This is a genomic window from Dyadobacter jiangsuensis (genome assembly GCF_003014695.1).
GTDB classification, from domain to species: domain Bacteria; phylum Bacteroidota; class Bacteroidia; order Cytophagales; family Spirosomataceae; genus Dyadobacter; species Dyadobacter jiangsuensis.
Genome location: NZ_PYAS01000014.1, coordinates 173,014 through 229,891, shown reverse-complemented (window position 1 = coordinate 229,891; position 56,878 = coordinate 173,014). Strand labels below are relative to the sequence as shown.

54 protein-coding genes (2 of these 54 running past the window's edge) are annotated in these 56,878 nt (G+C 49.9%); 17 read left to right on the top strand and 37 right to left on the bottom strand.

Annotation, left to right across the window (positions count from 1 at the left end; genetic code table 11):
* Both CLV60_RS26145 and pgi read left to right on the top strand, forming a co-directional pair.
* Positions 1–351 carry the 3' end of a sugar phosphate isomerase/epimerase family protein gene (locus tag CLV60_RS26145; RefSeq protein WP_106598346.1) on the top strand. It extends 483 nt beyond the left edge of the window, so the window shows 351 of its 834 coding nt (coding positions 484–834); its start codon lies off the left edge, out of view; its stop codon occupies positions 349–351.
* Between the two features lie 81 nt (positions 352–432).
* Positions 433–2,082 carry a glucose-6-phosphate isomerase gene (gene pgi / locus CLV60_RS26140; RefSeq protein WP_106598345.1) on the top strand — a complete coding sequence of 550 codons (1,650 nt, stop codon included), beginning with the start codon at positions 433–435 and terminating at the stop codon, positions 2,080–2,082.
* On the opposite strand, the gene CLV60_RS26135 is transcribed toward pgi, so the two are convergent.
* Entirely contained in the window at positions 2,079–2,447 is a 369-nt protein-coding gene (locus CLV60_RS26135) for a VanZ family protein (RefSeq protein WP_106598344.1), read from the bottom strand. The genes pgi and CLV60_RS26135 overlap by 4 nt on opposite strands.
* A gap of 188 nt (positions 2,448–2,635) precedes the next feature.
* Between CLV60_RS26135 and CLV60_RS26130 the strand changes: the two genes are divergently transcribed.
* Entirely contained in the window at positions 2,636–5,086 is a 2,451-nt protein-coding gene (locus tag CLV60_RS26130; RefSeq protein WP_106598343.1) for a carboxylesterase family protein, read from the top strand.
* 240 nt (positions 5,087–5,326) lie between these two features.
* Here CLV60_RS26130 and CLV60_RS26125 read toward each other — a convergent pair whose 3' ends face one another.
* The 14 genes from CLV60_RS26125 to menB all read right to left on the bottom strand — a co-directional run bounded on the left by CLV60_RS26125 (position 5,327) and on the right by menB (position 20,497).
* Positions 5,327–6,145, bottom strand: a complete 819-nt coding sequence (locus CLV60_RS26125) for an SDR family oxidoreductase (RefSeq protein WP_106598342.1) — start codon at positions 6,143–6,145, stop codon at positions 5,327–5,329.
* Entirely contained in the window at positions 6,142–6,357 is a 216-nt protein-coding gene (locus tag CLV60_RS26120) for a hypothetical protein (protein WP_106598341.1), read from the bottom strand. The genes CLV60_RS26125 and CLV60_RS26120 overlap by 4 nt, the downstream gene beginning before the upstream one ends.
* Before the next feature lie 187 nt (positions 6,358–6,544).
* Positions 6,545–8,455 (bottom strand): molecular chaperone DnaK, encoded by a 1,911-nt coding sequence (dnaK, locus tag CLV60_RS26115; protein WP_106598340.1) that lies wholly within the window; start codon positions 8,453–8,455, stop codon positions 6,545–6,547.
* A gap of 179 nt (positions 8,456–8,634) precedes the next feature.
* The gene (locus CLV60_RS26110) at positions 8,635–11,181 is read right to left on the bottom strand and encodes a phosphocholine-specific phospholipase C (RefSeq protein WP_106598339.1); all 2,547 of its coding nucleotides are present in this window, start codon (positions 11,179–11,181) and stop codon (positions 8,635–8,637) included.
* 111 nt (positions 11,182–11,292) lie between these two features.
* Positions 11,293–11,820, bottom strand: coding sequence for a hypothetical protein (locus CLV60_RS26105; protein WP_106598338.1), 528 nt, complete (start codon positions 11,818–11,820; stop codon positions 11,293–11,295).
* Positions 11,821–11,913: 93 nt separating this feature from the next.
* Entirely contained in the window at positions 11,914–12,258 is a 345-nt protein-coding gene (gene rplT / locus CLV60_RS26100; RefSeq protein WP_015810727.1) for a 50S ribosomal protein L20, read from the bottom strand.
* A 103-nt stretch (positions 12,259–12,361) separates the two neighbouring features.
* A complete protein-coding gene (gene rpmI, locus CLV60_RS26095; protein WP_015810726.1) occupies positions 12,362–12,556 on the bottom strand; it encodes a 50S ribosomal protein L35 in 195 nt (64 codons plus the stop codon).
* A gap of 135 nt (positions 12,557–12,691) precedes the next feature.
* Positions 12,692–13,249 (bottom strand): translation initiation factor IF-3, encoded by a 558-nt coding sequence (infC, locus tag CLV60_RS26090; protein WP_106598337.1) that lies wholly within the window; start codon positions 13,247–13,249, stop codon positions 12,692–12,694.
* Positions 13,250–13,359: 110 nt separating this feature from the next.
* Entirely contained in the window at positions 13,360–15,303 is a 1,944-nt protein-coding gene (thrS, locus tag CLV60_RS26085; protein WP_106598336.1) for a threonine--tRNA ligase, read from the bottom strand.
* A gap of 60 nt (positions 15,304–15,363) precedes the next feature.
* Positions 15,364–16,563 carry a tetratricopeptide repeat protein gene (locus tag CLV60_RS26080; protein ID WP_106598335.1) on the bottom strand — a complete coding sequence of 400 codons (1,200 nt, stop codon included), beginning with the start codon at positions 16,561–16,563 and terminating at the stop codon, positions 15,364–15,366.
* A gap of 6 nt (positions 16,564–16,569) precedes the next feature.
* Positions 16,570–17,457 (bottom strand): class I SAM-dependent methyltransferase, encoded by an 888-nt coding sequence (locus CLV60_RS26075; protein WP_106598334.1) that lies wholly within the window; start codon positions 17,455–17,457, stop codon positions 16,570–16,572.
* 181 nt (positions 17,458–17,638) lie between these two features.
* Positions 17,639–19,219, bottom strand: coding sequence for a hypothetical protein (locus CLV60_RS26070; protein WP_106598333.1), 1,581 nt, complete (start codon positions 19,217–19,219; stop codon positions 17,639–17,641).
* The gene (locus CLV60_RS26065) at positions 19,206–19,619 is read right to left on the bottom strand and encodes an EVE domain-containing protein (RefSeq protein WP_106598332.1); all 414 of its coding nucleotides are present in this window, start codon (positions 19,617–19,619) and stop codon (positions 19,206–19,208) included. Before CLV60_RS26065 ends, CLV60_RS26070 begins: the two co-directional genes overlap by 14 nt.
* A 53-nt stretch (positions 19,620–19,672) precedes the next feature.
* Positions 19,673–20,497: a 1,4-dihydroxy-2-naphthoyl-CoA synthase gene (gene menB, locus CLV60_RS26060; protein WP_106598331.1), complete on the bottom strand. Its 825-nt coding sequence runs from the start codon at positions 20,495–20,497 to the stop codon at positions 19,673–19,675.
* A 164-nt stretch (positions 20,498–20,661) separates the two neighbouring features.
* Between menB and CLV60_RS26055 the strand changes: the two genes are divergently transcribed.
* Both CLV60_RS26055 and CLV60_RS26050 read left to right on the top strand, forming a co-directional pair.
* Positions 20,662–21,729: an AMP-binding protein gene (locus tag CLV60_RS26055; protein ID WP_106598330.1), complete on the top strand. Its 1,068-nt coding sequence runs from the start codon at positions 20,662–20,664 to the stop codon at positions 21,727–21,729.
* On the top strand, positions 21,722–22,495 hold the full coding sequence (locus CLV60_RS26050; protein ID WP_106598329.1) for a hypothetical protein: 774 nt from the start codon (positions 21,722–21,724) through the stop codon (positions 22,493–22,495). Before CLV60_RS26055 ends, CLV60_RS26050 begins: the two co-directional genes overlap by 8 nt.
* Here CLV60_RS26050 and CLV60_RS26045 read toward each other — a convergent pair whose 3' ends face one another.
* The 4 genes from CLV60_RS26045 to topA all read right to left on the bottom strand — a co-directional run bounded on the left by CLV60_RS26045 (position 22,496) and on the right by topA (position 27,804).
* Positions 22,496–23,617, bottom strand: coding sequence for a helix-turn-helix domain-containing protein (locus CLV60_RS26045; RefSeq protein ID WP_106598328.1), 1,122 nt, complete (start codon positions 23,615–23,617; stop codon positions 22,496–22,498).
* 215 nt (positions 23,618–23,832) lie between these two features.
* Positions 23,833–24,714 carry a bifunctional 5,10-methylenetetrahydrofolate dehydrogenase/5,10-methenyltetrahydrofolate cyclohydrolase gene (locus CLV60_RS26040; RefSeq protein WP_106598327.1) on the bottom strand — a complete coding sequence of 294 codons (882 nt, stop codon included), beginning with the start codon at positions 24,712–24,714 and terminating at the stop codon, positions 23,833–23,835.
* 2 nt (positions 24,715–24,716) lie between these two features.
* The gene (locus CLV60_RS26035; RefSeq protein WP_106598326.1) at positions 24,717–25,406 is read right to left on the bottom strand and encodes an SIR2 family NAD-dependent protein deacylase; all 690 of its coding nucleotides are present in this window, start codon (positions 25,404–25,406) and stop codon (positions 24,717–24,719) included.
* Positions 25,407–25,428: 22 nt separating this feature from the next.
* Positions 25,429–27,804, bottom strand: a complete 2,376-nt coding sequence (gene topA / locus CLV60_RS26030; protein ID WP_106598325.1) for a type I DNA topoisomerase — start codon at positions 27,802–27,804, stop codon at positions 25,429–25,431.
* A gap of 328 nt (positions 27,805–28,132) precedes the next feature.
* On the opposite strand from topA, the gene CLV60_RS26025 reads away from it, so the two are divergent.
* Both CLV60_RS26025 and CLV60_RS26020 read left to right on the top strand, forming a co-directional pair.
* Positions 28,133–30,904: a bifunctional aconitate hydratase 2/2-methylisocitrate dehydratase gene (locus CLV60_RS26025; protein WP_106598324.1), complete on the top strand. Its 2,772-nt coding sequence runs from the start codon at positions 28,133–28,135 to the stop codon at positions 30,902–30,904.
* A 56-nt stretch (positions 30,905–30,960) separates the two neighbouring features.
* Positions 30,961–33,231, top strand: a complete 2,271-nt coding sequence (locus CLV60_RS26020; RefSeq protein WP_106598323.1) for an aconitate hydratase — start codon at positions 30,961–30,963, stop codon at positions 33,229–33,231.
* Between the two features lie 477 nt (positions 33,232–33,708).
* On the opposite strand, the gene lspA is transcribed toward CLV60_RS26020, so the two are convergent.
* The gene (lspA, locus tag CLV60_RS26015) at positions 33,709–34,221 is read right to left on the bottom strand and encodes a signal peptidase II (protein ID WP_106598322.1); all 513 of its coding nucleotides are present in this window, start codon (positions 34,219–34,221) and stop codon (positions 33,709–33,711) included.
* Positions 34,221–34,910, bottom strand: a complete 690-nt coding sequence (locus tag CLV60_RS26010) for a 3-keto-disaccharide hydrolase (protein ID WP_106598321.1) — start codon at positions 34,908–34,910, stop codon at positions 34,221–34,223. Before CLV60_RS26010 ends, lspA begins: the two co-directional genes overlap by 1 nt.
* Before the next feature lie 146 nt (positions 34,911–35,056).
* Here CLV60_RS26010 and CLV60_RS26005 point away from each other — a divergent pair, with 146 nt between their 5' ends.
* Positions 35,057–36,874, top strand: a complete 1,818-nt coding sequence (locus CLV60_RS26005) for a M61 family metallopeptidase (RefSeq protein WP_106598320.1) — start codon at positions 35,057–35,059, stop codon at positions 36,872–36,874.
* 42 nt (positions 36,875–36,916) lie between these two features.
* Here CLV60_RS26005 and CLV60_RS26000 read toward each other — a convergent pair whose 3' ends face one another.
* The 3 genes from CLV60_RS26000 to CLV60_RS25990 all read right to left on the bottom strand — a co-directional run bounded on the left by CLV60_RS26000 (position 36,917) and on the right by CLV60_RS25990 (position 41,537).
* Positions 36,917–39,364, bottom strand: a complete 2,448-nt coding sequence (locus CLV60_RS26000; protein ID WP_106598319.1) for a T9SS type A sorting domain-containing protein — start codon at positions 39,362–39,364, stop codon at positions 36,917–36,919.
* Between the two features lie 149 nt (positions 39,365–39,513).
* On the bottom strand, positions 39,514–40,281 hold the full coding sequence (locus CLV60_RS25995) for a TIGR03915 family putative DNA repair protein (protein WP_106598318.1): 768 nt from the start codon (positions 40,279–40,281) through the stop codon (positions 39,514–39,516).
* The gene (locus CLV60_RS25990) at positions 40,281–41,537 is read right to left on the bottom strand and encodes a putative DNA modification/repair radical SAM protein (protein WP_106598317.1); all 1,257 of its coding nucleotides are present in this window, start codon (positions 41,535–41,537) and stop codon (positions 40,281–40,283) included. Before CLV60_RS25990 ends, CLV60_RS25995 begins: the two co-directional genes overlap by 1 nt.
* Positions 41,538–41,671: 134 nt before the next feature.
* Here CLV60_RS25990 and CLV60_RS25985 point away from each other — a divergent pair, with 134 nt between their 5' ends.
* Positions 41,672–42,430, top strand: a complete 759-nt coding sequence (locus tag CLV60_RS25985) for a thioredoxin family protein (protein ID WP_106598316.1) — start codon at positions 41,672–41,674, stop codon at positions 42,428–42,430.
* Here the strand turns inward: CLV60_RS25985 and CLV60_RS25980 are convergent, their stop codons facing one another.
* From CLV60_RS25980 to CLV60_RS35045, 5 genes are all read right to left on the bottom strand, one after another.
* Positions 42,431–43,234 (bottom strand): GNAT family N-acetyltransferase, encoded by an 804-nt coding sequence (locus tag CLV60_RS25980; protein WP_106598315.1) that lies wholly within the window; start codon positions 43,232–43,234, stop codon positions 42,431–42,433. It lies immediately after the preceding gene.
* 28 nt (positions 43,235–43,262) lie between these two features.
* Positions 43,263–43,802 carry a hypothetical protein gene (locus CLV60_RS25975; protein ID WP_106598314.1) on the bottom strand — a complete coding sequence of 180 codons (540 nt, stop codon included), beginning with the start codon at positions 43,800–43,802 and terminating at the stop codon, positions 43,263–43,265.
* Positions 43,799–44,275 carry an RNA polymerase sigma factor gene (locus CLV60_RS25970; protein WP_106598313.1) on the bottom strand — a complete coding sequence of 159 codons (477 nt, stop codon included), beginning with the start codon at positions 44,273–44,275 and terminating at the stop codon, positions 43,799–43,801. Before CLV60_RS25970 ends, CLV60_RS25975 begins: the two co-directional genes overlap by 4 nt.
* A gap of 72 nt (positions 44,276–44,347) precedes the next feature.
* Positions 44,348–44,587 (bottom strand): DUF4926 domain-containing protein, encoded by a 240-nt coding sequence (locus CLV60_RS25965; RefSeq protein ID WP_106598312.1) that lies wholly within the window; start codon positions 44,585–44,587, stop codon positions 44,348–44,350.
* Entirely contained in the window at positions 44,584–44,937 is a 354-nt protein-coding gene (locus tag CLV60_RS35045; protein WP_374755656.1) for a DUF6883 domain-containing protein, read from the bottom strand. The genes CLV60_RS25965 and CLV60_RS35045 overlap by 4 nt, the downstream gene beginning before the upstream one ends.
* A gap of 96 nt (positions 44,938–45,033) precedes the next feature.
* Between CLV60_RS35045 and CLV60_RS25960 the strand changes: the two genes are divergently transcribed.
* Positions 45,034–45,873, top strand: a complete 840-nt coding sequence (locus CLV60_RS25960; protein WP_106598311.1) for a sulfurtransferase — start codon at positions 45,034–45,036, stop codon at positions 45,871–45,873.
* Between the two features lie 42 nt (positions 45,874–45,915).
* On the opposite strand, the gene CLV60_RS25955 is transcribed toward CLV60_RS25960, so the two are convergent.
* The gene (locus CLV60_RS25955; protein WP_106598310.1) at positions 45,916–46,794 is read right to left on the bottom strand and encodes a c-type cytochrome; all 879 of its coding nucleotides are present in this window, start codon (positions 46,792–46,794) and stop codon (positions 45,916–45,918) included.
* A gap of 175 nt (positions 46,795–46,969) precedes the next feature.
* Between CLV60_RS25955 and CLV60_RS25950 the strand changes: the two genes are divergently transcribed.
* Together CLV60_RS25950 and CLV60_RS25945 are read left to right on the top strand one after the other, a co-directional pair.
* Positions 46,970–47,968, top strand: a complete 999-nt coding sequence (locus CLV60_RS25950; RefSeq protein ID WP_106598309.1) for a helix-turn-helix transcriptional regulator — start codon at positions 46,970–46,972, stop codon at positions 47,966–47,968.
* 16 nt (positions 47,969–47,984) lie between these two features.
* Positions 47,985–48,515 carry a YceI family protein gene (locus CLV60_RS25945; RefSeq protein ID WP_229211136.1) on the top strand — a complete coding sequence of 177 codons (531 nt, stop codon included), beginning with the start codon at positions 47,985–47,987 and terminating at the stop codon, positions 48,513–48,515.
* A 64-nt stretch (positions 48,516–48,579) separates the two neighbouring features.
* Here CLV60_RS25945 and CLV60_RS25940 read toward each other — a convergent pair whose 3' ends face one another.
* Positions 48,580–48,780 (bottom strand): hypothetical protein, encoded by a 201-nt coding sequence (locus tag CLV60_RS25940; protein ID WP_106598375.1) that lies wholly within the window; start codon positions 48,778–48,780, stop codon positions 48,580–48,582.
* Between the two features lie 144 nt (positions 48,781–48,924).
* Between CLV60_RS25940 and CLV60_RS25935 the strand changes: the two genes are divergently transcribed.
* A complete protein-coding gene (locus CLV60_RS25935) occupies positions 48,925–49,623 on the top strand; it encodes a class I SAM-dependent methyltransferase (RefSeq protein WP_106598307.1) in 699 nt (232 codons plus the stop codon).
* 193 nt (positions 49,624–49,816) lie between these two features.
* Positions 49,817–50,074 carry a T9SS type A sorting domain-containing protein gene (locus tag CLV60_RS25930; protein ID WP_146151592.1) on the top strand — a complete coding sequence of 86 codons (258 nt, stop codon included), beginning with the start codon at positions 49,817–49,819 and terminating at the stop codon, positions 50,072–50,074.
* A 31-nt stretch (positions 50,075–50,105) separates the two neighbouring features.
* On the opposite strand, the gene CLV60_RS34775 is transcribed toward CLV60_RS25930, so the two are convergent.
* From CLV60_RS34775 to CLV60_RS25915, 3 genes are all read right to left on the bottom strand, one after another.
* Positions 50,106–50,975 carry a tetratricopeptide repeat protein gene (locus CLV60_RS34775; RefSeq protein ID WP_146151591.1) on the bottom strand — a complete coding sequence of 290 codons (870 nt, stop codon included), beginning with the start codon at positions 50,973–50,975 and terminating at the stop codon, positions 50,106–50,108.
* Between the two features lie 112 nt (positions 50,976–51,087).
* On the bottom strand, positions 51,088–51,321 hold the full coding sequence (locus CLV60_RS25920) for a hypothetical protein (protein WP_229211135.1): 234 nt from the start codon (positions 51,319–51,321) through the stop codon (positions 51,088–51,090).
* A gap of 78 nt (positions 51,322–51,399) precedes the next feature.
* On the bottom strand, positions 51,400–52,029 hold the full coding sequence (locus CLV60_RS25915; RefSeq protein WP_106598303.1) for a pyridoxamine 5'-phosphate oxidase family protein: 630 nt from the start codon (positions 52,027–52,029) through the stop codon (positions 51,400–51,402).
* A 79-nt stretch (positions 52,030–52,108) separates the two neighbouring features.
* On the opposite strand from CLV60_RS25915, the gene pdxR reads away from it, so the two are divergent.
* Positions 52,109–53,578, top strand: a complete 1,470-nt coding sequence (gene pdxR, locus CLV60_RS25910) for a MocR-like pyridoxine biosynthesis transcription factor PdxR (protein WP_106598302.1) — start codon at positions 52,109–52,111, stop codon at positions 53,576–53,578.
* Positions 53,575–54,786: an MFS transporter gene (locus CLV60_RS25905; protein ID WP_106598301.1), complete on the top strand. Its 1,212-nt coding sequence runs from the start codon at positions 53,575–53,577 to the stop codon at positions 54,784–54,786. The genes pdxR and CLV60_RS25905 overlap by 4 nt, the downstream gene beginning before the upstream one ends.
* On the opposite strand, the gene CLV60_RS25900 is transcribed toward CLV60_RS25905, so the two are convergent.
* A complete protein-coding gene (locus tag CLV60_RS25900; RefSeq protein WP_106598300.1) occupies positions 54,781–55,149 on the bottom strand; it encodes a helix-turn-helix domain-containing protein in 369 nt (122 codons plus the stop codon). The two genes, CLV60_RS25905 and CLV60_RS25900, sit on opposite strands and share 6 nt — an antisense overlap.
* A 126-nt stretch (positions 55,150–55,275) precedes the next feature.
* On the opposite strand from CLV60_RS25900, the gene CLV60_RS25895 reads away from it, so the two are divergent.
* Positions 55,276–55,554: a hypothetical protein gene (locus tag CLV60_RS25895; protein ID WP_106598299.1), complete on the top strand. Its 279-nt coding sequence runs from the start codon at positions 55,276–55,278 to the stop codon at positions 55,552–55,554.
* A gap of 171 nt (positions 55,555–55,725) precedes the next feature.
* Here CLV60_RS25895 and CLV60_RS25890 read toward each other — a convergent pair whose 3' ends face one another.
* Positions 55,726–56,292, bottom strand: a complete 567-nt coding sequence (locus CLV60_RS25890; RefSeq protein WP_106598298.1) for a pyridoxamine 5'-phosphate oxidase family protein — start codon at positions 56,290–56,292, stop codon at positions 55,726–55,728.
* 22 nt (positions 56,293–56,314) lie between these two features.
* Positions 56,315–56,878: the end of a heavy metal translocating P-type ATPase gene (locus tag CLV60_RS25885; protein WP_106598297.1), read on the bottom strand. The gene runs 1,452 nt beyond the window's last position; 564 of the gene's 2,016 nt are visible here — the last part of the coding sequence; the start codon falls outside the window, past its right edge; it ends in the stop codon at positions 56,315–56,317.

Genomic DNA, 56,878 nt, shown 5'->3' with positions numbered 1-56,878 from the left:
CCCAACGCAACTTCGGTATACAATTTCGTGAAAGATCTCGACCCTCGTGTGGGGCTTTGTTTTGACATGGGCCATAACCGCCGCGACAACCAGGACTCCGTGGCCGACCTGGGCAAGTATAGCAAACGCATTTTCGACATTCACCTCAAAAATGTTACGGCGGCCACCAAGGATGGTAAAACCTGCGAACTGGGACGAGGAATTATTGATATTCCTGCATTTGTGAAAATGCTGCGTAAAGTGAAATATGCGGGGTCGTGCAGCCTTGAATATGAGAAAGATATGAAGGAACCACTAGCTGGTATCGCCGAATCGGTAGGGTATTTCCGGGGAGTTTGCCAGGCGAGTTAATCCGAAAAACACGCATTTAGTGCTGTAAAACCCTATTTTTGCATGAACAAGGTTTGATTTTTTACCATAACGCCAAAACTAATGCTATCAAACGTCCCCTTTGATCAGTTGGCGGCTTATAAAAAGCTGAAAACGCATCACAAAACCATTTCGCAAAAGCATTTAAAAACGCTCTTCGAGGAAGACACCGATCGTCATAAAAAGTTCTCCATCCGTTTCGGGGACATATTGCTGGATTATTCCAAAAACCGCATTACCTCGCGTACGCGCTCATATCTGGTTCAACTGGCAGAAGAGGCTGGTTTGGCCGAGGCTATCGAGGCGATGTTCACCGGCGCGAAAATCAATGCCACCGAGGGACGTGCCGTTTTGCATACTGCATTGCGCAATCGCTCCAACGAGCCTGTGCTCGTGGATGGCAAGGATGTGATGCCGGATGTGAATGAGGTACTTGCGAAAATGAAGGACTTCTCAACCCGCGTAAGATCGGGAGCATGGAAAGGCTATACCGGAAAGGAAATCACCGACATCGTGAACATCGGTATCGGCGGTAGCGACCTGGGCCCGGTAATGGTGACCGAGGCGCTGAAAGCCTATGCGAAGAATGGCTTGAATGTGCATTTCGTATCTAACGTGGATGGTACGCACATCGCGGAAACTGTGAAATCGCTGAACCCGGAGACGACGCTGTTCATGATCGCGTCGAAAACTTTCACGACACAGGAAACGATGGCCAATGCGCACAGCGCACGCAGCTGGTTCCTGGAAAAGGCCTCGGATGAAGAGCATGTGAAAAAGCATTTCGTTGCGATTTCAACGAATCGCTCGGAGGTTGAGAAATTCGGTATCGATCCTGAGAATATGTTCGGGTTCTGGGATTGGGTAGGAGGTCGCTACTCGCTGTGGTCTGCAATCGGTTTGTCGATCGCTTGTTATGTGGGCTTCCAGAATTTCGAGCAGCTGCTCGCCGGCGCGCACGATATGGACAAGCACTTCCGTACTACCAAGCTGGAACGCAACATTCCGGTGATCCTCGCATTGATCGGCATCTGGTACAACGATTTCTTCGACGCGCAAACGCAGGCGATCCTTCCTTACGATCAGTATATGCACCGTTTTGCTGCTTACTTCCAGCAAGGGGATATGGAAAGTAATGGAAAGAGCACCGGCCGTGACGGCAAGCCGGTAGGTTACCAAACCGGTCCGGTGATCTGGGGTGAGCCGGGTACCAATGGGCAGCACGCATTTTACCAGCTGATCCACCAGGGCACGAAACTGATTCCTTGCGATTTCATTGCGCCGGCTGTCAGCCACAACCCGCTGGGCGAACACCACAAAATGTTACTATCCAACTTCTTCGCGCAAACCGAGGCATTGATGAACGGCAAGACCGACGAGGAGGTGCGCGCTGAACTGAAAGCTGCCGGAAAGAGCGACGCGGAGATCGAGCAGATCGCACCGTTCAAAGTTTTCTCTGGTAACCGTCCTACCAACTCGATCCTCGTGAAGAAGATTACCCCGAAAGTATTGGGAAGTCTGATCGCGATGTACGAGCACAAGATTTTTGTACAAGGTATCATCTGGAATATTTACAGTTTCGATCAATGGGGTGTTGAGCTGGGTAAACAGTTGGCCAACAAAATTTACCCCGAGCTACAAAACGACTGGCCGGTTACCAACCACGACAGTTCGACGAACGGTTTGATCAATCAGTACAAACGCTGGCGCTAGTTTTTCAGCACCAGTTTTGTGAAAAGATAACCGATTAATACACCAGCAGCGTCTGCCACGGCATCCCACCAGTCAAAAGTGCGGTCGAAGGGCAGAAGCTGCTGGTAAAATTCCAGCCCAAGCCCGTAAGCCATTCCCAATCCCACCACCAAGAGGCTTTTTTCAGGGTAAATAATCAGCGCGAGAATCGCCCATACCGTAAAGAGTCCCGAGTGGACAATTTTATCAAAACCTAAGACGGGTGCGGCAGGCAGATCTTTGCCCGGCCAAGTGCACGCAACCAAGATCAGGAAACTCCAAAACCAGATAAGCCATTGACGTTGAGCAATAAATTGAATCGTCGATTGTGAAAATTTTGAGGTCATAGTTGTGAAATTGTACACCGAAAGTTACGTTTCATTTTTCGAATTTTGATAACTGACTCCTAAAAAAGGGTTATTTGAGACAGTTTAGAAGGTGTTTTGACTGAATTTTGAGTTAATTAAAAATAGAGGGTATTATTATTAATATTTTTTATTAAGTTTAATTTTCTCTGATCACTAAACCTCTTTCAATGAAAAGGATTTTTGCGACACTCTCATTACTATTTGTTTTTTCCCAGAACCAGGCACAGTCGGTTTACCATTTTGAAGAAGGACTGGCCGTCGGGCCATGTCACCAATATGGGCGGGAAGCATTGTACACCGACCAGCTGGCATATCAACTTTACAAAGGTACGCTCAAACCACTAGAAGGAAGCATTTTATTAACCGATCCGAAAGCAGGGGAGGTTAAGTGGAAAAAAGTGCAAGCCGACTCGATCCACCGTTTTCGGGGCGACTCATTTTCCAATGGGTATGTTTACCTGACCTACGAATCCAAGAAAGAACAAACCGCCATTCTCACGATGACCGGCCAGGACATGATTTTCCTGAATGGCGTACCGCGCGGCGGCGACATGTACCGCTACGGCTGGATGCATTTGCCGGTTGTTCTGAAAAAGGGCAAGAATGAAATCTACGCGCGGGTAGCGCGTTTCGGCCGGTTCGGTGGTATTACCGCTAATCTCACTTTTCCGGAAAAGCCTGTTTCTATTAATACAGAGGATCTTACGATCTCCGATATTGTTCCAGGTTTCAAAAATGACTCACTCTGGACGGGCGTCGTCATTTCGAACATGACCAGAAAGCCATTGACAGGCATGGAAATGAAAACGATCGTAGCTGGAAAGAACATTGTTACAAAACTACCGTCGGTACCTGCCATGACATTGCGCAAGGTGGGCGTACTCATTGACGGAAGCGGGGTGACCGGTGTTGGTAAGAACGAAGGTTCGCTGAGTTTGCTGCAAAATGGCAAAGTTACCGATCAATCAAAAATTGCGATCCAGTCGGTAGAGGCTGGGAAGCAGTTTAGTCGCACATTTGTGAGTGAGCTGGATGGCAGCGTGCAGTACTATGCCGTTTCTCCACAGATCAAAAGTGATGGCAAGGAGCAGCCGGCGTTGTTTTTCTCGGTGCATGGTGCAGAGGTTCAGGCGATTAGCCAGGCTCGCGCTTACAAACCGAAAGATTGGGGTGTGCTTGTTGCCCCTACCAACCGCCGTCCTCGCGGATTCAACTGGGAGGATTGGGGAAGGATGGATGCATTGGAAGTGCTGGGCATTGCGAAGAAGCAATTCAACCCGGATCCATCGCGTATATATTTGACCGGTCACTCTATGGGTGGGCATGGTACCTGGTTTCTTGGCGCCACTTATCCGGAAAAATGGGCGGCAATAGCCCCGTCGGCTGGTTACCCAACCCTGGCTGCTTATGGCTCGCACGACGGTGTCATTCCCGACAGCGCCGGATCGCCTATTGAGGCTATGTTGCTGAGAGCCAGTAATCCAAGCAACGTTTTGGCATTGACTTCCAACTACAAAAGCCTGGGCGTGTACATTGCGCACGGGGATGCGGACAGGACCGTACCCGTGACGTACGCGCGTCAGATGCGCGACATTCTTGGAAAATTCCATCGCGATTTCAGCTACTACGAACATATTGGCGGCGAGCATTGGTACGGAGATATCAGCGTAGACTGGCCGCCGATCTTCAACTTTTTCAGCTGGCATTCGATTCCGAAAGACACGACTGTAACATCCATCGATTTCAAAACGGCTAACCCTGGTATTTCATCGCGCATGCGCTGGGCAGGTGTGCATCAGCAGATTAATGCATTGAAATACAGTCATATAAAGCTTAGTAGCAGCAAAAAGGACTTGCGAATTGAAGGTACTACCGAGAATGTAGCATTGCTTTCATTAGACCTCAGCGCATTTGCAAAGGGTTCTCAATTGAAGATTGTGCTGGATGGCAAGGCGCCGTTAGAATATGGGGTGAAGGGAAATGAAACCATTTACCTGAAAAATGAAGGCGATTGGAAATTGGCGGGCGCACCAGCGGCGACCGAGAAAAACCCGGACCGGAGCGGTACGTTGAAAGATGCATTCAGAAACCGGATGGTGTATGTATATGCAACGGGTGGAAGCGTGGAAGAAAAGACCTGGGCATTTGAAAAAGCGACATTTGATGCCGAGTCGTGGTATTACCGCGGAAATGGCGCGGTGGACATTGTCGCGGATAAAGACTTTGATCCCCAGCAGTTTAAGGATAGAGGTGTGATTCTTTATGGTAACAAAACCACGAACCTTGCCTGGGATAAGGTACTGAAAAACTGCCCGGTAACCGTGGCGAGTGGAAAGATCGACGTAGGCGGGAAGCAGTTTACCGGTAACGACCTCGCGGCCTATTTCATTTACCCAAGATCAGATAGCAAGACTGCTTCGGTGACGGTTATTTCAGGGACCGGTAAAGCAGGTTTTCAGGCAGCCAATGCCAATCAGTATTTCAGCGGCGGCAGCGGTTTTCCGGATGTAATGATTTTCTCAGCCGATATGTTGAAGAACGGAATTAAAGAAGTGAAAATGTCCGGATTCTTCGGAAATGACTGGTCAGTGGAGCGTGGGGAGTTTATGACGCAGTGATTGTCAGGTATTGTCAAGTGATTGTCAGGTATTGTCAAGTGTAGTCAGATGTGGTCAAGTGTGGTCAGGTGTTGTCGGGGATAGATGATTGTAGGCAATGATACTGATTATCAAGTAGTTGTTAAAAGAAAACGTCAGGTATAAATGCCTGACGTTTTTTATTGACTTAATGACTATTCCTGACCACACTTGACAATACATGACTACACTTGACGAGTCCTGACCACACCCGACAGTCCACTAGCCATTATCGGCAAATTCGGGGTAGAGCGTCATTCCGCCGTCGATGTATAGCGTTTCGCCATTTACATAGTCTGAATCATCCGATGCCAGCCAGGCTACTGCTTTGGCAACATCCTGTGCTGTTCCGATCCTTTTGTACGGAATCAGGTGAAGCAGGCTTTGGTATTTATCGGGATCCGACCAGACCTCTTTGTTGATAGGCGTTTTGATTGCGCCAGGGCTGACCGAGTTCACGCGAATTTTGTATGGCGCAAGCTCCTGCGATATGGATTTCATGAACATCATCACGCCACCTTTTGATGCGGCGTAGTTGACGTGTCCCGCCCAGGGAATCACATCATGCACGGAGCTCATTAGCACGATTTTCCCGATTGCCAGTTCGCTATGGTTAGGTTCAGTAACTGCCTGTTGCTGAGCTATAAACTGCTTAGCTGCTTCGCGACAAGCTAGGAATTGCCCCGTCAGATTGACGTCGATTACTTTTTGCCATTGTTCCAAAGTCATTTCGAGAAATGGCGAATCCTTTTGCAAACCCGCATTGCTTACGAGTACATCGACGCGGCCAAATTGGTTTACTGTTTCGGCAAATAGTGCTTTTACATCTTCCTCCTTACTCACATCGGCTTTCACCAGAACTGCACTTCCGCCATTGGCTTTGATTTCGTCGACCACTTCCTGACCTGCGGCTGCATTGGAACTGTAATTCACGACTACATGCGCGCCGTTGTTTCCGAAATGCAGAGCACAGGCTTTCCCAATTCCGGAGCTTGACCCGGTGACGATGACGACCTGACCTTTGAATTTCAGTTCGATCATATCATTTCTTTTTCAACAGCTTTCAATTTTTTCCAAACGCGACGGTTCACATTTTTAACCGCCCAATTTTTCGCAATCAGAATTGCTTTGGAAACAGCCTCGCGAGGGGAGATGTTGGTTGATCGTAATAGTTCCTGGGCGACGGCCACCGCTTTTTCGCGGGTAGTTGGAGAAAGGTACATCAATTCTGGTAATGCGATTCTTGCGTCCATAGGAGTCTGAATTTTTAGTGGTTTGATTAGATTGATGAAGATTTGTTTTGGTTTGAAAAAATCAATGCCAATGAATTAACGGTTGATTTTCTATTATTATATACGCTTTGTCACCCCAAAATGTAACACTGCGTGTAAAAAAAATCCCCATCTGTTTAACGGACGGGGATTTTTTCTAATCTCATTCTTATTTTACTTCTTCGAAGTTGACGTCCGTCACGTCGTCAGTCGAACCATTGTTGCCGGCACCTGCGCCAGGGTTTCCGGTTGGGTCGCCTGCACCTGGCTGGCCTTCACCGCCTTGTGCATACATTTCCTGAGCGGAAGCCTGCCATGCAGCATTCAGTTTTTCGGAAGCAGCGTCGATAGCTGCGAGATCCTGAGACTGGTGAGCGGTTTTCAATTCTGCCAGCGCACCTTCGATGCTCGATTTGTTGCTGTCAGAAAGTTTATCGCCATATTCTTTCAGCTGTTTCTCAGTTGAGAAGATCAGGCTGTCAGCTCCGTTGATTTTTTCGATTTTCTCACGTTCCGCTTTATCAGCAGCTTCGTTCGCTTTCGCCTCTTCACGCATTCTGTTGATTTCGGCGTCGGTCAAACCGCTGGAAGCTTCGATACGGATCTTCTGCTCTTTGCCGGTTCCTTTGTCTTTCGCAGAAACGTGCAGGATACCGTTTGCATCCACGTCGAATGTTACTTCGATCTGAGGTACACCGCGTTGTGCTGGCGGAATGTCGGACAAGTGGAAACGACCGAGTGTACGGTTGTTCGACGCTTGTGGACGCTCGCCTTGCAATACGTGGATTTCCACAGATGGCTGATTATCAGCGGCAGTCGAGAACGTTTCAGTTTTCTTCGAAGGAATGGTAGTGTTTGCTTCGATGAGCTTGGTGAACACACCGCCCAATGTTTCGATACCGAGTGACAAAGGAATAACGTCCAAAAGGAGTACGTCTTTCACTTCGCCGGTCAATACACCACCCTGGATAGCAGCACCTACGGCCACAGCCTCGTCAGGGTTAACGTTTTTCGAAGGTTTTTTACCGAAGAATTTCTCTACTTCTTCTTGCACGCGAGGGATACGGGTCGACCCACCTACGAGGATTACTTCGTCGATGTCGCTGTTCGAATATCCTGCGTTTTTCATCGCTCTCTTGCAAGGTTCCATCATACGTTGGAACAGAGAATCAGCGAGTTGTTCGAATTTTGCACGAGTCAAAGTGCGAACCAAGTGCTTTGGAATACCGTCTACCGGGAAGATATATGGCAGGTTGATTTCCGTCTGAGCTGAGCTGGACAGTTCAACTTTTGCTTTTTCAGCAGCTTCTTTCAAACGCTGCAATGCCATTGGATCTTTTCTCAGGTCAACGCCTTCGTCTTTAAGGAACTCGTCGGCCAACCAGTTGATGATCACCTGGTCGAAGTCGTCACCACCCAGGTGAGTATCACCGTCGGTAGATTTTACTTCAAATACACCATCACCCAGTTCCAGGATTGATACGTCGAAAGTACCGCCACCCAAGTCGAACACGGCAATTTTCATATCCTTGTGCTGTTTGTCCAGACCGTAAGCCAGGGCAGCAGCAGTAGGTTCGTTGATGATACGTTTTACATCCAGACCGGCGATCTGACCAGCTTCTTTCGTAGCCTGACGTTCCGCATCGTTAAAGTATGCAGGAACCGTGATCACCGCTTCGGTAACTTCCTGACCCAGATAGTCTTCCGCAGTTTGTCTCATTTTTTGAAGAATGAATGCAGAAACTTCCTGTGGTGTGTAAAGGCGGTCACCGATAGGAATGCGCGGAGTATTGTTAGGGCCTTTTTCTACGCTGTACGCTACGGTCTTCATTTCAGACGTTGTGTCATCGTATTTTTTACCCATGAATCTTTTGATGGAGCTAATAGTATGCTTGGGATTGGTAATCGCCTGACGTTTGGCCGGTGCTCCGATTTTGCGTTCACCATTATCCATGAAAGCAACTACGGAAGGGGTAGTGCGGGCACCTTCGCTGTTGGCTATTACAACCGGCTCGTTACCCTCCATGACAGCCACGCAGGAGTTCGTTGTTCCTAAGTCTATGCCAATAATTTTTCCCATTTTTCTATTTTATAAGTTAAGTATGATTTGATTCTGGACTTCGGACCTGCCGGGAGCGTTTGTGCGCCTTTTCAGCCGGTCACTGGGAGTTTTATTAAAAACCCCGTACCAGCAACTTTCCTACAAAACCAGAATGACAAAGTGTCAGGCCAAAAAATGGCCTGACGATGGGATAAGTATTAGCTAAGCATTTGGCCCATGTAAGGGTCGCTCTGGCTGGCAGCACCGGTTTCGACATGCCCTGCAAACCGCGAGAATGCATTCTCAGCACCCTCGATCGCAACGGTGAAATCGTACCAGTTGAAGCTTTTGGCAAGGTTGAGCACGATACTCTTGTGTGATTTTGCACCCGCAGAAGCTTTTTCGAGTGTAATGCTTTGAGCGGCAGTGCCATAGGCATTATCGGAAATCTTCAACACTGCCTTTTGGCTTGGGTGCAGGTTGCTGATTTTCAGTTCGATGTGGCCGGTCGGTTTTTTGCTGCGGTCCAGCTGGTAAGCACATTCTACCTTCAAAAAGCTGTTTTCCTTGTTGCCAGCGTACTCACGGAAGAACCCGTTCGGGCCGTAGACCTTCAAATGGTAATGCTGATTTTCAAAATCGGCAAGTTGGAATGAACCGGTCAGGGCGTCGCCGGCTTTCACCGCGTAATTCCAGACTTTGACATGTTCATTTTTGTATTTTCCCGGGGCATACACGATAAATGGCGAACCGGCAGATTTGTCGTGAAATATGCCATTTCTGGCTTCCAGCTTAATTTCAAATGCATTTTTGGCAGAGTTGAATGCGCCGTCGGCATATAATTCATACGGGATGGCACAGGATGGCCGCGTTCCTTTTTCCTGGTTGGGCAAAATTGGAGAGGTCAGCGGATTGTTGTTCACCTCGTCGATCTCGCTTTTGGATAATGCCTTGTAGCCATTGGGTAGCTTTTTGAATTTGGCATTGAAAATGCTTTCCATGAATTCCTCTCTTTCCACGAACGTCGGGAGCTTTATTTCCTGGCCGTCGTAAGGCGTGAAAGTGGAAGTAAGGTCACCGCAAATGGTGCGTCGCCACTCGGTAATATTCGTTTCCTTCACTTGCTTGCCGGATTTGAGGCTCACGAATTTTTCGAGGAACTGCAAAATAGAAGTATGGTCGAAGACCTCGGAGCACACATTGCCGCCACGATTCCATGGCGAAGCGACGATCAGCGGCACCCGGTAGCCGAGGCCGATCGGACTTTCGCGGCATTCTTCTTTCTTTTTCTTCTGCATATCCTGCTCCATTGTCACGAACTCCGTCTTGCAATCGATCCCCGCGGATACGGCACCGGTGTCTTCTTTATATGGATTAGGCACAACATAAGGAGGTATGTGGTCGAAATAGCCATCGTTTTCGTCGTAGCAGAGAATAAAAATGGTCTTTTTCCAAACCTCGGGGTCCGCCGTAAGGATATCGATCACTTCCGAAACGTACCACGCGCCATACCAGGGCGCGCCCGGGTGGTCGGAGAAGTTTTCAGGTGCAACGAGCCAGGAAACGGTAGGCAGTGAACCGGTTTTTACGTCCGAACGGAACTGGTGCAGCACGTCGCCCATCGGCGCCTTGGCTTCATTTTCGATATCGCCGTCCTGGTATTTTACCGTGGTAATCTTCCGGTAATCCGGGTCGTTCTTATTGACGGTGAATGCCTTATTGTGAATATTTTTCTGACGCTGCGAGAGTCTTTCAAACTTCTCAGGGCTCCAACGGATCAATTCCTCATTCGCCAGTTTCAGCAATGCCCGTTTTTCCTTTAATACTTTTTCAAGATCGGCGGCCTCCTTGCCTGAAAGCGATTTCAGCTTAGCTTGTGCTTCCTCAATCTCGCCGGGGAGCATTTGCTGGCGTTCTTTCAGGTAACGTTGATAGCCCGTGTGGTAGCGGATATTGTATTGAGAGAACCACTCGATCGGGTTGTCGGTGAAGTTAGCGAGCCATGCCTCTTCCTCGCCCGTAAAACCGGTATTGATACTCAGCTCGTTCTGGTATATTCTCCATGAAATGCCGTTGTCTTCGAGCCGCTCGGGGAATGTCGTCCACGTAGCTTCGCGGTCGTCGGTCACATTCTCGTTACGGATATTCGCATAATGCTTATTAGGATCGGTGTTTTCACGTACGTTACCTGTCCAGAGGTAAAGCCGGTTGGGCGTCGTACCGGTCAGTGATGAGCAGTAATTCTGATCGCATACGGTAAATGCATCCGCCATTGCATAGTAGAAAGGAATATCCTCGCGATTATAGAATCCTTGCGTGAGGGGCATTTTGGCATAATCCTTATTGCCGGGCTGCTTGGCAATGAGCCATTTATCATATTTTCCCTCATTGCGCGCATCCACCTGGTTGGGCCATGAATGTGGGAGCGAGCCCATCCAGGTCGCTTTGGACTCCCTGATATTCAGGCGGAAGGGTACATACGTTTCGCCGAATGCATTGGTTTGCAGCCAAACGAGGTTATTGTTCGGTAGCGTAATAGCCCGCGGATCGTTGAAGCCGCGTACACCGCGGAGCGTTCCGTAGGAATGGTCGAACGAGCGGTTTTCCTGCATGAGTATGACTACGTGCTCGGCGTCCTTCCAGGTTGTGCCTTTGGGTGGGTTAATAGCCAGTGCTTTCTGAATCGAAGCGGGTAGGGTGCTGAACAATCCGGCTGCTCCTGTGAGCATGGTGGCTTTCCGGATAAATTCTCTTCTTGAGTCCATGGGGTAGGTGAGTTAGGAAAAAGAAAAAGGGCTTTTACGATAGTACATCATTTTTTGCAAATGTACTATCGTTTCAAAGCCCTTGCTTTATTCTACTATTATTCTTTGTAATTACTTTCCGCCGAATAGGCCGCCCAGCATGCCGCCCAGGTCGATACCGCCGGAAGCCGGTTTGCCGCCTTGCTGGTCGTTGCCGCCGCCGAAGAGGCCGCCGCCCATTTGAATGAGTGATCCGAGGTCAAAGCCGCCGCTACTACCACTACCACCGGCAGTGCCGCCTTGTCCATTCAACTGGCCGATCACCGCGCCCAGCACGCCTGGCAATACCGAGTTTACGATATTACCCGCCACCTGGCTGTTCAGTCCGAATTTCTGAACAATAGCGCTGACAGCGTTGGTCGCGATGGATGCTACGATAGGGTTATTGAGAAGCGAAGCCGCGGAGGTACCGCTTTCGCCGCCGAAGAGTCCCAGCAATCCACTGATGTTGCCGCTTTGAACTTGCTCCTGCAAACCACCGGTAATGGAACTGGTGAGTGTATTGATAACTTCCTGATTATGCTCGTTGGGAACGTCAGGGTTGTCTACAACCGATTGTTGCGAGTTTTGTTGTACAAGGTCGAAGAGTTGTTCCAGCATTTTTATTTGGTTTTGAGGTACGATGATTCGTTGTCGCCTGCAATATCCAAATTTTATGCAAAAAAAATCCCGCCGGAGAGGCGGGATGCTGTTTTATTTTACTTGATCAACGATCGCTTTGAATGCATCAGGGTGGTTCATCGCGAGATCCGCCAGAACTTTCCTGTTTAGCTCGATGCCTTTTGCATTAAGTTTACCGATGAAAGCAGAATAAGACAATCCGTGCTGACGGGTTCCTGCGTTGATACGCTGGATCCACAATGCGCGGAAGTTACGTTTCTTCTGCTTACGGCCTTCGTATGCGTAAGCCAAACCGCGCTCAACGGCGTTCTTGGCAACGGTCCATACATTTTTGCGACGGCCGAAATAGCCTTTCGCGAGTTTTAAAACTTTTTTACGTCTTGCACGTGACGCAACGTGATTTACTGAACGTGGCATAATTTAACTGTTTTTGATAATCGGCGCTCTGCTGAGACTTAAATGCCTTTTATCGGGTTGAACAAAAAACCAGAATTTAATTTCTGAATTGGCTTTTTACGGATTATTTCCGAAGCATTGCCAATACTTGCTTCTCGTTAGACTCATCGATCAGACCAGTCTTAACCAAACCACGCTTGCGCTTGTTTGATTTTTTGGTCAGGATGTGGCTGTGGAAAGCGTGCTTACGTTTGATTTTTCCGGTGCCAGTCAGCGCGAAACGCTTTTTAGCCCCAGAGTTGGTTTTCATTTTAGGCATGATTCAAAAAACTAATAGTTGATAAAATATAAAACAGCGCGCAAAATTAGCCATAATCTCTAAAAAATAAAAATCGTGTTCCCGACATGATGCCGAAAACACGATTTTCTATCGATATGCTTTACTAAAAGCGTATTATTTAGCGCCTTTTGCAGGCGCAGGAGCGAGGATGATCGTCATCCGTTTTCCTTCCAACTTAGGTTCCATTTCCAGCTTGCCGTATTCGGCCAGTGCTTCGGAAAATTTCTTCAGAAGGTTCACACCGCGTTCTTTGAAGACAATCGTACGTCCTACGAAATGCACGTATGCTTTCACCTTCGAACCTTCTTTAAGGAAGTTGGTCGCGTGCTTCAATTTGAAATCGAAGTCGTGGTCGTCCGTGTTCGGGCCGAAACGGATTTCCTTGATAACCACTTTCTGCGCTTTCGCCTTGATCTCCTTTTGTTTCTTTTTCTGCTCGTACTTGAATTTGGAATAATCCACTACTTTGCAGACCGGCGGAACTGCCGTTGGCGCAATCTCAACCAGATCAAGCCCTTGTGCCTTTGCCATCGCTCGGGCGGTATTGATATCCACGATGCCCGGTTCAATGTTTTCGCCGACCAATCGTACTTCTTTTGCTGTAATTCGTTCGTTAATTTTGTAAGGTTCTTCGGGAATCCTCATCCGTCCACTAGGGGGTCGTAATGCCATATAATTTGTATTGGTGTTTTTTTGTTTTTGGTGGAAATCGAAAAAATTAACACTAGCTCCACAAAAATAGTGCCTTATTGCTGGAATAATACTAAAATCTTACAAAAACATCAAGCAATAGCGGCTTCCTTTTTGAAAAACGCCGTGAACTCTTCGATCGTCATACTTCCCAGATCACCCTCACCTTTGCGGCGTACCGACAGTTTTCCCTCGGCAGCTTCCTTCTCGCCTACAATGAGCATGAATGGCACTTTGGTAACTTCCGCATCACGGATCTTGCGGCCAATCTTCTCGTCACGGTGATCTACAAACCCGCGGATGTCGTGATCCTGCAACTGGAAGAAAACATCCTCCGCATAATCAGCGAATTTCTCCGAGATCGGTAGAATCGCAATCTGATCCGGCGACAGCCACAATGGGAATTGGCCCGCGGTATTTTCGATCAGGATCGCGGTGAAGCGCTCCATGGAACCGAACGGCGCGCGGTGGATCATCACCGGGCGGTGCTTCTGGTTATCGGAGCCGGTATATTCGAGCTGGAAGCGCTGTGGAAGCTGGTAATCCACCTGAATAGTACCCAACTGCCATTTACGTCCCAATGCATCACGCACCATGAAGTCGAGCTTCGGACCGTAGAATGCGGCCTCGCCCAATTCGGTCACAGTGCTCAGGCCGCGTTCAGCAGCAGCCTCGATGATCGCGCTTTCCGCTTTTTCCCAATCTTCGTCACGACCAATGTATTTCTCCTTGTTATTAGGATCACGCAACGAGATCTGCGCGCTGTAATCGTCGAACCCGAGGGATTTGAACACATACAATACCAGGTCGATCACGCGGATGAATTCTTCCTTCACCTGATCAGGACGGCAGAAAATGTGTGCATCGTCCTGTGTGAACCCGCGTACACGTGTGAGCCCGTGCAGCTCGCCGCTTTGTTCGTACCGGTAAACCGTCCCGAACTCAGAGAACCGCAATGGCAGATCCTTGTAGGAGCGGGGAGAGGTTTTGTAAATCTCGCAGTGGTGCGGACAGTTCATCGGTTTGAGCATGTACTCTTCGCCGAGGTTAGGGGTTTTAATGGGCTGGAACGAATCCTTACCATATTTATCCCAGTGGCCCGAAGTCACGTACAAATCCTTGCTGCCGATGTGCGGGGTGATCACAGGTGTGTAACCCGCGCGTGACTGCGCCTTGCTCAGGAACGCCTGCAAGCGCTCGCGCAGCATGGCACCTTTCGGCAGCCACAATGGCAAACCTTGTCCTACCTTTTCCGAGAATGCAAAAAGCTCCAACTCTTTGCCGAGGCGGCGGTGGTCACGCTTTTTGGCTTCCTCCATCAGGGTTATATATTCTTCCAGCTCTTTCGCCTTTGGAAAAGTAATGCCGTAAATGCGGGTCAACATCTTGTTTTCCTGCTTGTTACGCCAGTATGCGCCCGCGATGTTGGTCAGTTTGGCGGCTTTGATGAAACCGGTATTCGGGATATGCGGCCCACGGCAGAGGTCGGTGAAACCGCCTTGCTCGTACAATGTAATAGAGCCGTCTTCCAGCCCGTCGATCAGTTCCAGCTTGTATTCATCGCCTTTTTTGGTAAAATAGTCGATGGCCTCTGCCTTGCTGATCGGCTTGCGGATATATTCGTTTTTCTGGCGTGCGAGTTCCAGCATTTTCGCTTCGATTTTCGGGAAATCTTCCTGCGAAATGGTCTGTCCGCCCAAGTCCACATCATAGTAAAAGCCCTTTTCGATCGAAGGCCCCGTACCGAATTTAATTCCCGGATACAGCGCTTCCAATGCCTCGGCCAGCAAGTGGGCCGAAGAGTGCCAGAATGTAGCTTTACCGTCCTCGTCGTTCCACGTCAGCAGTTTTACCAGGGAGTCCTCCGTGATCTGGCGCGTAGGGTCCCAGACTTCATTGTTGACTTTGGCGGCTATCACATTCCGTGCAAGCCCTTCACTGATACTGAGCGCGATTTCGAGAGCGGTTACCCCTTTTGGGTAAAAACGTTCGCTACCATCGGGCAGGGTAATTTTTACTTGAGACTCGTCTTTCATTCAAAAAAATAATTCTGTGGTATGGTTCAATGGCAATGCGGCAGGCCGCAAAACACAAAGCTATTCAATTTTAGCTTTGCGTGATGAGTCCACGCGGATATTTGTAGTACCGCGCGGTTGGATAATATTAATTTTAACCCGCGCCGTATCGAGTAATTTGTACCCCGGGTTGGTATTTTCCTCAGGATAGTAGGAGGGGTACAGTCCTTCCGACTCGATTTTCCGGATGCGGTACATGCCGTAGCGTGCATCCTGGTCGCCCGGCGCGATGGTCAATGCCGTTTCGTAGTAAGTTTTTGCAACATCGAGCTCGCCGCTTTTTTCATAGGCATAGCCCAGCATATTGTTGATCTCTTTCGACTGCGGCTTCTTTTTCAAAAGCGTTTTCAATGCCGGGATCGCCTGCGGGTAAGCGCGGAGCTGCATGGCTATCGTCGCCAGCTGATTGAGCGCTTCGTCATAATCCGGCTGGATTGCTACTGCTTTTTGATAAAAAATCAAGGCAGTATCCGGCTGCGCCAATGCATTCAGGATTTCCCCTCTTCCGAAAAACAGGCTCGCACGTTCGGGAAAGCGCTTTAATGCGCGTTCATTGATGGCGAGCGCTTCGGCGGTATTTTTCAGTTTCAGGTTGATCATCGTACCCTGCTCGTAGGCACGCAGCAACCGGGGATTAACGTTCATCGCGTAGTTCAGGCTCGATAGGCTAGCCAGCGAATCGCCCTGCCTTGCCTGCAACATGCCTTTCACATAATAGGCAGAGCCGTCGTAGGGAGCCATTTTCAATGCCTGGTTCAGATAGCCAGCCGCCTCGCCGAAGCGGTTTTTTGCTTGCAAAATGTCCGCTAGCAACACATACAGCTCAGGACTGCTTTGCTGCAATGCTTCGGCGCGTTGCGCATCTTCGAGCGCATTGTCGATCTTGCCCAACTCGCGGTTGATTTTCCCGCGCAGAAGGAAATACTCGCTCACATTATCCTGCTCGTAAATTGATTCGTTGATATCGTCGAGCGCCTCCGAATACTGTTCGCGTTCGAAGTAAATGCGTGCCCTTTTGAAATAATTCACGTCGGAATCAATGCCGCGGTTGATCAGGTCGGTGAGCGACAGCAATGCATCGTTCTGCCATTGTGCCCTGCCTTTTTTGATCACCGGCGGGATGCGTGTGGATGTGCGCGCGTCGCTCTGGCACGACTGTTCGAGCCCGCCCAGCGCGATGAGCATTGCAAATGGTAAATATTTCAGATTGTCAGACTTCATTCGCCTCTAAACATTCTGGTCTGAAAAACGCGAAAACACGCCCAGCGGCAGCTTTTTGCCAAACGAATCGGGAATAAACAATTCACCGAACTCGTGTTTGATCTCCGTTCCGAAATGCGTCTTGATCAGGTTCTCAACGATCAACGCGGAGAAACCCAGCGAGTACAGGTTAATGATAAAAAAGAAGTTCTTTTCCTTTAATAACTGCGCACAGAGCCTCAGTAGTTCATTCAGGCTCTCTTCCAGCAGCCATTTTTCACCGTCCGGCCCGCGCCCGTAGGCAGGAGGGTCGAGGATCAGACCATTGTATTTGTTGCCGCGGCGCACTTCGCGCTGTACGAATTTCAAAGCATCTTCAACCACCCAGCGGATATTGCTCAGTCCGCTGAGCTCCATATTCTCGCGCGACCAGCTGATCACCTGCTTCACCGAATCCACGTGCGTTACATCCGCGCCCGACGCCTTTGCGGCCAGAGACGCAATACCCGTGTAGGCAAACAAATTGAGTACCGAGGGCTTTTCTTCCGGCATTTGTTTCAAAGTCCGTGCGATGAAATCCCAGTTGGTAGCCTGCTCCGGGAACACGCCGACGTGCTTGAAGGAAGACAATGCCAGTTTCGTGCGTAAATGCAGCTCTTTGGTCCGGTATTGGAATACCCATTTATCGGGCATGTCGCCTTTGGTAATCCACTGGCCTTTTTCCTGCGAATTCTTATCCTTTTTGAATACCGCATTCGAGCGCTTGTCCCATTCGGCTTCCGAAAGTGACTTGTCCCAGATAGCCTGCGGCTCCGGGCGCGAGAGCACATACGGCCCGAATTTTTCAAGTTTCTCAAATCCGCCGCTGTCAATCAGTTGGTAGTCGGTATGTTGGTCTGGTGAAAGTAGTATCAAGTTAGTTAAATTTATGACCACCGACGGCCGACCGATGACCGCCGTTTGGTGTATTGTTACGTTTGTTTATATAATCTTTATGACCGCCGACGGCCGACCGCTGACCGCTGATTGGTGTGTATTCTTACGTCTATTTCTATAATCTTTATGAAATCGGCGGTCGGCCGTCAGCGATCGGCGGTCAATATGCAATCTTATTCAAATAAAACACATTCCTCCGTCCCCGTGTGTTCGGATCGCCTGCTGCATTGACAATGCGCTGCTCGCCCCAGGCGAGGTAGAAATTGTCGTACCAGTAGTCGATGTCGTCGGTGCTGGTTTTGCGGACTTTGTCGCCCTCTACGTAGGTGTCGTTCGGGATGACGCGGTCGCTGTCGATCACCTGGCTGCCTTTGATGATCTTGCTGCGAATGGCGCCATTATGGCTGTAAATCAGTTTGGAATTGCCGTTGGTGAAAGATTGTACTTTAATCTTTTCCTTCAATTCCATGCTTTTTACATTGTCGAAACTAATGCTGTTGTCCCAAAGCAGGTTGCCGTTCTGATCCACGTCCGCCACGACAGCATGCGTATAGGTGAAGCCGTCGAATACCTGCGAGTTGTAACCCCGGCCGCCGTACATCGGGTTCCAGAGGTAGGGGTTGTAAAGCCCCATGCCGAATGGGTAGCCGTAACCGCCATATCCGTAATTGAAACCACCCATCATACTGGGGTTTTGGTAGCGGTATTCGGGATAGAATACTTCGGCTACCAGAAGGAAGTTGTTGGTTCTCGGTACAATATCATGTACGAGGAGCCGGTAGTTCAGTTTCAGGTCGTCGCCGCTTTCCTTTTTCTTGCGGATGCGCTTTTCCATCTTTTCCTGCTGGCGTTCGCTCAGGAAGTTGAAGAAGTTTTTGAAATCGGTAAAGCTGTGATACTTAGTGAATGCGGTTTCGTCGCCGACGATCTTGCTGATATACAATCCCTGCGATGCCGCCACGGTGCTGCTCTGCATATTGCGGTAGCCATAAGTGCCGATCACAATGCGAACTGAGTCGTTCAAAACCTGCAAACGGCCGCTAAGCAACGAAAAATCATCTTCGGGCTCCACGCTTACCTGTGTGTAGAGCTCGCCGGTTTCTTCATAGGAGCGCGCCACGATTTTGGTTTGACGGCCCTTTTTAACCGCAAAGCAAACATTCACCAAATGCTGCGCCGTGTCTACTTCGACGGTCTGAATGGCGTTAGAACCCTTAATAGCCGAAGGTAGAACCCGGGTTTGCTGTGTAGTAAGCTGGGTGTAGATCAAAACCGGCTCGTTACGCACCATACCGGCCATGAAAACGGAATAGCCCAGCGTCTTGAAATCGGTGATCTCGAAACGGTCGACTGTATTAATGGTAAAAGTCTCCACGAAACCAGGGCCGACATTTACCTTCACAATTTGATACAAAGAGCTCCGGTATTTGCTGAAAAGCAGGAAAACGGCTTGTCCGTCGTAGGAGGAAGCGATGTAATCGAGGTTCGATTCGATCGGGCCGTCGATGGACCACACCCGTTCGAGGTTTGTATCGAATTTCTGGACATTGAACGTGCCTTTGTCGGGCTTGGAAATGAGCAATACGCCCTGTTTACCAAGCGGAACGGCCTGGTAAGCCGTATTGCCGGGCAAAGGAAGTTCAATCCGTTTCACTCCCTGGGCGAAAACCGGCGTGCCGAGGACGCCCAGGAAGAGTAACGGTAAGACCAGCCGAAAAACGGATCGCTTATTTTTTGTCATGTGCCAGGGCAACGATATGGTCGAATTCTTCGCGTTTCACCGGTACGACCGAGAGGCGCGACAAACGGACCAGGTCCATTTGTTTCAGGAGCTCGTCCTTCTTGATCTCCGCGAGGGTAACGGTGTTCGGGAACTTCTCAACGGGAACGAGGTTCACCACCACCCATCCGGCTTCGTCGGTCGTAGGGTCGGGGTAATGTTCCTTGGAAACCTTGGCAAGCCCAACTACCTCCTTGCCCTCATTGCTGTGGTAGAACAGCACGAGATCGTCCACTTTCATCGCCATCAGGTTATTGCGGGCAGCGTAGTTGCGGACGCCGTCCCACATGCCCTCGCCCTCGGCAACGAGATGGTCCCAGGAGTATTTAAATGGTTCTGATTTTACGAGCCAATGGTTCATTCAATGAGTATTTGTATTGATGTGAGTTAAAATGTTAATCTTTCCCGACTAAATCAAGGGAATTTCGGGAATTTGCTGAAATCCGGCTTTCTTTTTTCCAAAAACGAACGCTGGCCTTCCTTCGCTTCTTCGCTGAGGTAGTAAAGCAATGTTGCATTGCCCGCGAGTTCCTGGATACCGGCTTGCCCGTCGAGTTCCGCATTGAATGCGCTTTTGAGCATACGGATGGACAGCGGGCTTTTTTCCTGGATTTTCTTTGCCCATTCGAGCGTCACCGTTTCCAGTTGCTCCAAAGGAACTACCTTATTCACCAGGCCCATTTGCAATGCTTCATCGGCATCGTATTGGTCGCACAGGAACCATATTTCGCGTGCTTTTTTCTGACCCACCACGCGGGCAAGGTAAGAGGCGCCGAAGCCGCCGTCGAAGCTGCCTACTTTCGGGCCGGTTTGTCCGAAACGTGCGTTATCCGCCGCAATAGAGATGTCGCAGATCACGTGCAGCACGTGGCCGCCGCCGATTGCCCAGCCGGCCACCATCGCGATAACCGCCTTTGGAATAGAGCGAATCATCTTTTGCAGGTCGAGCACGTTCAAACGCGGTACATGGTCGTCGCCGATGTAGCCGCCGTGGCCGCGTACCGACTGGTCGCCGCCGGAGCAGAATGCTTTGCCGCCTTCGCCGGTCAGGATAATGACGTCGATCCGCGGATCTTCGCGGCAAATGTGCATCGCGTCGATCATTTCGGTTACCGTAAGCGGGGTGAATGCATTATGCTTGTGCGGGCGGTTGATACTGATTTTGGCAATTCCTTCGTGAAGTGTAAAGAGAATTTCTTCGTATTCTTTAATGGTTTCCCATTGAACTGTACTGGACATAAAATCAGATAGGTAAAATTGGAATAAATGCAATGACGTGCATTGCCCTAATGCGCGAAATTACTCATTGTTTGGGTTACCTTCAAAAACAAATGAATAACTTTCCACCACATTAAAAACGGCTATTCACAACCGGGAATGACGAATCCGCAGAAATTGGAGCTATGATCTGGACAACGGGCAAAACGCATTGGCAAACGCAGAAAAGGCCGCGAAATCCCTATTTCGCACAGGCTTACGACTTTATGGGGAAGTGGCTCGAAGGCGAGCGGGAGTTTGTGCTCCATACCTCCGGCTCAACGGGCATGCCCAAGCCCATTACCGTTACACGCAGGCAACTGGAAGCAAGCGCAGCCATGACGGGGAAGGCGCTCTCGCTCGGGAACGGTACGCGAGCGCTCGTGTGCCTGAACGTGGGCTACGTTGCCGGGTTGATGATGGTCGTCCGGGGATTGGAACTGGGATGGGAACTGACCGTCACTGAGCCTACCTCGAACCCACTGAATGGCCTCGATACGGTGGATTTCGATTTTGTGGCTATGGTACCCATGCAATTACAGACGATGCTCGAAAATCCCGTCACAGCTGGTCAGGTTAACCGGCTAGGTAAGATACTGCTCGGAGGAGCGCCTGTGAGCTTGACATTGACAGAACGGATCAAAGGGTTGAACGTCCCTGTTTTCCAAAGCTATGGAATGACTGAAACCGTTTCGCACATCGCGTTGAAGGCGCTGAATGGGCTGCGAGTGAACGATTCATACGTGTTTCTGCCCGGCATTTCGTTCGGTACCGACGAGCGGGGCTGCCTGTTTGTTTCCGGAGCAGTTACCAACGGACAAAAGGTACAAACCAATGATTTGGTAGAAATAACTGGCGATGAATTTGAATGGATCGGGAGGGCGGATAATGTGATCAATTCCGGCGGTGTGAAAATCGTGCTGGATCAAACAGATCAGCGGATTGCGCAGGTTTTTCACGATCTGGGTATTTCAAATGTATTTTTCTGCTGGTGGGAGCCCGATGAAAAACTGGGGCAAAAGCTCGTGCTGGTGGTGGAAGATACGCTGCACCCGGAGCTCGCGCAGAAGCTGCCGGTGGAAATTAGAAGCCGTGTTTCGACCTATGAAAACCCGAAACATATTTACTTTGCAAAAGCGTTTGCCAAAACAGCCACGGACAAGGTTGACAAGCGCGCTACATTTCAACAGTTTTTAAAATCTTCGAATGGATAAGAATCTTCAAATACCAGGTCAGTATATTATTCGCTTTCAAACTGCTCCGGTCGTTCCGGCGCCATTTGCCCATTTTTACACTTTGAAAATGGACATTCAATCGGCAGAGGACCTGCGGGTGGATTTCGATATTGTTTACAACGATCGCGAAGAGCTGACCGAGGATGAAATTTTTGACGAAGGTTTTTCTACGGACGATAATTACAGATGGAAGGGCAGTTTGCCAGCGGTTTGGATTAATGAGTTTCAGGACATCTTAGCATCCTCGAAAATCATTCGCAAACGTGAGGAGAGCGAGTTCGAGGATTTCATTGAAATAGAACTCGATGAAAACGACAAACGGGTAACGATTTACCCGGTCGACAAGGAACGCTGGTCGTACTTCTTGCAGGAGATGATGCAGGCCATTTTCGAAACCGGCGGCCGCGAAAAGCCGTTCGAACTGACTTATATGGACATCGATAACGACGGCAAAACGACCATCGATCTGAAAGCTTCTTTCGGTAAAAAGGAATTTACATTAAGCAAGAATGCGGGTACGGCTCGTAAACTGGATTGGAACCAGTTGCAAAAAATAATGGACACGATTTACAAAGCTGAATTCGTGCCTGACAATGCATCGGATAGTAAACCTTCAAAAAAGGGCAAATACATTACTGCCGGCGATGGCTTGTGGTATCAGATAGGAGTGGCCGTGCTTGAAACTACTTCCAAAAGCAAGGACCTCGCCAAGATCGAGGCATTGTTCAATACCCTTTCAAAGTAATTACTGACGGTACTGGCTCAGCTCCATCTGCAATTCGTCGACGAGCTGGGCCACCCTTTCGAATGAAGGCTGTGGTACAGGCATTTGCACGCTTACGAAAGCCTTCACTTCCCATACTTCCAGCACATCCTGCAAAGGAATTTCCAGTTCCGCAATCTCCGCATTATCCGATGTCAGCAGCAAAACTCCCGCTGTTTTCACCTGATTGATTACATTTCTGTAAATCAACCCATGGTTTCTGAGCAGGAAAACATACTGCATCCCGTCCTTGATATCGTACCAATTACGAATGAACGTCCCCACGAGTATGGAGCCCGGGTAGGTGAAATCCTCACCGCTTTCAAATGCGCGATAGTAGCCGGAGGGCAGGTTCGGCAATTGGAAAAGCGGCAGCGAGTTTAAATAACCCGGATTTTGAAAGTTGGCTATGTATTCGGCCTGCTTGTTGCGTGCAATCCATTGAATGGTAGGGAAATGCTGCGCGGGCTGTTCGATCGCCGCATTGAATTGCGGGGTCTGGTACTGGTTGTTAAATGTAGGTAAACCCGCGTTGGGCTGCGGCGCTGCTTGCGGCTGAAAAACTTCTTGCTGCGCTGAGCGGGGGCCATTCGCTTGGGGCTGGTTATACGGTACCGCCTGCGGGCTGGCGGCATTAAATTGCTGAACAGGTTGGGGCGCATTAGGCTGGGATGCCGATTGCACTTCGCCGCTAACCGGTTTCAAATTGATCTGCCGTGAAACCTGCCTTAGAGGCTGCTCCGGCTGTTGATACGTTTCTATGATCTTAGATAATGGCTGCGGCTCCGTGTACCCGGGCGTGCGGGTAGGCGTGGGCTGGGGCATCGTACCCGAATGCGAAACCGTCATTTGCCGCGAGGTAGTCAGCGGAAGCGACATTTCTGGGGTTTCTCTTAGCTTTCGCAGATCGTTTTTTAGCAAATTGTCAACGCTAACCCCGAATGCGGCGGCCATGTTTTTGAGATTAGTAAGGTTGGGATTAGCCCTTGCTTCCTCGTAAGCGCCCAGTAACGATCTCTTGATCGCGATCTTACGGGCAAACTGTTCCTGCGTAAGGCCGTTGAGCCTTCTGAGATACTTAATGTTGTTGCTGACGATGCTCATAGTACAACCGATCCGTTCAAACTGCCTGCTAATTAGACAAATCTTTTAGTAAAAAACGAATTGAGCAACTTTCTTACCTACTTTTTTAAAATTTTAACATAAAAAGGCCGGATCATCAGGTTTTGCTTACTTCCTGACGATCCGGCTTTTACGGAAATGTATGTTTTACCTCCATTACCATCCAACGGTGGTCGGCGGTCAATGGTCGGCGGTCACTATTTATAAATCTCCTTCTTAGCAGCCTTAAAAGTGTTGGTCAGCAAACCACAAATGGTCATCAAACCCACGCCGCCAGGAACCGGTGTAATGTAGCTCGATTTCGGAGCGACATCGTTGAAATCCACATCGCCCTTAATCGAGAAACCACTCTTTTTGGTAGCGTCCGCCACACGGGTAATGCCCACGTCCACGACAACCGCACCTTCTTTGATGTAATCAGCCTTCACAAATTCAGGACGGCCTAATGCCACGATCAGGATGTCGGCCGACTGGCAGATCTCTTTCAGGTTTTGTGTTTTGCTGTGCGTGATCGTCACGGTACAGTTACCCGGGTAGGTATTGCGCTGCATGAGAATGCTCATCGGCAGGCCCACGATCTGGCTGCGGCCGATTACCACGCAATGTTTGCCGCTGGTTTCGATTCCGGCGCGGATCAGCATTTCGAGGATACCAAACGGCGTAGCAGAAATGTAAGCAGGCAATCCTTTGCACATTCTGCCGACGTTGATCGGGTGGAAACCGTCCACGTCTTTGGCGGGGTTCACCGCTTCCATCACCGTGTTTTCAGAAATGTGTTTCGGTAGGGGAAGTTGTACAATGAATCCGTCCACGTCAGGGTCGTTGTTCAGCGATTCTACGGCTTCGAGGAGCTGGGCTTCGGTAATATCGGCTTCGAAACGCAGCAGGGTGGAGGTAAACCCAATCTCTTCGCAGCTCCGGATTTTGGAGGCCACATAAGTTTCGCTGGCGCCGTCCTGGCCTACGAGTATCGCGGCCAAATGCGGCTTTTTACCACCGCCGGCAACCCATTGTTCCACCTCGGCCTTGATTTCAGATTTTATTTGGGAAGAAATAGCTTTCCCGTCGAGTAGTTGCATTATTATTCAGGTAGTAAATATTTCTTGATCAAAGTTTGCATTCCGGTGGTGGCTTTTTCCTGGATGAAAATCATGTTCGATTTCAAGGTAATGTCCGGTTTGTTCGGATCTACAATGTAAATGCGCTTGCCGATGGGAACATAATGTACAAGCCCGGCCGCGGGGTAAACCGCGAGGGACGTCCCAATTACCAGGAACATATCCGCCTGTTCGGTCACATCCACGGCTACTTCCATCATCGGCACCTCTTCACCGAACCACACGATATGCGGCCGCAGCTGGCTGCCCAGTTCGCACAAATCGCCTGTTTTGAGCTCCCAGCCGTTCATTTCATAAACCAGCTTCGGATCTTTCGTGCTCCGCGATTTGAAAAGCTCCCCATGCAAATGGATTACTTTCGTAGAGCCGGCGATTTCATGCAGGTTATCGACGTTCTGCGTCACGATAGTCACATCGAAATGCTTTTCCAGCTCCGCCAGCGCGTAATGCGCCGCATTTGGCTTCACATCCGCCGCCTGTTTCCGGCGCTGGTTATAGAAATCCAGCACCAGCTCCTGGTTCCGGATCCACGCTTCGGGCGTTGCCACGTCCTCGATGCGGTAATTATCCCAAAGCCCATTATTATCTCTAAAAGTACTGATCCCGCTCTCAGCGCTGATCCCTGCTCCGGAAAGTACAACCAGTTTTTTCATGGGCTTCTTCGTTTTATGTGTGTTAACCTTTTTTTGTTGCTTTTTTAGTAGCCGGCTTCTTGGCAGCAGGTGCTTTCGCGGCGGCCGGTTTTTTCGCTCCGCGTCCCGCAGGTTTGTCCGGCGTTTCGGCGGCCAGTTTCAATACCTGGTCGTAAGTCAGCGATGCAGGCTCGGTACCTTTCGGGATTTTCACATTCTTCTTTCCAAAAGCAATGTAAGGTCCGTACCGTCCGTTGAGCACCTTTGCTTCGGGATCTTCCGCAAATTCCTTGATCGTGCGGTTGGAATCCTGCAAACGCTTTTCTTCAATAATTTCAATCAAACGGTCCTCGGTTACACCCATCGGATCGTCCGTTTTAGCCAGCGAGTAATACTTGCCGTCGTGCTTCACGTAAGGACCGAATTTGCCGACGTTCACGACCATATCCTTGTCCTCGAAGAACCCAACCTGGCGGGGCAGTTTGAATAGTTCAAATGCCTCATCCAAAGTAATGGTCTCCATGAGCTGGCCTTTCTGCAAGCTCGCAAAACGCGGCTTTTCTTCGTCCTCTACATCACCGATCTGCACGTAAGGGCCATATTTCCCGATCCTTACCGATACTTTTTTGCCGGTGGCGGGATCCTCACCCAGCTCACGTGAAGTAAGGCTCTTGTCGATCGCTTCTTCGCGCGCTTCGGCGACTTTCTTCTGGAACGGCGTATAGAAATCTTTGATCATCTGCTGCCAGCCGAGTTGGCCGTCGGCAATGTGGTCAAAATCCTTTTCTACGTTCGCCGTAAACGAATAATCGACGATATCCTGGAAATGGCTCACGAGGAAGTCGTTTACCACCATTCCGGTGCTGGTAGGGAAGAGTTTAGCCTTCTCCGAACCGTATACTTCTTTATTTACCTTGCTCTTGATCTGATCATTGGCAAGGGTCATTTCCTTGAATTCTCTTTCAAACCCCTGACGGTCCTCTTTGACAATGTATTCCCGTTTCAGGATCGTCGAGATCGTCGGCGCGTAAGTAGACGGGCGTCCGATCCCCATTTCTTCGAGTTTCTTCACCAGGCTCGCCTCGGTATAGCGCGGCGGGTTGCGGGTGAACCGCTCTGTCGCTTTCATATCCGCCAGTTTCAATATCTGACCGATGTTGAGCGGTGGAAGCATTCCTTTTTGTTCCTCATCTTCATCGTCACTCGATTCGAGGTACACTTTCAGGAATCCTTCGAATTTGATCACCTCGCCCTGTGCTACCAGCTCTTCCGAAGTGGTCGAAATGCCGATCGTGGCAGTGGTGCGCTCCAACTGGGCGTCCGACATCTGCGATGCGATGGCACGTTTCCAGATCAGTTCGTACAGGCGCTGCTCGTTGCGGTCGCTGCTGCCTACCAGTGTAGAGAAATCGGTAGGACGGATCGCTTCGTGCGCTTCCTGCGCCGATTCGGACTTGGTTTTGAATATACGGCGGTTATAGTACTCGTCCCCATATTCTTTCGTGATCTGCTGCTTTGACTTATCAAGCGCTTCTTCCGACAGGTTGGTGGAGTCGGTACGCATGTAGGAAATCTTACCGGCTTCGTACAGGCGCTGCGCGACGGTCATCGTCTGCGCTACCGAAAAGCTCAGCTTACGTGATGCTTCCTGTTGTAATGTAGAAGTTGTAAATGGCGGTGCAGGTGATTTTTTAGCAGGTTTTACTTCGAGATTGCGGATCGAGAACTCGGCGCCGACGCATTTTTCCAGAAACTGGTAGGCCTCCTGTTCGGTCGGGAAGTTCTTGGCCAGTTCCGCATTCAATACTTTCCCGTTGCCCAGATCAAAATGCGCGGTTACCTTAAAGCTGCTTTTGCTTTTGAACGCGTCGATTTCCCTTTCCCGTTCTACTATTATACGTACGGCCACCGATTGTACCCGGCCTGCCGAAAGGTTCGATTTTCCAATGCGGATCTTCTTCCAAAGTACCGGTGAAAGTTCATAACCCACGAGGCGGTCGAGGATACGGCGTGCCTGTTGGGCGTCTACCAGGGCTGTATCGATGGTCCGCGGCTTTTCGATGGCATTCCGCAGAGCGGTTTTGGTAATCTCACGAAATACGATCCGCTTGGTATTGTCGGGAAGCCCGAGAGCCTCTTTCAAATGCCAGGAAATAGCTTCTCCCTCGCGGTCATCATCGGTTGCGAGCCATACTTCTGCATCTTTTGCCAGTTTTTTGAGCTCTGAAATGACTTTGACTTTATCGGAGGAGATTTCGTAAGAGGGTTGGAAACCATGCTCAACATCAACACCCATATCGTGTTCCGGGAGGTCACGCACATGTCCGAAACTGGACTTGACAGTGAAATCCTGCCCTAGGTAACTTTCAATGGTTTTGGCCTTCGCCGGTGACTCTACGATCACCAGATTTTTTGACATAACTTTCGATTTAAGGGACCTGGTAGCACTTTGAATATCCAAATATAGGGCACAATCCGAGAAAAAATCAAAGCGCAAATAAAAGCTGACTGAAAAACGGAACGCGTTACAAGACCTCCCGAAGGGGGGATTTCAAATTATTTCTTCAATATACAGGTTGCCAGAACAAAAAAAATTGGACGGGGGTTATTTAAATGTACGACTAGAATATACTGGTTTTAAATAGTAGCGAAAATCGGACGGAATGCCTCCGTATATTCTGTAATTTCGTACTTTCGCCCGTTTTATTGACAACAGATATTGCCTTTAACATTGAAAAGATTTCATCATGAATATCTATCAGGACTACATTAACGAGATTGAAGAAAGAAAGACCCAGGGGCTTCACCCGAAGCCGATTGATGGTGCCGAATTGCTGGGAGAAATCATCGCACAGATCAAAGACACAGCGAACGCGCATCGGGAAGACTCTCTTAAATTTTTCATTTACAATACCTTACCAGGAACTACGAGTGCAGCTGGTGTGAAAGCCAGGTTTTTGAAGGAGATCATCCTGGGAGAATCCGTAGTAGCAGAAATATCACCAGCCTACGCATTTGAGCTATTGTCTCACATGAAAGGCGGACCTTCTATCGAAGTATTGCTCGACCTCGCACTTGGTGACGATGCTTCTATCGCCCAACAAGCGGGAGACGTTCTGAAAACACAAGTTTTCCTTTACGATGCCGATACAGACCGTCTGAAAGAGGCATTCAAAAACGGCAACGAAATCGCGAAGGCTATTCTTGAAAGCTACGCGAAAGCCGAATTCTTCACAAAACTTCCCGAAGTTCCTGAAGAGATCCAGATCGTTACATTCATTGCCGGCGAAGGCGACATTTCTACCGATTTGCTGTCGCCCGGTAACCAGGCGCACAGCCGCTCCGACCGCGAATTGCACGGTTTGTGCATGATCACTCCGAAGGCACAACAGGAAATCAAAGCTTTGCAGGCAGAGCATCCTGGCAAGAGTGTAATGCTGATCGCCGAAAAAGGTACTATGGGCGTAGGTTCATCCCGTATGTCGGGTGTGAATAACGTGGCGCTTTGGACCGGTAAACAGGCAAGCCCCTACGTTCCGTTTGTGAATATCGCTCCGATCGTGGGTGGTACCAATGGTATCTCGCCGATCTTCCTTACCACGGTAGACGTTACCGGCGGTATCGGTATCGACCTTAAAAACTGGGTTAAGAAAGTGGATGCGGATGGTAATATCGTTCGCAACGAAAATGGTGATCCTATTTTGGAGGAGGTTTACTCGGTAGCAACGGGTACTGTGTTGACCATTAATACCCAAACAAAGAAACTTTATAATGGTGAAAAGGAGCTGATCGATATTTCGAAGGCGCTTACGCCTCAGAAGAAGGAGTTTATCAGAGCAGGCGGATCTTACGCGATTGTATTTGGTAAAAAAATCCAGACAGTAGCAGCGAAGATTCTGGGTATTGAACCTACACCGGTATTTGCTCCTTCGAAAGAGATTTCCAACGAAGGGCAAGGTTTGACGGCGGTTGAAAAAATCTTCAACAGAAATGCAGTCGGTACTACTCCGGGCAAAGTGCTGCACGCTGGTTCGGACGTTCGTGTGGAAGTAAATATCGTAGGTTCTCAGGATACGACCGGTTTGATGACCGCACAGGAACTTGAATCGATGGCTGCCACGGTGATTTCGCCGATCGTCGACGGTGCTTACCAGTCGGGTTGCCACACGGCGTCTGTTTGGGATAAAAAAGCGCAGGCCAACATCCCGAAACTGATGAAGTTCATGAACGACTTCGGTCTCATCACCGCCCGTGACCCGAAAGGAGAATACCACTCGATGACCGACGTAATCCACAAGGTATTGAATGATATCACGATCGACGAATGGGCGATCATTATCGGTGGTGACTCTCACACAAGGATGTCCAAAGGTGTGGCATTCGGTGCCGACTCCGGAACCGTTGCATTGGCGCTCGCGACAGGTGAGGCGTCCATGCCGATTCCTGAATCCGTGAAAGTAACTTTCAAAGGCGACATGAAGGATCATATGGATTTCCGTGATGTGGTTCATGCTACCCAGGCTCAGATGCTTCAACAGTTTGGCGGAGAAAACGTATTCCAGGGAAGAATCATTGAGGTTCACATCGGAACACTGCCAGCTGACCAGGCATTTACATTTACCGACTGGACCGCGGAAATGAAGGCGAAAGCCTCGATCAATATCTCCGAGGACGACACTTTGATTGAATCACTGGAAATTGCGAAAAACAGAATCCAGATCATGATCGACAAAGGCATGGATAACCATAAGCAGGTTCTTCAGGGCTTGATCAATAAAGCAGACAAGCGCATCGCGGAAATTAAGTCGGGTGAAAAACCAGCGCTTACACCGGATGCGAATGCGAAATATTACGCGGAAGTGGTGATTGACCTCGACGTGATCGTTGAGCCAATGATCGCCGACCCAGATGTGAATAATAAAGACGTTTCCAAGAGATATACCCACGACACCATCCGTCCGATCTCTTTCTACGGTGACGATAAAAAAGTAGATCTTGGCTTCGTAGGTTCTTGTATGGTTCACAAAGGCGATTTGAAGATTGTTTCTCAAATGCTTAAAAACCTGGAAGAACAGCAAGGCAAGGTGGAATTCCACGCACCGCTCGTTGTGGCTGCGCCTACCTACAATATCATCGAAGAGCTGAAAACAGAAGGCGACTGGGATGTATTGCAGAAATACTCCGGGTTCGAATTCGACGACAATGCCCCGAAAGTGGCTGCACGTACCGAATACGAAAACATGATGTACCTCGAACGTCCGGGCTGCAACCTTTGCATGGGTAACCAGGAAAAGGCAGCTAAGGGAGACACGGTTCTGGCAACATCAACCCGTCTTTTCCAGGGCAGGGTAGTAGAGGATTCGGACCGTAAAAAAGGGGAGTCCCTGCTTGCTTCCACGCCGGTTGTGGTACTGTCCGCAATTCTTGGACGTATCCCTAATGTGGAGGAGTACAAAGCTGCGGTGGTAGGCATCGACCTGACCAAGTTTGCACCTCCTGTTAAGACACTAAGCAGATAGTTAGTTAGTGTTTCAATTGTTGAAACCGTGAATGTGTAATCATTAATTTAAGAGCTATGGCGTTTGACTTAGATATGATTAAGGGTGTTTACGCCCGCATGGAAGAAAGAGTAAATGCTGCCCGTAAAGTAGTTGGGCGGCCTCTGACGTTGTCGGAGAAAATTTTATACTCCCACTTGTGGGAAGGAAAGGCCACTCAGAGCCACGAACGTGGTAAATCTTACGTGGATTTTGCTCCCGACCGCGTGGCGATGCAGGATGCTACGGCTCAAATGGCGCTGCTGCAATTCATGCAGGCAGGCCGCCCGAAAGTAGCGGTTCCGTCTACCGTGCACTGCGACCACCTGATTCAGGCGGAAGTAGGTGCGGCGCAGGATTTGAGGAATGCGGTAGACAAGAATAAAGAAGTATACGATTTCCTTTCTTCCGTTTCCAACAAATACGGAATCGGTTTCTGGCGCGCAGGCGCGGGTATTATCCACCAGGTGGTACTTGAAAACTACGCTTTCCCCGGCGGAATGATGATCGGTACCGACTCACATACGCCTAATGCGGGTGGGTTGGGTATGATCGCGATCGGTGTGGGTGGCGCGGATGCGAGCGACGTGATGTCCGGCCTTGCCTGGGAACTGAAAATGCCCAAGCTGATCGGTGTGAAACTGACGGGCAAGCTGAGCGGATGGACGGCTGCAAAAGACGTGATCCTTTGGGTTGCAGGCCAGCTCACTGTAAAAGGCGGTACGGGTTATGTGGTAGAATATTTCGGAGAAGGCGCTGAAAGCCTTTCTGCGACCGGTAAAGGTACCATTTGTAATATGGGTGCGGAAATCGGTGCTACCACTTCGATCTTCGCCTATGATGAGAAGAGTGCTGCATACCTGAAAGCAACGGAGCGCGCAGACGTGGCCGATGCGGCCGACAAGATCAAAGAATACCTTCGTTCCGACGATGAAGTATATGCAGATCCTGCTGCTTACTACGATCAGGTTCTCGAACTGGATCTTTCTACTTTGGAGCCGCATATCAACGGACCATTCACGCCGGATCTGGCGTGGCCGCTTTCCAAATTTGCTACGGCGGTGAAAGAAAACGGATGGCCGGAAGTGCTTTCGGTAGGTCTGATCGGTTCTTGTACGAACTCTTCCTACGAAGATGTGAGCCGTGCGGCTTCCCTGGCGCGGCAGGCTATTGATAAAAAATTGCAGGTTACCTCCGAGTATACCATTACACCTGGTTCCGAACAGGTGCGATACACGGTGGAACGCGACGGTTTCCTGGATACATTCGAGAAAATCGGCGGGGTAGTGCTGGCGAATGCCTGCGGGCCTTGTATCGGTCAATGGGCGCGTCACGGTGCGGAAAAAGGGGAGAAAAACTCCATTATCACCTCATTCAACCGCAATTTCTCGAAACGTGCCGATGGTAACCCCAATACGCACTCTTTTGTAGCCTCGCCCGAGATCGTAACTGCCATGGCTATTGCCGGACGCCTTACTTTCGACCCGCGCGTGGACAAATTGGTCAATACCGACGGCGAAGAAGTATTGCTCGACGAGCCGACCGGTCTCGAACTGCCGACCAAAGGTTTTGCGGTGGAGGATGCAGGTTACCAGGCTCCCGCGGAAGATGGCAGCACAGTTCAGGTATTGGTGAGCCCTACTTCGGATCGCCTCCAATTGCTCGAACCATTCCCTGCCTGGGAAGGAACGGATCTTACCGGTTTGAAACTTCTGATCAAGGCAAAAGGCAAGTGTACCACCGACCACATTTCAATGGCCGGCCCGTGGCTGAAATACCGCGGACACCTGGACAATATCTCAAACAATATGCTGATCGGTGCGGTTAACTACTACAACGAGAAAACCAACACCATTAAAAATCAGCTTACCAACCAATATTCGGAAGTTCCGGCGGTGCAGCGTGACTACAAAGCACACGGAATCGGAACGATCGTGGTAGGGGACGAAAACTACGGGGAAGGTTCATCACGCGAGCACGCTGCGATGGAGCCGCGCTTCCTGGGTGTACGCGCGATTTTGACCAAATCGTTCGCGCGTATCCACGAAACCAACCTGAAAAAGCAAGGTATGCTGGCGCTCACGTTCGTCAATACGGCAGACTATGACAAGATTCAGGAGGACGATACAATTGATATCCTTGGTCTGGAAACATTTGCGGAGGGACAACCTTTGACGATCGTGCTGCACCACAACGACGGTACAACCGACGAGTTCCCGGTAAATCATACCTACAATGCCCAACAGATCGAATGGTTCAAGGCAGGTTCTGCATTGAATATCATCCGCAAGTCGGTGGGTGCAGCCTAGGCGAAATATTGTTTTTCCAAATGCAAAAGGACTTCCGGTTATCGGAAGTCCTTTTTGTTTATGCTCTTAAGAAGCCTCTTTCGCATCGTCGTTACATGCCTGACGGCATTTAAATCCGTGATGAATGCTTCGGGTTGCTACCAATGTTGCGTGCCTAATGGCACTTGTAATGCGCACGCAACCAAATTGTAATGGCGTTGCGATATTCCAAACGCGCTAATTCTGTTTGTCTACAAACATTGCGCGCCTCTTGCGCTTGGCGATGTGCCGTTTGGTTGTTGAGGTGCTACCAACATTGCGTGCTTAACGGCACTTGCGATGAGGCTATTATGAATTAATGCCCAATCGCGTTAGCGATGTAATATTGGTAGCAAATGAAGTGAGACCGGTGTGCGGTAAAATGCCGTCAGGCATGTAACAACAAAGATCGCGTCACGCACCCATGTCAACCAACAGACCCGCATTCCAAATGCCCTCTCAAATACCTGGGAACCTTGACTTTTGTCTGCTATATGACTGGTAGAGAAAGATAAACATCCCCGTCATGATCGACACGTCGGCCATATTGAATATGCCGGTTTGGAATAACCCAAAATTGATATGCATGAAATCGGTGACCGAGCCGTGCACGAGGCGGTCGTAAATGTTGCCGATACCGCCGCCGATGGCAAAGCTCAATGCGAGCGCACTGAGCCAGGTCAGGTTCTTTTTGGTCAACAGATAAATAATGCCGAACAGTAAGGCGATCAGCGGAATGACGGATAACACGAATATCTTGATCGAATCCGGCAGTGAGCTTCCGATGCTCAGGAATGCACCCGTATTTTCGACGTAAGTAATCGTTACGTAATCCTTGATCACGTGGATCGTCTGGTAAAAGCCGACATTCTCCCTCACCACGCTTTTCGAGATCTGATCGCAGCCGATATTGGCGATCAAGACCACGACGATGGCGATATTCCTGAGCAGGCGGTTTGATTTAAGGTTCATTATTTGGAAAGCGCTTTAATCGGCGTCAGTTTAATATCCTTGAACTCAACTTCGGAGCCTTCCGACTGCAATGCGATCTGGCCTTTGGAAGCCGTCGCGTCATAGCCATAGTTGACCAGCACACCATTGAGCCACACTTTAATTGAATTCTTAACACATTCTATCACCATCGAATTCCATTCGCCCAAGGGCTTTTCGGTACCGTCGGTGAGGTTGGGAATGCGGCGGAGCTTATCGCCGTTTACGCCCCATTTTTCCTTCGGTCCGCGGCGTTTTTCCATGTCGGGTACGGTAATATCCTCCTGAATACACCAGAAATCCCCCGCATTCTGGTGCATCATTTGTACTTCGATGGATTTAGGAAACATATCATACAAATCGCGGGGCTTCGAAACGAATACCAATGCGCCGCAGTTGCCGGGCTTGCCTGCGAAGCGGTATTGGTAGGTGAAACGGAAGTTCTCGTGCTGCGCGTCCGTGATCAGGTGTCCGCCGGGTGTACCCAGGCTCACGAGCAGACCATTGCGCACGAGGAACGGGTTTACGGCCTTCGGATCTTTGTCCATTTCGGGTACATCGATATGCCATCCTTTCAGGTCTTTTCCGTTGAAAAGCGCTTTTGTTTGGCTGTAAGCGTGTTGTGAAGTGATAGCGAGGGTCAGGGCGAGCGGAAGGAACAGTTTCTTCATGAACGGTCGATACTATTTAAAGTTTTAATGGGATTTGAACCGGAAAAATTAAGCAATAATCGGGTTACTAGCGGTATGGTCGCTTCAAATGTTCGGTTATTGGCTTAAATTGGTGCTTTGTCACTTCAAAAACATTTAATCAGTCCATGAAAAAACTGGCCGCATTGCTTGCCACGCCCATGATATGCTCGTACGCGTTCGCGCAATCGATCCGTTACGATGTATCGTTTCCCAATATCGTACACCACGAAGCCCGCATTGCGCTGAGCGTATCGGACGCACCTCAAAAAGAGCTGCTGTTCAGAATGTCGCGCTCTTCGCCCGGCAGGTATGCGACGCACGAGTACGGGAAGAACATCCATGACGTGGCGGCATTCGACAAATCGGGTAAACCGGTGCCGGTACAGCGCGTGGATGGAGACGTGTATAAAATCGTGGGGATCAATGGTTTTGTAAAGGTCGAATACACTTTATACGCCAACCACGCCGACGGTACGTACGCTGGGATCGATGCCAGCAGTGTGCATTTCAATATGCCCGCTACATTTATGTGGGTGAAGGAGCTGGAAAAGGCGCCGATTACCGTGGCCTTTAACCTGCCGAAGCCTAATACATGGAAGATCGCCACGCAGCTCAAAACGACCGGCGAAGCGAATGTGTTCACTGCACCCGATTTACAATACTTCATGGATTCGCCCACCAAAATCGGCCAACTGACGATCAAGGAATGGACGGTACCCAATGCGGATAACAAGCCGTCGCAGTTCAGGCTGGCATTGGAGGCGAAAGGCAGCGATTCGCTCGCTACCGCATTTGCCGGGAAAATAAAACGCATTACCGAGGAAGCCCGGATGGTTTTTGGGGAGTTTCCGGCATTTGATAATGGCAGTTATACCTTCCTTGCGAGCATCAACCCTTATGTAAAAGGCGATGGCATGGAGCACCGCAACAGCACGATGATCACCCTGCCGGTCGCATTCGATGGTTCCGACAACCTGCTCGGCGTGTTCTCGCACGAATTCTTTCATACCTGGAATGTCGAGCGCATTCGTCCGAAGACACTGGAACCTTTCAATTTTGAAAAAAGTAACATGAGTTTCGAGCTCTGGTTTGCCGAAGGGTTTACCCAATATTACGGTGATCTGATTCTTGAAAGGGCGGGTTTCGATTCATTGGAGGAATATTGCAGGACGCTGACATCTTTGGTTAATACAAAAGAGAATACTGCCGGTGCAAAACGCATTTCGCCCGTGCAGGCTAGCAGCAATGCGGTATTCGTTGATGCAGGCGTGGCGATCGATAAGACCAATTATCCTAATATTTATACTTCTTACTATCCTTACGGAGCCTCCGTGGCGCTTGCATTGGACCTTCAACTGAGAGGCAAGGGGCTGAACCTTGATGATTTTATGAAGACTGTTTGGGCAAAACATGGGAAACCGGAGATTGCCTACAATGTAGCTGACCTGGAAGTGGTTTTAGCAGCTTACACGAAGGACAAGATGTTTGCACAGCAGTTTTTTGCAAAATATATCAACGGTCATGAGTCGCTGGATTACACACCGCTGCTGGGCCGGGCCGGGTTGCTTTTGAAAAAACAATTTGAAGGGCAGGCCTGGATAGGCGATATCCGATACAAAGACGGCACCGGGCTCACGATTACAACCAATACGGTAATAGGAAGCCCGCTTTATAAGGCCGGATTGGACATTGATGATGAAATTCTGAAAGTTGACGGGAGGTTGGTTTCGAAAACCGATGAGCTTACTTCTATCCTGAAAACGCATAAACCGGGCGATCAAATTACCGTCGAATACGCACATCGGGGTGAGACGAAAACCGCAGTGCTGGATATGATCCAAAATCCGCGATGGGAGGTAGTGACGTACGAACAAGCAGGGAAAACGGTCACGCCGGAAATGGAAACGTTTCGAAAAGCCTGGCTGGGAAGCAAATGGAAGTAAAGTAAAAGCGGTTGCCTGATCTCAGGCAACCGCTTTAGGTATTTAACGCGTGAGTAAAATCTTTTTCGTCTCCACCGAATCCGGTTTCTTCACTTGGAGCAGGTAAATGCCTGCGGGGGCATCGCCGAGGCTGATGCGCTCTTCGTGCGAGCCCTTGCCTTTGACGCTCCGCGTATGCCAAACCTTACCTTGCACATCGGTCACACGGATGGTTGCCGCTTCGCCGGTTTTCAGGTGGAAGCTGGCCTTGAACTCCCCGGGAGCGGGGTTGGGGTAGGCTTGGAGCAATGGTACGTCGGTTGGTGCTGAAATAAACTCCGGTGCGGCCATTCGGGCATTGCCTGACCCATTTCCGACACAAATCTTGTCCTGGCGGACAGCTGCGCCCGGTAAGCCTTGAATGCGAATCACACTGTTACCGGCAGGTACCGCAATGTAGACCGTGGCTTCCCGCGATACAATATTCCAGCTGTTGGATGCACCTAACAGCACGGAGGAGAGCTGTACGGTGCCATTTACCGACACGCTTACCTGCGCATCCGATTCCGCGTAGTAACGAAGCGTCAACGGGTAGGTGCCGGCCGTGAAGTTATTGATCTGGTAATCTACATAATAATCATAATTGTTTTGAGCGCCGCGTGTTTGCCCGTTCGACGCGTTGGGATCGCTGGTGCCGGGTCCATTGCTGGCCATATGCTCGGCTTCCACGCAAGCAGAAGTTTCACCGCCGGGAGCCCCACAGTCGTTCACTGTGAACCAAACCGGAATGTGCCGGCTGGCGCATCCTTCCTTACCTGCCACGAGTGTGTAGTAATATGTCCCGTTGGCGGCCGGTACGGGCACATCGATCGTCTTTGTGTACCGGGCATAACCATCCGGCCCGTACCAGTTGTAGAACACCTGGCCGCAATCCGCCCCCGAACAATTGGACGAGAGGGTAATCTGTGAGCCGCATTGCGGGGTAAAAGTGGACAAGTGCGGCACTACCACGAAATCGCACGCAGGAGGTACGCCGGGCATTTGCTCGACACATATCTTATCATGGCGTACCGGGCTGTAACCGGGCAGGCCTTTCACTTCAATAAAATTCAGCCCTTTTTGTAATGCAAAAACAATAGTCTGCTCGGTCCAGACGATATTCCAGGAGTTCGACGCCGGGAGTTCTATTTTGTATGGAAAAATTTCGTTGTTGATAGTCACTTCAATGGCTGTATTGGTCTCGGCGTAGTATCGGAAAGTGACGGCGTGAGGGCCCTCGGCCTGGACATCGTGAACCTGATAGGAAACCGTATAGTCCTGCCGGTCCTGACCGCCCCGCGTCTTGCCTCCCGATGCATTCGGATCCATTGTAACGGGCCCGGTACCACCGGCATCCTCTGCTTCGAGGCACACTTTGAACGGCTCGCTGCCACAATCGGTGATGGTGAGCTTAAATTCGGTGACATTGTCGGGGCAGCCCGGCTTTGAGGTAGTTCGGGTGTAGGTGTATATGCCATTCTGGGACGGCGCATAAAAATTGACAGACGTTTTTGCGGGGCCCGAAACATCCAGGCCTGGTCCCGACCATTTGTAATTAAGGCCCAGGCAGCCCAGCCCGTTGCAATCTGCTATCGCCCACATACCTTGCCCGCAGCTGGGCGTATAATCGCTCACGGTCGTCCCCACGATGTAATCGCATTCGACAGGCGTGGTTTGTACACGTATTTGCATGGTCGCCGTTGTGTCGGCGCAGCCTGGTTTCGAAGCGGTTACCGAGTAGAAATAGTCTCCGTCGGTCATTGGGGCGGCTGTTGAAATAGTCTCGCCATTGAGCGCAATGCCATTGCCGCTCCATGCGAAAGAGGTGGCACTACAATCACTGCCAGTGCATTTGGCACTCAGGTTCATGGTTTGCCCTGGCGTATAAATCGGATAGGTCTCTACCGAATAAGGACGTATTTTATAGTCGCAAGACACGGGCTGACCTGTGTCGCCGGTCCTTACCAGGCAGATTCGATCCTGACGGGTAGGGCTGTGAAAGGGCAGCCCACCAATGCGAATTTTGCTGTAACCCTCGGGTAAAGTAACATCCAGAGTACGCTCTCCCCAGACAATATTCCAGGAGTTGGTAGCAGGCAAACCCACTACCGGGGCGGTCTCCGCACCATTAATGGACAGCCAGGTCCACGCATCGCCTTCCGCATAATACCGGATCGTGAGCGCGTACCTGCCGGCGGGCGCCCCAAACACCTCATAGTCGACATAATGGTTCCAATTATCCTGCGCACCCCGCGTTTTGCCGTTGGAAGCGTTGGGGTCTTCGGTAATCGGCCCGGTGCCGTCGGAATTTTCCGCTTCGATACACACACTGAACGGCCCGGCGTTTGCTGTCGGCTGTTTGTCGGGAGTATGGATGTTAGAAGGAACATTGTCATAACCGCCCGCAGGCGCTATGGCATAGGAGGCAATCGCTGAGAGCAGAATGCAAATGACAAACGTAAAGATTTTCATAGCATGTACGGAAATGTGGTTGAATGGACATTCCAACGGGGATCGTTGGAAAAGCTAATCCGAACTTGGATTGTCTACATTTTCCGAGACACGATCTGCTATGTTAACCGTGGCGACAAGTACAAAAAATTATTGATTATCAGCGAAATCTATCCCTGTTTCTCCGAAAGATACTTCCAATAGCGCCGCGGCACGTGCCTTACGTGCAGGCGCATGTTTTTGCGTGCCTGAATGTTGGTGCTTTTGAAGTAATCCTGCCATAGCAAAGTGTACAATTCTTCCTTCTCGTCCAGCAAATCAGCGGGAAGGGCGTTCACGATCGACATTTGCGGGGCTGTTTCGAGCTCGATCTCTTCCGTTTTTTCGAGATCGTAGTAGATCCCGTATTTTCTTTTCAAATCATAAATAATCCAGCGCTGGTCGGCATAGCGGTTCTGAAAATGCTCGGGCAGGAGGGGTAGTACATCGAAATCCGGCTCGATGTGCGCGTAGTAAATGCCGTCGCCCGTTTTCTGAAACCGTACAAACGCCTCCATCCGGTGCTTTTCGCGGTGGACTTTCTGCGCTGCCTGGGAGACGGCGAGCACATCGGCGTGAGCGAAGTTTTCAGACGCACCTGGCGGCTGGTCGATCACATATCGTGCAAAATTGAGTAGATGCTGGTAAACTTCCGGCTGTTCAGAAAGGAATGCCTTGTAAAACCGGAACTGCCATTCTTTTCCGAGTTTTTTACAAAGCCCTTTCCAAACCCGCTTGCCTTTTTCGCGATCGGAAATCACCCGATAGCCGGGATCAAAAACATCGGGAATGTGAGAAGCCTCGTTCACGAGCTTTACGACCTGCGATTTTCGCTCGTAGCACGCGAAAACGGCCGATAGCAATCCTTCCAGCGAACCGTCGAAAAGATAGAGCTCCATTAGAATAGCGACAATTGGTTAAGCGCATTCTTCTGGTATTTGCTCTTGCTTTCCGAAAGGATCAGCCCCTTGATGTGTCCCGCTTCATATTCTTTGAGCTGAACGGGGCTGTCGGCATACCGGATGAAATGCCGGGCCTTGCCGAATGCAATGCCGAGTTTTCGCAAGTGGCTCTGATACAAACGCCCGAATTTGCGCGCCTGGACGATTTTCAACGCTGAGCTCACGCCGATGCCCGGCACCCGCAGGATCATATAGTAATCGGCCGTGTTGATATCGACAGGGAACTGGTCGAGGTTGCGTAATGCCCAGCTTAGTTTCGGATCGACGTCCGCTTCGAGGTTGGGATGAACGTCGTTGAGGATTTCCCGGACATTAAAACCATAGAAACGCATCAGCCAATCGGCCTGATACAACCTGTTTTCCCGGATCAGAGGCGGTTGGGAGCCGATTACCGGCAGCCGCGCGTCGTTGCTGATCGGAATGTAGCCAGAGTAGTAAACCCGTTTCAGGGAAAAGTTCTGATAGAATGCATTGGCTGTATATAATATCTCCTTGTCCGATTCCGGTGTGGCGCCTACGACAATCTGTGTACTCTGTCCGGCCGGTACGAATTTCGGAACGCTTTTGATCAGCGCCTTTTCGCTTTCGAACTGCGTGATATTACTTTGAATGTATTTCAAAGGCTTTTTCACCTCCGCGTGTGACTTTTCGGGCGCTAGCAGTTTCAGCCCTGTTTCCGTGGGCATTTCCAGATTAATGCTCATGCGGTCCGCATACATGCCCGCTTCGTGCAGCAGTTCGTCGCTCGCACCGGGGATGGTTTTCAAATGGATATAGCCATTGAAACGCTCCTCCTGGCGGAGCTTTTTCACAATGCGAACCAGCCGTTCCATCGTATAATCGGCATCTTTGAAAATACCGGAGCTCAGGAACAGTCCTTCGATATAATTGCGCCGGTAGAAATTCATCGTCAGTTCTACGACCTCTTCCACGGTAAATGCCGCCCGCTTGATATCGTTGCTGCGCCGCGAGACACAGAATGCGCAATCGTAAATACAGTGGTTGGTAAGCAGTATTTTTAAAAGCGACACACAGCGGCCGTCTTCGGTGTACGTGTGACAGATTCCGCTTCCTTCCGCATCTCCAATTCCCTTGTTCTCATTTTTCCGGTTGCTGCCGCTCGATGAGCACGACACATCGTATTTCGCAGCATCAGCCAGAATCCCCAACTTCTCCCGGATCCGCTCGTACATACCAAAATTTGTAATTAGTTAAATCTGCCTAAAATATCTAAGGGCGATTACCAGTTATTACGAGGTCATGCCTGATGAATATTTGTGCATGAAAATATCAATAATATGATACTAATGCAATCTTTTGTGGGGGAATGTTTGTGAGCCGTTTACCTAAATTTACCATTTGTTTGCTGGCGGTAATCGGATCTGTCAGATTTTCAGCATTTTGCCAATCCGGGGAGCCTAAGGTAACCCGCTACAACGGCAAGGTCAGTCAGCAGTTTGTCATGAACCGCGATTCTCCCATTGTCGATCATGCGACCGGCAAGCGGATCAGCTACGAGACCTACGATAATATGCTCAGACGGAGTCCGGGACAATACAAAACGCAGCCGATATTCGACAAATACGGGAAGGCTTCATCCTTTGAAATCATTAAGAAGAGCCAGTTGTACGTGCAGCAGGACGGCTCGGTGATGAACAATCCCGACCTCATGCCGGAAGTGGGCGAGCCGATTGCCCCCTTCGTGATGCGAGGGCTGGATGGGCGGGAATATGATTCCGAAAAACTGCGGGGTAAGTACATTCTGCTTGGCTTCTGGGTCCGCTACGAAAAACCGCTCTACACGCTCGCTAGCACGAAGGTGATTTCCAATTTTGTGGATGAGAATAAAAGGAAAGGAATTGAGATAGTATCGCTTGGCACGACGCTTAATACGGAGGAGGAATGCCTGGAAGCGATTCCGAAACGGAACTGTGGTTTCATTCCCGTTCCGGAATCGTATGGTTTTAATCACCGCTATAAGATCAGCGAAACGCCCTATTTCATATTGGTTGATCGCAAAGGGATTGTGAGGGCGATGGCACCGCACACCGAATTCTCGAAAATCAGCGAGCTAGTCTTGCGCTGATCAGCCCAGCGCGCCGCTGATGCGGTTGTAAAGATGCTCGGGATGCCAGACTCTCTTTGGTCCGAGAATCATCCTGCGGGAGGTCTTACGCAAGTGGAAGTCATGCTCTTGCAGGAATTTCAACCCGGCTGTATTGCCCATCGGCAGGATCGCAAACGGCGTGGACGCAGCCCGCAATTGCATCAGTGCAAAACCGGCGGTATCGTTCTTTGCCACGATCGGCCCGTCGCTCCAAGACGGGAGATAGACGCCTTGCAGTACCTCATTGGAATCTACATATACAAAGGCGTCGGCCAGAAACCCGGCCATAACGCCGCGCCTGTCTTCACCGGACACCATGCGGTCGATCGCATAAGCTGCTTCACGAAAATCTTCCGTAAACGGGCGGATATGCGGAGAAGCTTTTAATTCCGACGCATTGTCTTCACGACGCAAATGCGCATACTGGCATTCAACTTCAAATCCTTGTTTCAAATACACCGGATACCCAAACTCGGTGGCATCGAGGTAAATCGTAGGGTAGCGATTCCGGTCGGCACTTCCGATCAGATGTCGGGTAATGGCGCTTCCGAGGCCTCTGTTGCGGTATTCACCGTGCGTGATGATACACGCCAACCAGACCGTATCGCCGTGAAAAATAGAGGTACCCACCGCAACGGGCCTGCCGTCTTCGACGATCTTGATCGGCTTGCAGCAATCCGATTTTAAAAAGAACTGGAACCGGGGGCGGATATCGCCCCAGCCCTCAGGTTCGAGGGCGGGGAGGAAAGCAATGTCGTCTTCTGTAAATTCCTGGCAAATCATGGCGTGGATCGTTAGTCCCGCTAAAATGTCAAAAATCTGCTTCTAACTGCCTGAAATGCGTAATTTTTCTTTGCCAACTGATCCAGGAATAGTAGAATAACAGAGCGAATGTGATCATTAATGCACTCAAAATGATGTATTTGCGCTGGGTGAAAGCCGTTTGATAAGTCAGGAAGAACAGGAGCGCGGTGGCATACACTACCGATGATGCCAGCGAAAGTACCGCCAGCCTTTTCAATGAAAGCGTTTGCTTTGCCAGCGCCTCCCGGATGTTTCCGCTGACCAGGGGATTCTGGATTTGAAGATAACCTAACGCATTGTTCACTATATAGAGAACAATGCTGATAATCAGTAGTATGTTAACTGTCAACGGCTTTTGAGCACCATCGAAGGCGTCATAAAACAGAAATAGGAGAGCGGTAAGGCCTGCTATTTCCGTCATCAACTTGATCCGCAATTTGCGCAGGGAAGGGTGGTTGCGGACGCGCGTCATCATCGCAAGTTCCTTTTCGGAAAGCGGTTCCCGGCCGGCGCTTTGCCAGTCTGATTTCAGTTCATCGATATTCATGGATTTTTTGAAATTGAGAGTGCTTTGAGTTTTTCTTTGATGCGATGGAGCTTTATGCCCACATAGTTTTCGGAAATGCCTGTCACAGAGGCGATTTCGGTGTAAGAGTAATCTTCGAGGTAGAGGGAAATCAGTGCTCGTTCCGATTCGCTCAACGTCCGAAATGCGCGGAAGAGCCATTCTTCCCGCTCGGAAATCGTGTCGGTTGTATCGGCGAGGTCGGGAGGATGTTCGGAGAGGGAAATGGACGGGCGCTGCTTTCGGTAGGACGCCATGGCGGTATTCAGCGCGATCCGGTAAATCCAGGTGGTAATCTTGGACTCGTTCCGGAATCCCGGGAAAGCACGCCACAGCTGGTACACAATTTCCTGAAAAAGGTCCTGCTGATCCTCCGGCGTATTGCGGTACATCCTGCTCACCTTAAAAATGATCCGCTGGTGCGCCCCGATCGTTTCTAGAAAAATTTTCTCCATAAAAAATCAAATCTTTCCCAATAGGTTGCTGGAATTGGGAAAAACTTACGCTCGTCAAGATTTTTTTATGGATCAGTGCGGATCTACTATAACAGGTAGCTGGCGAACATGTGCAATCTCGCCACGTGTGATCGCACGAATCTGAGAGGGGAGGAGCGTCTCAATAGCGACAGTTTCGCCATCGAGCGTGCAGAACTCGACTTCGAAGGCCGCATTTTCCCCGTGCGTCATTACGATAGTGCCGATATCGCCCTCTTGCAATTCCAGTTCGGGCAAATCTTGGGTTAGAACGATAATATCGAGTTCTTTCATTTTGATCTTACGGGAATTACAGTGATTAATCTCGGAATATTTTTGGGGTCATCTCTATCAAAGAACCAACCTATGCGCACCCGCGGGTTCCTCAAATCAGGTGTGTGCAATGTGCCTTCCGTTGTTATTCTGGTTCCAAATGGAGGTCGTTCTTCAATATGGATGATTAAACTCTCACAGGCAAGGGCTCGAAGCGATTCATGGAAGTCGCTGCTGTTCGCGAGTGAATAACCAAATTTACTAAAAAACATCGCTTTTGATTTGCCTTCACAATGTGCGGGGTTCAGCAGATAGTGTTCAATTTTGCTTCTTGATATAACTGCCTCCGAACAATTGGGTAATTTACTCATGATAATAGCGTGCGAAACAGTTCAACTTGACTATTTAGACGCTGCTTTTCGAGAAAAGTAACGTTATTTACCAAAGTTTTTTCAAAAGACCCGGACATGAATATCATTACAACAGACCAGCTTAAAACCATTCTGGAAAATGAAGACCCCATTGTGATCGACGCGCGGGGAGGGACCGATGCTCTGGAACGGTACAATCAGGCGCATCTCGAAAATGCGCAGTTTGTAGACCTCGAAACCGATTTGTCGGAAAAAACCGGAGACCCGTCGAACGGAGGCCGCCACCCGCTGCCCGAGCCGGACGATTTCGGGCGGTTTTTGGGGATTCTCGGCATTAACCCTTCTTCAACGGTAGTTGTATATGACGATAAAAAGGGCGCCAATGCGGCGGCGCGTTTCTGGTGGATGCTCAAAGCGGCCGGTCATGAGAAGGTGTTTGTGGTAAGCGGCGGGCTGGACGCTATCGTAGAGGCGGGTATTGATCTGACCCAAAAAACAGCCTCACTGCACGCTTTGGAAGAATATCCCATCAAAGGATGGCAGATGCCACTGGTGGATGCCGACGACGTGGCGCTTGCAGCCGCCGATCCCGAATCAATGGTGATTGACGTGCGTGAGCATTACCGCTACCTGGGCGAAAGCGAACCGATCGATCTCGTGGCTGGGCACATTCCGGGAGCTGTTAATATACCTTATACTTCCAATCTCGATGGAAAGGGCGATTTCATGTCGCCTGCGGACCTCGCCGCAAAATACAAGGAAGCATTTGCGGACAAGGATCCACGCAAGGTGATTGTGCATTGCGGGTCGGGCGTAACCGCGTGCCACACGCTGCTGGCGCTCGCGGAGGCGGGCTTGCACGGGGCGAGCCTGTATGTAGGTTCGTGGAGCGAATGGTCACGGACGGACAGACCCATCGCAACAGGGGAAGAATGATATCAGCACCGGGCCGGACTTCGAAAAGTCCGGCCCGGTCGTTTATTGGATAGAATGCAGGAAATCGTAGAGTGAGGAAAGTTCGCCACGGGTGTACTGCGCAGTCATTTTCCACGGCATATCTTCATTTTTGAGCACATGGCCTTCGGGTGTCTTTCCGGAGGTGAGCGTTGCGATAAACTGGGCTTTGGTCCATTTGCCTACGTGGCCTGCCCGGGTAATGTCGGGTACTGGCGGGAATCCGGGCGCGAGGGGTTCACCTCCCTTGAAATTCTCGCGGTGGCAACCTGAACACGATACGGCCAGGTATTTCCCTTGCGCTGCTCCTTCTGCGGAATCCGCCCGGGCGACCATCGGTTTGTTGTGGTCAATTTTTTCTACGGATAGGAGCGGCATTTTTCCGAGATAACTCATGACAACGGCTACCGGGCCGAGGTCGTTCGCAGGTAGGGTATTATCTACTTTGGGTATCTGGCTGCAATAGGCGATGAGTGCCGACATGTCCTGGCGGGAGAGCAATGTCGTTTCATGTGAAGGCATGAAAAGAAGCGGTTTGCCATCCTGGTGAACGCCGTGGCGCAGCGCGTTAAGCCAGTCGGAAACGTCGTAGTTGCCGGGCAAACCTCCCTTGCCTTTCGTGAGATTGCCGGCAACAAGTCGGCCGATGGCACCGTCGTCGTTCATGACCTTGCCTTCCAGCTTGTTTCCATGGCAATCCTGGCAACCTTTAATCGCGACTAAATGCTTTCCCCGGGCGACGGCAGCACTGTCGGTCGGGATTTCAATAATTTCTTTTTCAAATGCGTAGGCCTTGTTCATGCGGCTTTTCATGGAAACCGACATGTAGGTGTAAGTTGAAATTGCTGCGAGTACGAGTCCGGCCAGGAGAATACCTGTCCATTTTAAAATTTTTCTGATCATGGCGTTGAAGTTTTTGGCAAAAATGAGGAGGGTAATGCCGTATGGGCCTACGCAAAACGGATTAAAATCTACGACAAACGGATTTCGTCTATTAATTGGGCCGTTCACTCAGTAAGAGCGAGACAAGAGGCAGCGGCGGGTGTATTTTCGTGTTGTGTTCAAACCGTTCCATCCTATGGCTACACTCATTCATTCCGCCGACATCCTTGATTTTAATCCGGTACCTAATCCGCAATCGGTCGTTCCGGGAGCGCGCGTGGAAAATCCGGGGGAGGTATTTACCCGCTATCATCCGAAGGTGGGTGAGATGAAGTTCAGGAGCCTGCTGTTCCCGCATATGCATGTGATGAACCTGCATTGGACTTCACAAGAGGACGTGATTCTCTATGATAGCACGCCGGTCGATACGATCAATATCAATTTCCACATGGCGGGTAAGCTCGATACCACTTTCGAAGGGCTTTCGCGGGATCTGAATATGAGGCCGGGTAAGCATAACCTGGTGTTTTCACCAGAGGGTGGCGATACCAACCGGGTCTCGGCGAACGATTCCCTGGAAATGTTTCATCTCAGTCTCGACAAGACATTCTTCGCGGATATTATCGGGTGCGACGACCATTGGAGTGAGCGTGTTCAGAAGAACTTGCTTTATAACCAGCCGTTTTCGGGCATTGCCGGCACAGCAGACACTACTCCGCTTATGCAAAGTATTATCCGCGAAGTGAAGCAATGCAAGCAGACCGGGGCCATGCGCAATCTGATGATCCAATCGAAAGCGCTGGAATTACTGGCACTGCAGATCGAGCAGTTCCGCGGGCCACAGTACGCGGAAGGGATTTCAGCGGTCGACAAAGACAAGCTGTTTCAACTGAAATGTTTCCTGGATACGCATTTTCTGGAAGAATTTTCACTTGCGGAGTTGTCGAGGATCTGCCTGTTGAACGAGTTTAAAGTAAAAAAGGGTTTCAAAGAACTGTTCGGTACCACCGTTTTTGGTTACCTGCGTAACCTGCGAATGGACTATGCTGAGCGGTTGCTGCTCGATGCCTCACGGTCTGTGGAGGAAGTCTCGGATCTGCTGGGATATGAGCACGCACATCATTTTTCAATTGCATTTAAAAAATACCGCGGAGTGAATCCCTCCATGATCAAAAACAAACGCGTGCTGGCTTGATAGGCTTGAATTCACAATGAGAAAACATTTAACAGTGATCAGTTTATTGATAATGAGTGGATATGCATTCGCTATGGTTGCGGGTTGGCGCATTGCCGAGGGCTATCAGATCAGGTTCGATGGCAAATATGCGCATGGTTCTTTCGGGAAAATGGAGGGGGATATCCGCTTCGATCCTTTGAATCCCGACGATTCCCGCTTCGAAGTGTCTGTGGATGTTGCATCCATTGAAACGGGAATCGAGCTGAAAAACAAGCACGCGAAAAGCGATAAGTGGTTCGACGCCGAGAAATACCCGCGCATTCATTTTGTATCAAAATCCGTAAGTCGGGCGGATACCGGTTTCGTCGTCCGCGGAGAACTCGAATTGAAGGGTATCAAAAAGGAAATAGCAATTCCGTTTGCTTTTACGAGTACCGGGGATCGCCACCTGTTTTTTGGAAGATTTAAAGTCAACCGCGGTGATTTCGGAATCGGGAAAGTGAGCGGTAAAGAGTCGGACTCTACGGTCGTGGAAGTAACTGTTCCGGTCCTTTCGCTTGAATGAGCGCTTAATTACCCTTTAATGCTTCGAGTTGACGTAATAGTTCTTCCAACTCCCTTTCAGCAGCCTACAACGACCGCATTTCCGCGCTATCGGCTACATTTTGTGCCGGGTCGTCAAAATTCTTTGTTTCTTCCATCACTTCCGGATTTTCGCGGTTTTCAGCCGAGAAAGCAATGGTTTCTTCCAGGTTGGTTCGCTCAAAGTCTATCTGTTGTCGTTTGGCCAGGATTTTATCTTCGAGCTGTTGTCTTTCGTATGTAATCATCGCCATTATTGTTTTTAAATTTACCTAACAATAACTGGGCCAGGCATTTTACTCATTTAATAGGGGGTATTTTTGATCCGTGCATTACTTTGCTGGTCTTTGGTACGAACTTGGTATTTATCACTCAACAACTCACACAGAACTATGGATTATGTAAATGCTTCATCTGATTACCTGAGCGCCAATCCCAGCTGGCATATCGAAGACTCGCCGTGGAAGGCCACTCAGATCATCAAAATGCTAAAAAAGAATAACCTGCACCCCAAATTCATTGTGGAGATCGGATGTGGAGCAGGGGAAATTCTCAATCAAATCCATGACCGGTGGGAGGATAAGACTGTGAAACTTTACGGTTATGACATCTCTCCGGATGCGTACGAGTTTTGCAAGCCGCGGGAAAAAGATCGTTTGAAGTTCTTCAACGACGATTTGTTGCAGACCAACGAAAAATTCGATCTCTTGCTGATGATTGATGTTTTCGAACATGTCGAAAACTATTTCGATTTCATCCGGAAAAGCGCACGGCATGCGGAATACAAGATTTTCCACATCCCGCTTGACTTTTCAGCCCTGGCCGCATTTACGGGACATTTGATGAAATTGAGGCATTCCGTGGGTCATATTCACCATTTTACCCGCGAAATGGCCATCAATACGTTGAAAGACTGCGGCTTGGAAGTTGTCGACTGGTTTTACACCCTTTCGGAGCTTGAATTGAATTACGGCAAGCACAATTTCAACGGAAAAGTGGTCAACTCTTTTAGAAAGGTATTGTACACGGTCAATCCGGAGTTGGCGGTAAAAGCGGTCGGCGGTTTTTCACTGCTCGTTTTGGCCAAATAAGGAACTACACATCTGACTTTTACGCGTGCGCGGCCCGATTGTTTGGGCTGCGCTTTTTTATGCTTCCGTTTGGTCATTGCCTGCTTGCCGTTTGAACAACGTATTTGACACGGGCGGGTGGTATTTTCAAATTGCAGGAGATTATTCATCAGCACAGCGTCAAATGTGCCCGACACCCACTTGCATCCCGAACATGAAAAGAACAGACGATTTGAAGCGAGAGGTCACTATTTCACCCAACCCGGCCAGGGACGAAGTTCGGATCTCCGGAATGTCGAGGATGGAGGTTGCAACGATCGTCGCCTGGACGCGCTCCGGACAGGCGATCTCATTGAAGGAAAAGCAGAATGGCACGGTCGACGTGTCGCATTTAAAGCGCGGACTTTATTCCCTAGTCATCACCTGCTGGGATGGATCCATGATTTCAAAGAGAATTTCCATTCGCAAATAATGCTGGGTGATGGCCCGTATGTCCGTTCTAGCTACTTCATATTCAATGCTCTCTTCAAAAAGCCTCCCAGGAAACTCGCGGCGAAAGTAAGGATCATCGAGCCGTAGAGGCTGAAATTTTCCAGCTCCTGCCGGGCCTGGTCGTCGGGGCGGGAGGTAAAAAGAAAATAGCCGGCGGCCAGGAGAATGCATTGCATGATAGCCAGCAGCCAGCCTTTGTAAGGTTCGACAAAGCCGATGGAGATCGCAGCAAAAACGGCGACCAGGTACGGCAGATGAATGCTTTCCGCATTTTTGATGACATATACAAGCAATGCACTCGTCATAACGATCATCAGCATGTTAGCCGCCAGTCTTTTGTCGAAGAAGGGGGTTCGGGGGGCGGCGGATGCCTTGGGGCTTGACAACAACTTCTTTTTCAATTCGATTTCATGCGTCGCATCTTGCATCGCTTCCGTTTCGCGGCCTAGCTGCATCAATGTCTTTGACCGCCAATGATAAGCATCGGTACTGGTTTCTTCGGATAACGCGACGGCCCTGTTTAGCGCGGCAAGTGACTCGTCAGGCCGGTTTTGATCAAGATATAGCTTTCCTAGTTCGAGGTGGAGCAGGAAAACCTGGTCATCGTAGCTCAGGCCCGCCTGCATATCGGCGACCGCCGCGTCAAGCTTTTGAAGCTTTTTCTGACAGAGCCCCCGGTAGAGGTAGGCAATGCAAGACTTGGGTTTTTGTCTGATCTTCGAATCGAAATACGCAAAGGCCTCAATGGTTTGCGCGTTCTCATACAACTTTATGCCTTCGGAGAGTGCGGCAGCTTCTTTTTCACTGGGTGTGCGGAGGTCGGCGTAGTTGCGCAGGTAGTAGATATAGCCGAAAAAGGCGATAACGACGAGAAATTCCATATAATCTGCAAATTCAATCAGGCATTCATAAACGCCAAAATTCGGCACGGAAGTCCGCAAATCAAAAGGAATCAGATGTTTTGAAGTGGGAATTTTTGTGAATGGCCCGCTTTCAGACGAGGATTACCATGTTAGGCTCTCCGCCGCTTTCGGTGTGCAGCGCACAATACGTAAGCGCGATGCGTTTGCCCGTATTTTCAGCTAGTTCAAGCAATTTGAAAACCTTCTCTTCCCCCTCGATGCGTAAGGCCTGGTACAAAATGTTCCCGTAATTGAATTCGTGAGAACCCAGTCCGTTCTTTAATGCCGCCAGTTGATACCGGTCGAATATTTCCTTTCCTGACATGAAGTGCAACATTTGGGTGTGATATTGCAGGTGAATTTGCCCGAAAGATGCTCAAACCGGTATCAAAGTTGCATGCGGTTAACTTAAATGTTGAGGAAGTGGAATATTTTGGCTGGATTCATCGGCGACCGGCTTGCCCCGTAAAGTTTGCAGGGGAATGAGTCCGGACCAAATCGGCAGTTCCTGATCTTCCGGCTCGTCTTTCGGCATGCCGTCACGCATTTTGGCGGAGGCTTCGTCGAAAGAGAATGCCAGTGCTGTCGTTTTTCTCACCTCGCTGTCGGTCATCGCACGGAGGTAATCCCAGCTGTCGGGGACTATTTTGTTGGTAAGCCATTCAAATGCAGCCCGCTTTGTTTCGATATCTTCAATCTTTTCCGCTTTGGAAAAAATAATCACCGACCGGTAGTTGACCGAATGGCTGAATGCGGATTTCGCGACAACAAGTGAGTCTGTCAGCATGATTGAAATGCAAACCGGTATGCCCGTTTCGATCGTTCTGATGAAATGGCTGCCGACGGAGCCATGAATGTAAATTTTGTCTTCGTAGCGAACAAAAGCCGTCGGAATGGAGAACGGCTTGTTGTCCACAGCATAGCTAATAGTGCAAAACAGTGCCTCGTCGAGGATAGCGCAGATCGTTTCGTGCTCGTAATGTGTGCGTTTGGCAGCCCGGCTGGGTACAAGATAGGGTGGTGGTGTGCTCATTGGCGTTGTTTTTCTTCAAAATTATGGCTTAATTGGCCTATTGCTATCATCCAATATTTTAAATAGTAGTAGTCCAATTATGATGAATGTGCTGTCCACGCTGATCACCCCTGAAAAAGGAGGTAAGCAGCCGGTTTATCTTCAAATTGCTAATCAACTGATGGCGCTCATCAAGAACGGCACTTTGCAGTCCGGCTATCGGCTGCTGAGTACGAGGCAGCTGGCTTCTATTTTGAAGGTTCATCGAAGGACAGTTGTGCAGGCATATGACGAACTGCTGGCGCAGGGCTGGCTGGAAAGCCAGACCGGCAATGGTACATTTGTAGCCCGAAACCTACCCGATTTGCGGCCGCTTCCATTGCTGGTGGAAACAGCGACAGATAGAGACCCTCTCAAAAAAGCGGGTTTTCAGTTCCAAAAACCCCCTCACCTCGATCGCGCCGTGTTGAAAGCGGGCTCACGGCTCCACCTCGACGACGGGTTTCCGGATCCGAGGCTTGCGCCGCTGGAAGACTTGTCGCGGGCTTACCGAAGCCAGCTGCTGCACGGAAACCCCTATGCGCGACTCGGTTATGGTGAAACCGGAGGGACAACCTGGCTGAGGCAGGAGTTATCGGCCCATTTGAACGAGACGCGCGGGCTGAAAACTTCGCCGGCTAATATATTGATTGTGAGGGGAATGATCATGGGCATGTATCTCGCTGTTACAAGCCTGGTGAAGCCCGGAGATTGTGTCGTCACGGATTCGCCCGGGTGGTTCGGCGCGTCGATGAACTTTGTTCAGGCAGGCGCTAATATTTGTCATGTGCCTGTGGATGAGCATGGAATGGATATCGATGCCCTGGAAGACATCTGTTTGAAACAGCCCGTGAGAATGGTGTACGTTACTTCCCACCATCAGTATCCTACTACCGTCGCATTACGGCCCGATCGCCGGATCAAGCTCCTTAAACTTGCTGAAAAGTTTGGTTTTGTCATTTTTGAAGATGATTACGACTACGATTTCCATTATTTGAGCAAGCCGCTCTTGCCGCTTTTCGGGGCTGATCAGGCCGGGATGGTGCTTTACTGCGGGTCATTCACCAAAACCATTTCCCCGGCATTCCGCATCGGTTATCTCGTTGGCCCGGAAGATGTAATCGCGCACCTGTCCTCACTGCGGCGCATTATCGACCGGCAGGGGGATACCATGCTCGAAAATGCGATTGCCGAACTCCTTCAAACCGGCGTTATTCAGCGGCATTTGCGGAAATCGGTGCGGGTGTACAAGCAGCGCCGCGACTTGTTTTGCGAACTTTTGAAGCATGAGCTACCCGACCACATCAGCTTCGAAATCCCCGACGGCGGCATGGCCGTGTGGGCGCGTTTTGATCCGGATATCGACATTGCCAGGCTCGCGGAAAGAGCTGCACAGAGGGATTTGTATTTTGCCAATGGAAAAGTTGCTGGATATCCTGCACAATTCAGGAACTATATACGCCTCGGATTCGCTTCTTCTGATCCGGGAGAACTGGAAGAAAGCGTAAAGATTATGAAGAATTTGCTATGATCAGGAAAGTTATTGATGCTTACAGAGTATCGTTCATTGGGCTAAGCAGGGAAACCTGGTTGCTGAGCCTGGTTATTTTGGTGAATCGCTGCGGGTATATGGCTGTGCCTTTTATGAGTATGTATATTACCCAAAGCCTGCACCGGAGTATCGAAGACGCCGGGCTTATCATTACCCTGTTTGGCGTCGGTTCGGTCCTGGGCGCGATGGCCGGCGGGTACCTGACGGACAAGCTGGGCTTTCAGCCCGTGCAGATCGGTAGTCTGATATTGAGCGGTGTGTTTTTTACACTTTTCAGCTTCGTCACCGATTTCGGATTGCTTTGCGTTCTGATAGTTGTCCTCAGCTTTTTTGTGGAAGCATTTAAACCGGCCAACCAAACAGCCATTGCCGCTTATTCTACACCGGAAAACCTGATTCGATCCTATGCCCTCAACCGCCTCGCCACCAATATCGGTTTCGGGTTCGGTACGGGAGTGGGAGGGCTGCTGGCAGCCATTAATTATCACCTGTTGTTCTGGGTTGACGGTGTAGTATATGTGCTGGCCGGCTTGCTGATTGTGATGCTCCTGCCTAAAAGAAAGCACGTTACGAAAAACGACCTTCCCGCCGAGGCCGATGTAAGTACGGCTTCTCCCTGGAAGGATGCGTTTTTTGTACGGTTCCTCGTGATGGTTACCCTTTATATGCTGTGCTTTGTCGTGCTGTTCAGGCTGGTGCCGGTGTACTGGAAGGAAGAAATGGGTATTGGAGAATCCACCATCGGGATTATGCTGGGTATGAACGGGCTGATCATCGCTCTGTTCGAAATGGTGCTGGTACAGAATCTGGCCAATCGGAAACCCGATTACTTTTACATGGTTTCGGGCCCGATTTTCAGTGCAATGGCATTCCTGGCACTGATTGTGCCGCATGTTTTACCGGTAATCCTGGCTGTGGCGACGGTCGTGTTGTTTACAACGGGCGAAATGCTGGCATTCCCGTACCTGAGCACTTTCGTGATGAACCGCGCCAGTGATCTGAACAGGGGCAAATATTCGGCCGCCTATTCAGTGTCTCAGGCTGTTGCACAGATCATCGGCCCGGTTATTGGAGCCTATGTGGCCGGGCATTGGGGGTATAGCGCTCTGTGGATCTTACTGATCGTCACCAGCTGTACCTGTGCATTGGGTTTCCGGTCGTTGTTTCAGCGCAACCTGGCACTATGATACAGGTTCCTCGCCGGGTTCTTCGCCTTTCTGCGCTTGTTCCAATTGTTCTTTCAGGGTATTGATCCGGTCGGCTTCGAGTTCGAGGGCCTTCCGTTGAAGGTCGATCAGGTCGTCCTTCTTGATCATGATATACTGTTCGCGGGGCTCTTCGAACATCGGTACTTCGCCAACCAGCTGGGCCACCGTGGTATCGAACAGTTCGGCTATCATCCGAAGCTCGGCCAGCGAAGGATCATTCCTTCCATTTTCCCAGTTTGATATAACAGCCTTGCCTGATTTTTTCAAAGCCTTGGCCAGCTTGTGCTGGTTCCAACCCGCCAATTCGCGGCATTTTCTTATTCTTTCGCCAACAATTGACATTAGTTATAAGTTTAATATAAAATTACTTGACGTTTGTATAATAATTCTGTACTTTTGAATTAGGTATGCTTTACAGCATGTGTAAAGCGCAAATTACAATTTTTCTACACACCCTATCATAATCTCATGGCAGAGCTTCAAGCCCGAGTCTCCGAGTATGGTGGTTTATCCATTAAGGAGCGCCTGCTAGTCAGGTTCATTAAGTCCAGAAACATTGTCGGCAAAAGCTGGCGGGGAGTGCTCGCGGAAGCGGACCCTTTCTTCAACACCAAACTGGGGGGAGATTACTTAACCTCAGTGGCACAGGCAGTTTCGGATAGTAGTCGCGGCAACGTCGACCGTATCGAAAGGGTCACCATCGCCCTTGAAAAGGTGGCAGGCATTACTCCCGTTCCAGTCGTTTGAAGAATTATTTTTCGGTAGGTTTCAATGATTTATCGGAGGCTTTAAGTCACCGTTGAAGTCGTGTACTATCGGAAAAGCCGGATTGGTATTTCGCATTCGATGACTCGTTTGCGCAAGGAAACCTGTGTTGAAACACACAGCAGGTTCAGTACTGTTGTACCTGCTGTGTGTTTATTTGCCCGCATCCGATGGGGTGGAGGCAAAGATACCCGTGTCGAAACCATCGATACTGGCCATGTTTTTTCTTGCCCAATAATCATGAATGCCGTCCGGTCCTTGTTTCCTGGCCCACGCGTTTAGCTCCTCCCGTTCACGGTTATAGTCCATGAACGGCACAGCCATGCCGCAGGAGGTCTGGACGAGGTCTACTTGTATGTCTATCAACTGCCGCGCGCCTTCGATCGAAGGAAAAAGTTGGTAGTATTCGTGCCACTCTGCGTCGGCGGGATGGTAAGCCTTGCCATGCCCGTAAAGTCGCAGAATAAGAGGCTTGCCCTCGAATGCGCAAAACATGATGGTAATACGGTCATTCAGCAGCAAATGCGCTGCCGTTTCATTCCCGCTACCGGTAACGTTCAGCCACATAACCCGGTTAGGACCCAGGATTCGGAAGGAGTCCATTCCCTTGGGGGAGAGGTTGACCGTACCCGTCTCTGCCGCGGTGGCAACAAAATAGATCTTCTGCTTGTTGATAAACGACTCCAATTCCGGAGTGATCCGGTCCAGTTGCTTTCCCATGATTTTGAATAATGCAGGCTAACTATATTTTCTTCCCTTGAATGCGGTAGGCGTTCAAAATGGCCAGCAGCGCTACGCCGACGTCTGCGAAAACAGCTTCCCAGAGCGTGGCAACGCCACCCGCACCGAGCACCATCACTGCAATTTTAACCCCCATCGCGAGTGAAATGTTCTGGTAAACAACGGATTTTGTGATTTTACCAATCTTCACCGCCGCGGCTATGCGCGATGGCTGGTCGTTCTGGATCACGATATCGGCCGTTTCGATGGTCGCATCGGAGCCAAGCGCGCCCATGGCTATGCCCGCGTCCGCGAGCGCGATCACCGGCGCGTCGTTTACGCCATCGCCTGCGAATGCAATGCGTTTGCCTTGATCTTTAAGCTCTTGCACGATTCTCACTTTGTCTTCCGGCAGCAACCCACCGTAACTTTGGGTTATTCCCAGTTCTCCTGCGACCTTGCCAACGACGGCTTCTTTATCGCCCGACAACATAATGGTCGATATACCGAGGCTTTTCAGCTCTGCAACGGCTGCGGCGGCGTCTTCTTTGATTTCATCGGCAATGAGGAAATAACCCGCATAGCT

What these genes read in the sequence shown, in the direction of transcription:
- CLV60_RS26130 (WP_106598343.1), top strand. Translation starts at nt 2,636, where the DNA reads ATGAAAAGGATTTTTGCGACACTCTCATTACTATTTGTTTTTTCCCAG.
- CLV60_RS25935 (WP_106598307.1), top strand. Translation starts at nt 48,925, where the DNA reads ATGGATTATGTAAATGCTTCATCTGATTACCTGAGCGCCAATCCCAGC.
- CLV60_RS25945 (WP_229211136.1), top strand. Translation starts at nt 47,985, where the DNA reads ATGAGAAAACATTTAACAGTGATCAGTTTATTGATAATGAGTGGATAT.
- CLV60_RS25905 (WP_106598301.1), top strand. Translation starts at nt 53,575, where the DNA reads ATGATCAGGAAAGTTATTGATGCTTACAGAGTATCGTTCATTGGGCTA.
- infC (WP_106598337.1), bottom strand. Translation starts at nt 13,249, where the DNA reads ATGGCATTACGACCCCCTAGTGGACGGATGAGGATTCCCGAAGAACCT.
- CLV60_RS25985 (WP_106598316.1), top strand. Translation starts at nt 41,672, where the DNA reads ATGTTTGTGAGCCGTTTACCTAAATTTACCATTTGTTTGCTGGCGGTA.
- rpmI (WP_015810726.1), bottom strand. Translation starts at nt 12,556, where the DNA reads ATGCCTAAAATGAAAACCAACTCTGGGGCTAAAAAGCGTTTCGCGCTG.
- dnaK (WP_106598340.1), bottom strand. Translation starts at nt 8,455, where the DNA reads ATGGGAAAAATTATTGGCATAGACTTAGGAACAACGAACTCCTGCGTG.
- menB (WP_106598331.1), bottom strand. Translation starts at nt 20,497, where the DNA reads ATGTCCAGTACAGTTCAATGGGAAACCATTAAAGAATACGAAGAAATT.
- CLV60_RS26125 (WP_106598342.1), bottom strand. Translation starts at nt 6,145, where the DNA reads ATGATCGAACTGAAATTCAAAGGTCAGGTCGTCATCGTCACCGGGTCA.
- pdxR (WP_106598302.1), top strand. Translation starts at nt 52,109, where the DNA reads ATGATGAATGTGCTGTCCACGCTGATCACCCCTGAAAAAGGAGGTAAG.
- CLV60_RS25980 (WP_106598315.1), bottom strand. Translation starts at nt 43,234, where the DNA reads ATGATTTGCCAGGAATTTACAGAAGACGACATTGCTTTCCTCCCCGCC.
- CLV60_RS25965 (WP_106598312.1), bottom strand. Translation starts at nt 44,587, where the DNA reads ATGAAAGAACTCGATATTATCGTTCTAACCCAAGATTTGCCCGAACTG.
- topA (WP_106598325.1), bottom strand. Translation starts at nt 27,804, where the DNA reads ATGTCAAAAAATCTGGTGATCGTAGAGTCACCGGCGAAGGCCAAAACC.
- CLV60_RS26005 (WP_106598320.1), top strand. Translation starts at nt 35,057, where the DNA reads ATGAAAAAACTGGCCGCATTGCTTGCCACGCCCATGATATGCTCGTAC.
- CLV60_RS26080 (WP_106598335.1), bottom strand. Translation starts at nt 16,563, where the DNA reads ATGAAGTCTGACAATCTGAAATATTTACCATTTGCAATGCTCATCGCG.
- CLV60_RS25930 (WP_146151592.1), top strand. Translation starts at nt 49,817, where the DNA reads ATGAAAAGAACAGACGATTTGAAGCGAGAGGTCACTATTTCACCCAAC.
- CLV60_RS26025 (WP_106598324.1), top strand. Translation starts at nt 28,133, where the DNA reads ATGAATATCTATCAGGACTACATTAACGAGATTGAAGAAAGAAAGACC.
- CLV60_RS25915 (WP_106598303.1), bottom strand. Translation starts at nt 52,029, where the DNA reads ATGAGCACACCACCACCCTATCTTGTACCCAGCCGGGCTGCCAAACGC.
- rplT (WP_015810727.1), bottom strand. Translation starts at nt 12,258, where the DNA reads ATGCCACGTTCAGTAAATCACGTTGCGTCACGTGCAAGACGTAAAAAA.
- CLV60_RS25900 (WP_106598300.1), bottom strand. Translation starts at nt 55,149, where the DNA reads ATGTCAATTGTTGGCGAAAGAATAAGAAAATGCCGCGAATTGGCGGGT.
- CLV60_RS25955 (WP_106598310.1), bottom strand. Translation starts at nt 46,794, where the DNA reads ATGATCAGAAAAATTTTAAAATGGACAGGTATTCTCCTGGCCGGACTC.
- CLV60_RS26110 (WP_106598339.1), bottom strand. Translation starts at nt 11,181, where the DNA reads ATGGACTCAAGAAGAGAATTTATCCGGAAAGCCACCATGCTCACAGGA.
- CLV60_RS25950 (WP_106598309.1), top strand. Translation starts at nt 46,970, where the DNA reads ATGGCTACACTCATTCATTCCGCCGACATCCTTGATTTTAATCCGGTA.
- CLV60_RS26010 (WP_106598321.1), bottom strand. Translation starts at nt 34,910, where the DNA reads ATGAAGAAACTGTTCCTTCCGCTCGCCCTGACCCTCGCTATCACTTCA.
- CLV60_RS26045 (WP_106598328.1), bottom strand. Translation starts at nt 23,617, where the DNA reads ATGAGCATCGTCAGCAACAACATTAAGTATCTCAGAAGGCTCAACGGC.
- CLV60_RS25895 (WP_106598299.1), top strand. Translation starts at nt 55,276, where the DNA reads ATGGCAGAGCTTCAAGCCCGAGTCTCCGAGTATGGTGGTTTATCCATT.
- CLV60_RS26105 (WP_106598338.1), bottom strand. Translation starts at nt 11,820, where the DNA reads ATGCTGGAACAACTCTTCGACCTTGTACAACAAAACTCGCAACAATCG.
- CLV60_RS26040 (WP_106598327.1), bottom strand. Translation starts at nt 24,714, where the DNA reads ATGCAACTACTCGACGGGAAAGCTATTTCTTCCCAAATAAAATCTGAA.
- CLV60_RS26135 (WP_106598344.1), bottom strand. Translation starts at nt 2,447, where the DNA reads ATGACCTCAAAATTTTCACAATCGACGATTCAATTTATTGCTCAACGT.
- CLV60_RS25970 (WP_106598313.1), bottom strand. Translation starts at nt 44,275, where the DNA reads ATGGAGAAAATTTTTCTAGAAACGATCGGGGCGCACCAGCGGATCATT.
- CLV60_RS26070 (WP_106598333.1), bottom strand. Translation starts at nt 19,219, where the DNA reads ATGACAAAAAATAAGCGATCCGTTTTTCGGCTGGTCTTACCGTTACTC.
- CLV60_RS25975 (WP_106598314.1), bottom strand. Translation starts at nt 43,802, where the DNA reads ATGAATATCGATGAACTGAAATCAGACTGGCAAAGCGCCGGCCGGGAA.
- CLV60_RS26000 (WP_106598319.1), bottom strand. Translation starts at nt 39,364, where the DNA reads ATGAAAATCTTTACGTTTGTCATTTGCATTCTGCTCTCAGCGATTGCC.
- CLV60_RS26020 (WP_106598323.1), top strand. Translation starts at nt 30,961, where the DNA reads ATGGCGTTTGACTTAGATATGATTAAGGGTGTTTACGCCCGCATGGAA.
- CLV60_RS25990 (WP_106598317.1), bottom strand. Translation starts at nt 41,537, where the DNA reads ATGTACGAGCGGATCCGGGAGAAGTTGGGGATTCTGGCTGATGCTGCG.
- CLV60_RS34775 (WP_146151591.1), bottom strand. Translation starts at nt 50,975, where the DNA reads ATGGAATTTCTCGTCGTTATCGCCTTTTTCGGCTATATCTACTACCTG.
- CLV60_RS26055 (WP_106598330.1), top strand. Translation starts at nt 20,662, where the DNA reads ATGATCTGGACAACGGGCAAAACGCATTGGCAAACGCAGAAAAGGCCG.
- CLV60_RS26120 (WP_106598341.1), bottom strand. Translation starts at nt 6,357, where the DNA reads ATGGACGCAAGAATCGCATTACCAGAATTGATGTACCTTTCTCCAACT.
- CLV60_RS25960 (WP_106598311.1), top strand. Translation starts at nt 45,034, where the DNA reads ATGAATATCATTACAACAGACCAGCTTAAAACCATTCTGGAAAATGAA.
- CLV60_RS25920 (WP_229211135.1), bottom strand. Translation starts at nt 51,321, where the DNA reads ATGTCAGGAAAGGAAATATTCGACCGGTATCAACTGGCGGCATTAAAG.
- CLV60_RS25940 (WP_106598375.1), bottom strand. Translation starts at nt 48,780, where the DNA reads ATGATTACATACGAAAGACAACAGCTCGAAGATAAAATCCTGGCCAAA.
- pgi (WP_106598345.1), top strand. Translation starts at nt 433, where the DNA reads ATGCTATCAAACGTCCCCTTTGATCAGTTGGCGGCTTATAAAAAGCTG.
- CLV60_RS25890 (WP_106598298.1), bottom strand. Translation starts at nt 56,292, where the DNA reads ATGGGAAAGCAACTGGACCGGATCACTCCGGAATTGGAGTCGTTTATC.
- CLV60_RS26065 (WP_106598332.1), bottom strand. Translation starts at nt 19,619, where the DNA reads ATGAACCATTGGCTCGTAAAATCAGAACCATTTAAATACTCCTGGGAC.
- CLV60_RS35045 (WP_374755656.1), bottom strand. Translation starts at nt 44,937, where the DNA reads ATGAGTAAATTACCCAATTGTTCGGAGGCAGTTATATCAAGAAGCAAA.
- CLV60_RS25995 (WP_106598318.1), bottom strand. Translation starts at nt 40,281, where the DNA reads ATGGAGCTCTATCTTTTCGACGGTTCGCTGGAAGGATTGCTATCGGCC.
- lspA (WP_106598322.1), bottom strand. Translation starts at nt 34,221, where the DNA reads ATGAACCTTAAATCAAACCGCCTGCTCAGGAATATCGCCATCGTCGTG.
- CLV60_RS26035 (WP_106598326.1), bottom strand. Translation starts at nt 25,406, where the DNA reads ATGAAAAAACTGGTTGTACTTTCCGGAGCAGGGATCAGCGCTGAGAGC.
- CLV60_RS26050 (WP_106598329.1), top strand. Translation starts at nt 21,722, where the DNA reads ATGGATAAGAATCTTCAAATACCAGGTCAGTATATTATTCGCTTTCAA.
- thrS (WP_106598336.1), bottom strand. Translation starts at nt 15,303, where the DNA reads ATGAAAGACGAGTCTCAAGTAAAAATTACCCTGCCCGATGGTAGCGAA.